This window comes from Methanococcoides burtonii DSM 6242 (assembly GCF_000013725.1).
GTDB classification, from domain to species: Archaea; Halobacteriota; Methanosarcinia; order Methanosarcinales; family Methanosarcinaceae; genus Methanococcoides; species Methanococcoides burtonii.
In genome coordinates this window covers 1,265,241-1,322,911 of the sequence record NC_007955.1, presented here as the reverse complement: position 1 = coordinate 1,322,911, position 57,671 = coordinate 1,265,241, and the positions used below count along the sequence as shown (strand labels likewise).

Here is a 57,671-nt window from a genome sequence, read left to right as displayed (position 1 = left end):
AACTGCACAGACACATGACGACTTCCGCGGAGTTCCCGGTGCATTCGAGAGCTCGATGCGTGGTATCGAGTACCTGAAAGCAGGCGGCCTTGGTTTCCAGATAAATACGACCATAACAAAAAGGAACATCGATGAGATCCCTGCCATTCTTGAAATTGCAACCAATATTGGAGCGGAAGCCCATCATATCTTCCTTCTTGTGCCAACAGGCAGAGGTAAGGAACTCGAGAACGAAGAGATCCCTCCTGCTGAATATGAACGCGTGCTGAACTGGTTCTATGATCAGCAGAAGCACGTCAAGATCCAGTTGAAGGCCACATGCGCTCCTCACTATTTCAGAATAATGCGACAGCGTGCGAAAAGAGAAGGCACTGAGGTCACTGTTAAGACACATGGTTATGAAGCAATGACTCGTGGCTGTCTCGGAGGCATAAGCTTTTGCTTTGTTTCCAGTACAGGGGATGTCCAGCCCTGTGGATATCTTCCAGTTATCGCAGGCAATATAAAGGAAAAGAGCTTCAAGGAGATCTGGGAAGATTCAGTACTTTTCAACGATCTTCGCGATTATGATAAGCTCGGTGGTAAATGCGGAAGATGTAGCTACAAAAATGTATGTGGCGGCTGTCGTGCCCGTGCTTATGCAGCCACTGGTGACTACATGGCGGAAGAGCCATACTGTATATATAATCCCAGATGAACTCTGGTTATGGGAAATATTAATAATCTAATGATAGCATGAACTCTGCCTAGCATCCAGATCGATTGCAAATAAAAATGGTGTTAATTTACATGATACAACTTGATGAGGTCGATAAGTCGATCCTGAACCTGATACAGCTGGATTTTCCTCTTGATCCTCACCCATTTGAGAAATTAAGCCAGCAGCTTGGTATTTCTGAAGAGGACTTGCTGGTACGCATGGAACGACTTAGCAGGAAAGGCGCAATAAGGCGTATAGGTCCGGTCATCAACACGAAAAGGGTTGGTGGCATCAGTACACTTGTTGCAATGGAGGTGCCGGAATCCCGCATCGATGAGGTCGCAGAATTGATCAATAGTCATCAGGAAGTTTCTCACAACTATTTGCGTCAGGCGGATTATAACATCTGGTTCACAGTTTCCGCTGCGAACCGGGAACGTCTGGAGCAGATAATATACGACCTCAAGGATGAGACCGGTTGTCCACTGATCGATCTTCCGACAAAACGCCTCTTTAAGATCGGGGTGAAATTCGATGTCAGATAATAATATTCAAATGGATGAGCTTGATACACGTCTTCTCAAATTGACCCAGGATGGGATCCCGTTTACTCATTCTCCTTTTGCTGATGTGGCAAAGGAACTTGGCATGACCGAAGAGGATGTGGTCGATAGGATCAAGCATCTTCAGGTGAATGGTTTTATTCGAAGGTTCGGTGCATCTATCGGACATCGTGCGATTGGCATAACCGCAAATGCAATGTGCACCTGGAACGTTCCAGATGAGCTTGTCGAAGAGGTAGGTGCGGTCATGGCAGGTTTTTCTGAAGTGACACATTGCTACGAAAGACCTCGATATCCGGATTGGCCTTACAACCTCTTCACAATGGTGCATTCATATACTCGTGAAGATTGTGAGCATGTTGCTAAAGAGATATCCATTGCAACGGGGATCTCTGATTACAATCTTCTGTACAGTGTACGTGAATTTAAAAAGACTGGCGTGAGGCTGTAAATGACAGGGAGGGCCCTTGGTCGGAAATATCTGCCTCTTTTCATTGATATGGAAGGTCGAAAAGTGGTGGTTTTCGGTGGAGGTTCTGTGGGATTTCGAAAAGCCTCCCTCTTTGCAGAATACGCAGAAACTGTTGTAATAAGCATTGATCTATCTCCTGAGCTTGAAGAGCTTGCTTCCTCTTCAAAAGTTGAATTGATAAAATCAGACCTTTCCTCTGTTTCCGATGAATCTATACTTGACCTGATGGAAGATGCTTTTCTTGTAATTCCTGCAACGAACGTTCCTTCATTGAATGACAGGATAAGGGAGCTTGCACAAGGGTGTGGGATCCTTGTAAACCGCATTGATATGGCAGGGGAGGTCGTAATTCCTTCTGTTATACAACGGAATGGACTTTCCATAGGCATATCTACCTTTGGTTCAAGTCCTGCGGTCTCAAAATATACTCGCAGGAAACTGGAAGCTATAATCACTCCTCAATATGGGGAGATGATACGCTTGCAGGATGAGATGCGAACCTTGCTCAAAAGTAAAGTGGACTTGCAGAAAGAGCGTAAAGCCCTTCTCTGGAAGATACTTGAGGACAAGGCTATATGGGATGCCCTGGAAGTTTCGTATGAAAAAGGGTATAATGTAGCATACAATATAGTTCAGGAGCACCTGGACAAGAAAGGTTGATGTTATCATGAAATATTACATTAGGTTTAAGTTCAATGCTCGTATTCATGAGGACATGTTACACTTATCACACGCCGTCCGTGGAGGCTTGGAGTGACAGAAATATCCAGTATGGTAATCACGCACGCAAAGGCTACTGTTGAGGAAATGGAAGACTCCTGGCACGGCGACATCGACCTTGTCCTGAGCCAGCTTTACTCAAATGAGCTTGTTTATGAGTGTGCAGTCCTCAAGACCTGTAATCGTGTAGAGATATATGTGGTATCTTCAAAAGGTAGCAGTGTACTTTTCCACTATGCAAAAGAGATGGGCGTTTCCGCAAAGATCGTGGAGTTCTATGACCATGATGAATCGTTAAGACATCTGCTCAGGCTTGCATGCGGTCTCGAATCGATGATAATCGGGGAAGACCAGATCCTCGGTCAGATCAAGGACTTTTTCCTGATGGCCAAAGGGGCAGGAACTGTTGGTAAAGTGCTTAGTACCGCATTCAGCAAGGCGATCCAGGTGGGCAAGAGGGTCCGTACAGAGACCTTCATCAACAGGGGTGCAGTTTCCATTGCTTCGGCCGCGGTCGATCTTGCAGAGGATATCCTTGACGGTCTGAATGACAAGCACATTCTTGTGATCGGCACCGGTGAAATGGGCACATTGGTCACGAGAGCACTTTCACACCGGGATATGCATGTTATCTATCTTGCAAATCGTACTTACGAGAAGGCAAGGGACCTGGCTGAAGAACTTGGCGGGGAAGCCGTCATGTTCGACCAGCTGGAAAAATATGTCCGTGCTGCCGATGTGGTTATCAGTGCTACTTCTGCTCCTCATTATGTATTGAAAGGTGATCTTGTGGCTAAAGTTATGGAAGGCCGCGAGAACGAACTCCTTCTAATAGATATTGCAAGCCCGAGAGATATCGATCCTGCGGTCGAAGAAATTCCACATGTGATTCTCCGTAATATCGATGGTTTACGTGTTATTAATGAAAAGAACCTTCAGATGAGGATGGTGGAGGCCAAGAAGGCCGAGATCATCATTGATGATGAACTGGATATGGTGAAAGCTCAGTACAAACGTCAAAAGGCTGATGCTATCATATCGAATCTTTATAGCCAATCACATGGCCTCAGGCATAACGAAATGGAGCATGCCATCAATAAACTGAGTGCCTACCATACTATTGGGGAAATTGAACGCAAGGTGCTTGAAGATCTCACGCATGCGATCACTAATAAGATCCTTGCAGAACCCACCAAGAAATTACGCAACGCAGCGGAATATGATGACGATAAGTTCCTTGATTCCGTATCTCGTTTGTTTGATATACGACCGATTAAGAAGAACGATGGAATTACAAAATAAGAGTTGATACTAATGTTCCCACAGGTTAGAATGCGAAGGTTAAGAAGTGGTAAGATACGCGATCTGGTGCGGGAGACCTCACTTGGCGTAGATGACCTGATATATCCGATGTTCGTAGATGAGACCACTGATTCTTCCGTGGATATATCCTCTATGCCCGGAATACAGCGCTTGCCACTGGACAAAGTGGTAGATGATGCAAAGGAAGCAGCGGATCTAGGTATTCCTGCATTGGTACTGTTTGGTATTCCTAAGCACAAAGATGCTGTCGGGACCTGTTCTCATGGCGAGGATGACATCGTACAACAGGCGGTCCGAAGCATCAAGGAAGACCTTGGTAAAGATATGGTGGTCATCACCGATGTCTGTATGTGTGAATATACCGATCACGGTCACTGTGGTATTGTCGATATGGACACTGAGGACGTACTGAATGACCCTACTCTTGATATTCTCGGCAAGATCGCCACAAGTCATGTTGAAGCCGGAGCGGACATAGTTGCACCGTCAGGCATGATGGATGGTATGATAGGTGCTATCCGTAATTCTCTCGATGAAAACCATTTTGAGAACACTCCTATCATGTCCTATGCTGCAAAATACACTTCGGCATTTTACGGTCCATTCAGAGAGGCTGCTGATTCCGGTTTCCAGTTCGGTGACCGTTCAACGTATCAGATGGACCCTGCAAATTCAAATGAGGCTATCCGTGAAGCGGAACTGGATATTCTGGAAGGTGCAGATATAATAATGGTGAAGCCTGCTCTTCCTTATCTTGATATAATCTATCGCATTAAGAATGAGTTCAAGATGCCTACTGCTGCGTACAATGTCAGTGGGGAATATTCCATGCTAAAGGCGGCAGCTGAAAAAGGCTGGCTTGACGAGAAGTTGGTCATGTATGAATCCCTCCTTTCCATCAAGCGTGCAGGTGCTGATATGATACTGACGTATTTCGCAAAAGATCTCGCTCGTATGCTTAAATGAGCTTTGAGGGCAACAACGATATATTTCTAAGAAATACAAAATTTACAATTAAATATCAAATGGTGTTATCATGGTTACTTTAGACAAGTCCAAAGACCTATTCGACAAAGCAAGAAAGATCCTTCCAGGTGGGGTCAGCAGTCCGGTTCGTGCTATCAAACCATATCCGTTCTATACGGAATCTGCAAACGGTTGCCGCATAAAGGATGTTGACGGGAACGAGTACATTGATTATTGTCTGGCATACGGCCCTAATATTCTGGGACATGCAAATCCTGTCATCAAACAGGCCATTATCGACCAGCTTGATAAAGGCTGGCTTTACGGAACACCAACAGGTCTTGAAGTGACCCTTGGTGAAAAGATAGCTTCCCTTTATCCAAGCATTGATATGCTCAGATTTGTTTCCACAGGTACCGAAGCTACAATGAGCGCTCTCAGGGCTGCCCGCGGGTTTACCTGTAAGAACAAGTTCGTTAAGATCGAGGGTGGTTTCCATGGAGCTCATGACGCTGTCCTGGTCAAGGCAGGTTCAGGTGCAACGACACACGGCAAACCGGATTCCCTTGGCATACCGGAAGATTTCACAAAGAACACCCTCCAAGTGGCTTACAATGATATCGAGGCAATGACAGAGGTCATCGAATCGAATCAGGATGATATGGCTGCTGTTATCATGGAGCCTGTTCTGGGTAACATTGGTCCTATACTTCCAGAGGGTGATTATCTCAAGGAAGTGAGGAAGGTAACGGAAGAGAACGATGTTGTTCTTATATTCGATGAGGTCATCACCGGTTTCAGGCTTGCAATGGGCGGAGCACAGGAATATTTCGGTGTTACACCTGATATGACCACTCTTGGAAAGATAGTCGGAGGCGGCTTGCCTATCGGTGTTTTTGGTGGTAAACGTGAGATCCTCGAGATGATCTCTCCTTCAGGTTCAGTTTATCAGGCAGGTACGTTCAGTGGTAGTCCGGCATCCGTTGCAGCAGGTATTGCAGCGGTGGATGTGCTGGAAAAGGAGAAGGTCCATGAGAAGCTCGAAGCTACTGGGAATATGCTTCGTGCCGGTCTTAATGACATAATCGCTGACAAAAGACTTGATTTCCATGTTGGTGGCATTGCATCCATGTTCAAGGTGTTCTTCGGTGACAAACCTCTGAACTATCAGGATGTACTGAAATGCGATAAGGAAGGTTACCTTCAGTTCTTCCACGACATGCTTGACAGCAATGTCTTCCTTCCACCATCCCAGTTCGAGACAAACTTTTTGTCAACTGCACATACAGAAGCTGATCTTGAGACAACACTCGAAGCTTATGCAGTTAACTTGAAGTAAGGAGATGCTTAAGATGATACTCGGAACCCGCGGAAGTGCTCTGGCCATCGCTCAGGCTGACCTTGTTACAAAAATGCTTGAAGAGAAAGGCCATGAACTTACAAGGAATGTTATCAAGACATCCGGCGATGTGTTCACGGACCGGCCGCTCCATGAAGTTGCCGGAGTAGGTGTTTTCGTACGTGAGCTCGATGACAGGATGATCGAAGGAGAAGTGGATATCGCGGTTCACTCCATGAAAGACCTTCCGACCGTAAGACCGCCTGAACTTGCTATTGCTGCGGTGCTTAAACGTGATTCTCCATATGATGTGCTTTTAACAGCAGACGGTTCTACTCTGGATGAACTTCCAGATGGTGCTATCATCGGAACCACATCTATGCGCAGAAGGGCACAACTTCTCAGGTATCGCCCTGATCTCAACGTAGAGGACCTTCGGGGTAACATCAATACACGCATACAGAAGCTTAAAGCAGGTCAGTACGACGGCATCCTGCTCGCTGAAGCAGGACTTCAGCGTATGGGTTGGGATATGGATGTACAACGCCTTCCTGCAGAAGCATTCTGTCCATCTGCGAATCAGGGTACCATTGTGGTTGTCACAAGGGCGGACGATGAAGCGGAGAGGGCATGTTCTGTTCTGAACCATGAACGCTCAAGGATGGAAACAGAAGTGGAACGTCTTCTTATTACGGATGTTGAAGGCGGTTGTATCGTTCCTATTGGTTCCTTTGCACAGATGAACGAGGACGGCGATGAGATCCATGTGCTTGTGGAAGTGCTCGCAGTGGATGGTACACGTGAGATACGCATCGAGGATGATATTCCTGTTAAGAACTATCGCGAACATGCTCTGAGTATCGGCAGGATGCTTGTGGAGATGGGCGGTAAAGAGCTTGTGCAGGAAGCGGTCTGCGAGATGTCCGGCTGCGATGATGAATAATTGATGATGGGAAGTAGAAGCTTATGGTAACTATTACAGGTATAGATTTCAAGAATCCGACCATGCTCGCATCCGGTATAATGGGAACTACCGGTGCATCCCTTCTCCGCATTGCAGAATGTGGTGCAGGCGGGGTTGTGACCAAATCAATTGGACCGGAACCCAAGGCAGGTCATCCGAATCCCAGCATGATAAAACTTGAATGCGGTTTCTTGAATGCTATGGGTCTTCCAAATCCTTCCTATACTGAATTTGATAATGAGATAAAGACAGTTCGATCCGGCACTGATGTGCCGGTGATAGCAAGCATCTTCGGTGGCAATGCCGAGGATTTTGTGAAAGTAGCAGAAGGCCTTGCAGATTCCGAACCGGCTGCTTTCGAGCTTAATGTGAGCTGTCCTCATGCGGAAGGTTATGGTGCCACCATAGGAACCGATACCTGTATGGTGGAATCAATTACAGCCGCTGTTTGTGATGCTGTGGACGTGCCGGTGTGGGTAAAACTTACTCCCAACGTGACCGATATCAAAGCCATAGGGAAAGCAGCACAAAATGGTGGTGCGGATGCGGTGGTGGCTATCAATACTCTTCGTGGTATGGCCATCGATATCAATTCGGGTTATCCTATACTGGGCAACCGCTTTGGAGGGCTTTCCGGCCCGGCTGTAAAACCGGTTGCAATAAAATGTGTCTATGACCTTTATGAAGCCCTCGACATTCCTGTTATAGGAGTTGGCGGTGTTTCCACATGGGAAGATGCAGTGGAAATGATGATGGCAGGAGCAAGTGCAGTTCAAATAGGCTCAGCGGTCCATGAAAGTGTGGATATCTTTTCAGATATTGCATCCGGAATAGAGCTTTTCCTTCAGGACAAAGGATACTCGGATGTCGGGGATATTATTGGTCTTTCTCATGAGGTGATCTAATGAAACCAGTAAACGCAAAGATAGTTGAGATAGTCGAGGAATCCCCTACCATCAGGACGTTCCGTTTCGATATTTCCTTTGATGATGCCCTTCCCGGCCAGTTCGTCATGGTCTGGGTACGTGGTGTGGATGAAGTTCCAATGGGCTCTTCATACCTGAATGGGATCACTGTGCAGAATGTAGGAGATGCTACTTCCAAGCTTTTCGATATGAAGGTGGGCGATTCTGTGGGCCTGCGAGGACCGTTCGGTAAAGGTTTCACTTTGCCCAAAAAAGATGAGCACATACTGATAATCGCAGGCGGTGTTGGAGCTGCCCCTCTGGGACCCCTTGCTGACTATGCAGCAGAATGTGGTGCAAAGGTAACTACTATCCTGGGTTCAAGGGAATGTTACGAACTGGTTTTCGAGGATCGCTTCTCTTCAGCTGGTGAACTTCATATAACCACAGATGACGGTTCTGCCGGGACTTGTGGTTTTGTTACGACAGTACTTGCGGACATGGATGTTTCTGTCTATGACAGGATATGTGTTTGTGGTCCTGAGATAATGATGGCCAATGTAATGAAAGCGTTACAGGAAAAGGATGCACTTGACCGCTCAGAGTTCAGTATGCACAGGTATTTCAAATGTGCTATTGGAGTTTGTGGTGCCTGCTGTATGGACCCCGATGGTCTGAGAGTATGCAAGGATGGTCCGGTACTAAACGGTTCCTTACTTATTGATTCTGAACTGGGCGACCACAAAAGGAATTCCAGCAGTCAGAGAGTACGGGTCTAAAAGACCTCATTCGTTTTTTTTTAGTGAGCTATTACTTTTTTATCAAGATGTTTCATTCTGGAAAGCAATATGTTGAAAATGGACAGCAAATTACCTTCAAATACCATCATGTCGATGTTGAAGTGTTCACTTACGGATGCATAAAGAGATGCAATTTCCAGATCATTTTCAGCCTCGTCCTTTATCGATTCGAACGGCTGCTCCCAATGTTCTGAATTCTTGTAAGCAATAATGTTCTCAAGCATACTCTCATCAAGATACGTGCCTACCCAATTGACCAATTGCTTCCTGTATTCATTTGAGATCCTGCAGTTGTGCAAGTATGTCATTGCATAGGTCTTTGCTTCACTAGAGCTTTCCATACCATCAATTTTTATCATGGTTACCACTACCATTTTTAGCATTTTAAGGTACGATTTGAAATATCTGCAGAGACAATTGTACTATTTAACATTCTTTTGCACAGAATATATATGTTTTTCTTTGGGAAGGAATTTTGGTGGTGGTTGGAGCGTTTCCAAATGATGAACCTTTGGTGAGATTAGTGGTTGCAGTGTTGATTGACTATAATAAAAATTGGGTCACAGAAAATAGATATTTAACTATGAAAGGCTAAGCTTAGAGATGTACAGGTCAAAGTTACAGCAAAATGGTGACACTACCTTAAAGCGTGTTTTTCTCTAACATTAATAGATAAAATCAATATTCGTGATGTGCCACCAAAAATGAAAAATATTTAATAATGATGTAAGAAGTGATGGAGTAACAAAAGCATTCACAGTTTCAGACACAGTTTTGTCACACATTTGTCACACATTTGTTAGAAACGGGGTGTATTTAAGATATATACATGATCTATTGGGGCATAAGAGTAGTAAAACGGCAGAAATATATATTTATACAAGCAATAAAAGTTTTGGTTGTATGCAGAACCCACTGATTTGATCATGAAAATGAAAATAAGTAATAATTATGACTGTTCAAACAAAATGGCATCGACGAACATAAGTTCGAATATCAATGAGTTGTGCAACTGACGATATTGAAACGATTTTACACATAAAAACTATGTTAATCGACATCGCCTATGGAATATGACATAAAAGTGTCTATTAGAAAGTATATCGCCTCTGAATGAGCGTTAATACGATTATCAGGAAAGATTGGTATAATGGCAAAGAATAACAATAAAACTCAAGATGAAACTATTGAAAAGCAATTGTGGAAAGCGGCGGATAAACTCAGAAAAAACATTGATGCTGCTGAGTACAAACATATAGTCTTGGGCTTGATTTTCCTAAAATATATCTCTGATTCCTTTGAGGAATTATATCAAAAACTGCAAAAAGGAGATGGAGATTATACCGGTGCTGATCCTGAAGACAGGGACGAGTACAAAGCTGAAAATGTCTTTTTTGTTCCTGCGATTGCCCGCTGGTCATATCTGCAATCAAAAGCCAAACAGCCAGAAATCGGTAAAGATGTTGATAGGGCTATGGACGCAATAGAAAGAGAGAATCCCTTGCTCAAGGGAGTTTTGCCAAAAGTCTTTGCACGAGGCAATCTCGACCCCACAAGTCTTGGCGGTTTGATCGATCTGGTAAGTAACATTGCTCTTGGTGATGCCAAAGCCAGAAGTGCTGATATTCTCGGTCATGTTTTCGAGTATTTCCTTGGTGAATTTGCTCTGGCAGAAGGCAAAAGGGGAGGACAGTTCTACACACCAAGAAGCGTAGTTGAATTGTTGGTAGAGATGCTGGAACCCTACAATGGCCGGGTCTTTGACCCCTGCTGTGGTTCTGGTGGTATGTTTGTGCAGTCAGAGAAGTTTGTTGCCGACCATCGAGGCAAAGTAAACGACATATCGATTTACGGACAGGAGAGCAACCAGACCACCTGGCGGCTGGCAAAAATGAACCTCGCCATTCGTGGTATTGATAGTTCACAGGTTAAATGGAATAATGAAGGCTCCTTCCTGAACGATAGCCATAAAGATTTGAAAGCGGATTATGTCATAGCCAATCCTCCGTTCAACGACAGCGACTGGAGTGGCGATCTGCTGCGCAAGGATGGCAGGTGGAAATATGGTGTTCCGCCTGCCGGAAACGCCAACTATGCCTGGATTCAGCACTTTCTCTATCATTTAAGTCCAAATGGTCAGGCAGGTTTTGTTCTGGCCAAAGGATCTTTGACCTCTAAATCGTCCGGTGAGGGTGATATCAGAAAAGAACTTGTGGAATCTCGAATGGTGGACTGTATCGTAAACCTTCCGCCAAAACTGTTCCTGAATACTCAGATCCCGGCCAGCCTCTGGTTTCTCAGCAGAAACAAAGCCAATGGCAAATACAGGAACAGAACAGATGAGATTCTGTTCATCGACGCGCGGAACATGGGGCACCTGATAAACCGCCGGACCCGTGAATTCTCGCCGGAAGATATACAAAAGGTTGCAGATACCTACCACAACTGGCGCAACCCAGACGGCAATTATGAAGATGTGAAGGGATTCTGCAATTCCACCTCAATTGAGAGGGTGCATGAACTTGATTATGTGGTGACACCAGGGCGATATGTGGGGTTGCCTGTGGAGGAAGATGATTTCGATTTTAATGAGCGGTTTACCGGGCTGAAAGCGGAGTTTGAGGGGCAGTTGAAAGAGGAAGAACAGCTGAACAGTCAGATTCTGGAGAATTTGTCAAAGATTAAAATGGAGGGGGATAATGAAATTTAACCCGGACAATCCATATAATGAATTACCAGATATATTACCTGATGAGAGGTATTGGCGTCTGTTAAGTATTTATGAGCAGGCCAATAAAGCAAATAGGGCAATGGCGGAATTGAAGGGGAGACTCTCAGCGATCCCGAACCCGGACATATTCATTAATACTTTGAGTTTACAGGAGGCGAAGGACAGTTCATCCATTGAGAATGTTTTCACAACCAATGATAAATTGTTCAAAGCCTTCACCCTCGATTCAACGGCAGATCCACATACAAAAGAGGTGTTGAGATACGGGAAGGCATTGGTAGATGGATTTGGAGTTATAAAATCCGGAAATACGTTTTCAGTTGAACTCATAGAGCTTATTTATAGAAATATAAAGGAGGAAAATGATGGCATTCGTGATTTTCCCGTTTATATCGGAAATGATTATAGAAGAATTTACACGCCTCCATGTTGCAGGGATGTGATTTTAGATAAGTTGAATAATTGGATCTCGGTTGCCAACTCTAAATCCGATGAGATAGACCCGCTTATCAAAATGGCAATCCTGCACTACCAGTTTGAAGTAATCCATCCGTTTAAAGACGGCAACGGGAGAGCGGGCAGGGTAATCAATGTATTGCTACTCTCTGCATACGATCTGCTGGATGATCCTATCCTGTACCTCTCGAAATACATCAATGAAAACAAGAACGATTATTACAGGCTATTAATGGGTGTAACCGAAAACAACAGCTGGGAAGAGTGGATACTCTTTATGCTTAAAGCCATAGAAGAAACTTCAAAATATACCCTTGACAAGGTATTGACCATAATCGAATTGTTCAACGATACGAAAGAGAAGATGCAGGGTGAAGTGCCGGATATTTACAGCTTCGAATTGCTTGAGACCTTGTTCACGCAGGTCTATTGCAAATATGCCTTCCTTGTAGAAAAGGGAATAGCATCGAGAAACACCGCAAGCAAATATCTGAATCGACTGGTAGAAATCGATATACTTGAAAAAGAGAAGGTGGGGAACGAGTTTATCTTCAAAAATAAGGGGCTGTATGACATATTAAAGAAGTGACAAAATGCACAGAGTAAAAGAGAAGATGAGCGTTTATCAGGGAGAATGCACATGCTCTATGCATACATGCAGAGGAGTGCACGAAATGATGGAAATTTTGTGCACATTGGTGTTTAGAATGCACAGGCGTTGTGCAAGTTGAATCGGAAGTGCACAATATATCGGCATATTTGTGCAAACGATCAATAGGCCAAAAGGTGAAGCGGGTATGAGTGGAAGACGAACGAAACCCTGTGTATTCACGGAACAGGGAGTTGCAATGCTGTCAGCTGGTTTTCGAAACGAAACCGCTGTAAAGATGAGCATTCAGATAATCAACGCCTTTGTCGCCATGCGTCGCTTTATCGCCTCAAACGCACAGGTCTTTCAACGGCTTGAGGCTCTTGAAATAGAACAACTGGAAACCGATACAAAGATGGACAAGATATTGAACGCCATAGAGATTAAGCAATTCAGGAACTCCCATGACCGATTTATAATCATTGACAATACCACAGTCTATCATTTCGGTGCTTCCCTGAAGGACCTCGGAAAGAAATGGTTTGCGTTCTCGAAGATGGATATCGGAGCGGTTGAGATGCTTACGAGGCTGGAGGGGATGAAGTGACGAATGATTTAAGAAAACTTGAAGAAGCTGAAACTGGTATGAATCCCTCCTTAATCAAAGATAAGGATTATTCTGTCTGGTTAAATGAGCTGAAGAATAAAGTTAGATTGGTTCAGATAAAAGCGGCAGTTAAAGTTAATTCCGAGTTATTGCAGTTTTATTGGGAGTTGGGGCAGGATATTGTAAATAAACAAAAGAATACTAAATGGGGCGCTGGTTTTCTAAAGCAGCTTAGTATAGATTTATCGTCAGAGTTCCCTGATACGAAAGGATTTTCGTTAAGTAATCTAAAGTATATCAAACAGTGGTATTTGTTTTATTCCCGAGAATTTGAAAAAAGCCAACAGGCTGTTGGCCAAAATTCATCAAAATCTCTTTTGCAGTCAGAAAAGTCATTTGAGCAACAAGCTGTTGCCCAATTAACACAGGTTCCATGGGGGCACAATATTGTCATTATCTCCAAGTGCAAAAACTTGAATGAAGCTTTATTCTATATCCAAAAAACCATTCAAAACAACTGGTCAAGATCTGTTCTGACCCATCATATTGAAAGTAATCTGTTCAAGCGTGAAGGTAAAGCTATAACCAATTTTAAGGCAACATTACCCGAACCTCAGTCAGACTTAGCAATAGAAACCTTGAAAGACCCCTACAATTTTGATTTTCTGACATTAACAGAAAAGCACAATGAAAAAGAGCTGGAAGATGCTCTGATAAACCATGTAACCCATTTTCTATTAGAATTGGGAGCTGGTTTTTCTTACCTGGGAAAACAATACAAGCTCGAAGTTTCCGGGGATGAGTTTTTTATTGATCTGCTGTTTTACCATGTCAAACTGCATTGTTATGTGGTGGTGGAACTAAAGGCGGTCAAATTTAAACCGGAATTTGCCGGTAAACTTAATTTTTATATATCAGCCGTGGATGAAATTTTAAAATCAGAACAGGATGACACTACTATCGGCATTCTCATTTGTAAATCAAAAAATGATACGGTGGTGGAATATTCCCTGAAGGATGTTCATAAACCGATCGGGGTGAGTGAATACATAATCACCAAAAACCTGCCGGATGAGTTCAAATCTTCTCTGCCAAGCATTGAAGAGATTGAGGCGGAATTGAGTGGATTGGAGGAATCGTGACGGGTCAAAAAGGAGTGGTCGCGTTCTCAAAAATGGATATCGGGACGATTGAGATGCTCATAAGGCTGGAGGGGATGTGAGTGACAGGTAAGTGGAAGAAATGTAAATTGGGGGATGTGTTGGTTTTGAATTATGGGAAAAGCTTACCGGAACGAAAAAGAGTTGAAGGTAAAATCCCTGTTTATAGTTCTGCTGGCTTAACAGGTTATCATAATGAAACATTAGTAAATTCTGAAGGATTAATTATTGGGCGAAAGGGAACTGTTGGTAAAATATATTATTCAAAAACCCCTTTTTTTTGCATTGATACCGCTTATTATATTTTACCTGAAGAAACGAAATATTATTTAAATTTTATTTATTATTTATTAAAAACAATTGGGCTTGAAGAACTTAATGAGGATAGTGCAGTTCCTAGATTAAATCGCAATACTGCTTACTCACAGGACATCCTCCTTCCCCCTCTCCCCGAACAGCGCGCTATCGCCTCAGTCCTTTCCAGCCTCGACGACAAGATAGACCTGCTCCACCGTCAGAACAAGACCCTCGAAGCCATGGCAGAAACGCTGTTCAGGCAGTGGTTTGAGGAGGAGGCGGATGAGGGGTGGGAGGAAGGCACACTGGGCGATGTTGCTTCTTTTCATAATGGCAAAAAAAGACCTGATGACATCATCGAAGGAAATATTCCTATTTATGGTGGAAACGGCATTTTAGGATATTCTGACAAATCAAACAATGAAGGTGTTACAGTTATCATTGGAAGAGTCGGGGCGTATTGCGGAAGTTTATACATAGAGCGCAATCCAGTATGGATATCTGATAATGCTTTGGTTGCAAAACCAATCAACAAAGAACATTCAAGCTTTTTGTTCTTCCTGTTGAAAAGCTTGCAACTAAATGAAATCGCAGAAGGATCAAGCCATCCACTGTTAACACAAAATTTACTTAAATCTATACAGATTATCCTACCACCGGAACATCGAATTGAACCGTTTGTTTATCAAGCAGATACCTGGTTTAATAAAATTGATAAGAACAATAAACAAATCCGCACCCTCGAAAAACTGCGGGATACACTGTTGTCTAAATTAATGAGTGGAGAAGCCAGAGTTGAATATGGGGTGGTGGAATGGTGATGGAACATATTTTCAAATTTGTTTTGACATTAAACTCACTATTACTTTCATTGATGGTGTTTCTTGTTAAAGAAGAGATTGTCATAAACTCTTTACATCCTTACATCTCAAACTTGCCAAATATCATCACTTATATTTTATATTTTTTAGTAATTTTAATTTTCACGTGGCTAAGTATGCAGCTTACTAACACGTTAGACACAGACGAGATAGACGAAGGTTCAATATCTGTTATTGAACCTGCCAATGACGCATTTTTACCAAGTTATTTAGGTTATTTTTTTGTTGCGTTAAGCGTACCAAACATTGAGGTGTTTTTTTATGTTTTCACGATAATCTGCGTTTTTATTTTCTATTCTCGAATTTCTTATTTTAATCCGATATTTTTCTTGTTTGGATTCAACTTTTATTACATCGTAAATAATAAGAATATCAAAGTTTTATTAATAACACGAAGGCAACTTAAAGAGCCTAATAATGTGGTATTTAATAATCTAAGACGCATCAATAATTATACATTTATGGATATGGAAAGGCAGGTACCATGAATCATTTACTAGCAAAAACAAAAGATCGGAATGCAGGTTTCTTCAAAGTCATGTCCGATAAAAGAGGTGTATTTGATATGCCTGACTTCTCCGATAGCCAAGCATATTCGCCATCGTATAAGTTGGAAGATGGCGAATGGTATAAATTAGACAAGTTTTTAAGTCGTGGTTATGAGAATATCTTGATAGGAAAAACCTTCAATAGCACAGATTATAATCAAATAACTGAACAACAGTATTCTAAAATCAATTACTTATGTAGTAAACAAGGTGATTTCTATCTTTTTCAGAAGATGTCTCCAACTCGTTTATTAAATAAAAAATGGTTTTACATTTCAGGCGCACCAAAACTTGAAATCGATAAGCCTATTATAATTCTCAATAGTTTTGTTGATGCTGTTTACGACATAAACGGCGACAGTCTTTATTTTAGGAATATTGCCACAGTTAAGTCAATGTTCAAAGGTATTGAGGTGCTCTACCGAGAAGCCACTCAAGCCGAAGTTGATGCTTTTCTGGAGCATGGCTTCATTTCTCTTGAGGAAACATTTACTAGCAACAATGTGAAAACAGCCAATCGAAAACGAATAGCAATGGTAATCGATACAATAAACCAATTCACACAAGATGACAAACAGCAAATTTTTCAATATATACGATCCTATTGCGAAGATGTTCCGGTTGATGGTGACACTTTTTTTGTTAGCACAGAGGACCATCTTAAAAAAATATTGTACGGTATTGAGCAGAGATATTACACAACCCCGCTAGGCAATGAAAAAAGGCTGGCAAACTCTATATTGAAACTACCCAATGACTAATCTATTACCGAAAACCAAATAAAAAAGTTCGCCATCGAACTCCACAAAAATCAGGCTACCAATACATCCACACTTTCCCCATCAAACTATGCGGAGCTAACCGGTCATGAATAACAACCACCTTTCCGAAAACCAATCCGATTTTATTCTCTACACTTCAAATGACGGGAACGTAAAGGTAGAAGTTGTATTGAAGGATGAAAACATCTGGCTGACACAGAAAGCAATCGGTAAGCTGTTTGGAAAGTCAAAAGCGACAATTAGCGAGCATATTAAAAAAATATATGCAGAAGAGGAATTGCAGATGGATTCAACTGTTCGGAATTTCCGAACAGTTCAAGCGGAAGGATCGAGGCAAGTAGAAAGAGATTTAGAATACTACAACCTCGATGCCGTCATTTCAGTTGGCTACCGCGTAAACTCCTATCAGGCAACCCAATTTCGCATCTGGGCAACCAAAATACTGAAAGAATACATCATCAAGGGTTTTGTTTTGGATGATGAGCGACTGAAACAGGGCAATCAGGTTTTTGGCAAAGATTATTTCGAGGAACTGCTTGAGCGGATCAGGGAAATCCGTGCAAGCGAGCGGCGTTTTTACCAGAAGATCACTGACATCTACGCCCTTTCCGCAGATTATGATAAAAACGCACCGGTAACAAAGGAGTTCTTTGCTTCGGTTCAGAACAAACTCCACTGGGCAATCACCGGGAAAACGGCGGCAGAGATTATTTATGATTCCGCAGATGCAACAAAGATCCACATGGGTTTGACAAACTGGAAACAAGCACCTGACGGGAAAATAATGAAATCCGATGTTTCAATTGCTAAGAATTACCTGGGAGAAGCCCATATCAGGGAACTGAACCAGATTATCTCCGCATATCTCGATCTGGCGGAAAACCGGGCACAACGCCATATCCTTATGAAAATGCAGGACTGGAGTAAATTTCTCCATAGCTTTCTGGAATTATCCAGCTACCCGATACTAAATGACAAAGGTAAAGTCAGTGGACTGGAAGCAAAGCTGAAAGCTGAGCAGGAATACGAAGAATATCGTGTAACCCAGGATAAAAATTATATTTCTGATTTTGACAAAGAGGTACGGCGCATTAAGGAGGGTAAACATGACTACAAATAAAAAAATACCCGACAACCAAATTACAGTCTATCAAACATCGGATGGGAAAATCAATATTGAAGTACTCTATGCCGATGAAAACATCTGGCTGCCACAAAAACGAATAGCAGAGCTATTCGGATGCAGCGCGGATAATATCTCTTTGCACCTTAAAAATATCTACAAAGAGAAGGAACTTGATGAATCGGCAACTGCCGAGGATCTCTCGGTAGTTCAAATTGAAGGTGATCGCGAAGTTACACGTACCGTAAAGTGCTATTCGCTTGAAGCCATTATAGCGGTGGGTTATAGGGTTAACTCAGAACGCGGCATACAGTTCAGGCAATGGGCAATTTCAATTCTTCAGCAATATATCCACAAAGGCTTTGCAATAGACAGCGACCGTTTCAAGTATGGTTCCCGTTTCAGCACACGCTATTTTGATGACTTACTCGAAGAAATTCGGGATATCCGTTCCAGTGAGCGGATGTTGTATCAGAAAATTACCGATATTTATGCCACTTCCATTGACTATTCCCCAAAAGCACAGGACACACAAAAATTCTTTGCAGTGGTACAGAACAAACTCCACTTTGCCATTACCGGACAGACCGCCGCGGAAATTATAAACACGCGAGCCAGAAGTGATAAGCAAAATATGGGATTGACATCATGGCGAAAGGGACCTGACGGTAAAATCATGCCAGGTGATGTTGCCATAGCAAAAAACTATCTGGATAAAACAGAACTTGATCATTTGAATCGCATAGTCACCATGTACCTTGATCATGCGGAATTACAGGCGATTCGTAATAAGCCAATGTACATGAAAGACTGGATTGGAAAACTGAATGCCTTCCTGAAGTTCAGTGAATACGAAATACTTACCAATGCCGGGCAGATCAGTCATGAAGTTGCTCTGGCTCTGGTCAGCAAAGAATATGAAGTATTCAAGAAAATTCAGGATAAAAATTATATTTCTGATTTTGACAAAGAGGTACGGCGCATTATGGAGGCTAAGGGTGACTACAAATAAAATGACCGAATCCGCCATTGAGGAATTCGCCATCGAACTCCTCGAACATCAGGGCTACCAGTATATCTATGCCCCGGACATTACCCCGGATAGCGACACTCCGGAACGGGAACGGTTTGAAGATGTACTATTATCAGAGCGCCTGCGAAAATCCATTGGCAGGATCAATCCCACTATTCCGGCAGATGCGCGGGAGGACGCCATCAGGCAGATACAGCGCCTTAATTCGCCTGAACTTATCGCCAACAACGAGGCATTTCACAGGATGCTTACCGAGGGCATAAAGGTAAGTTATCAGAAAGACGGAGCCGACAGGGGCGATCTGGTCTGGCTCGTAGATTTTAACGATCCTGAAAACAACGAATTTCTTGTCACCAATCAATTCACTGTCATTGAAAATAATGTGAACAAACGGCCTGATATCATCCTTTTTGTTAACGGTCTGCCCCTGGTGGTTATCGAGCTGAAAAACCCTGCTGACGAGAACGCAACCGTAAGATCTGCATTCAGACAGTTGCAGACCTACAAACAGGCAATTTCATCTTTGTTTGCCTATAATGGTTTCATGGTCATCTCCGATGGTCTGGAGGCAAAATCAGGTTCTCTTTCCGCTGGTTTCAGCCGTTTTATGGCATGGAAAAGCTCAGACGGCACGGTTGAAGCCTCGCCTTTAATTGGTCAGTTGGAAACACTCATTAACGGGATGCTGAATAAAACAACTCTCTTGGATCTTGTCCGGCATTTCATTGTATTTGAAAAATCGAAAAAGGAAGACAGGACAACCGGCATTATAACTATTCAGACTGTAAAGAAACTCGCTACCTATCATCAGTACTATGCCGTTAACCGGGCGGTAGAATCGACACTCAGGGCATCGGGTTATGCTGCGGCGAAAGACTGGCAAATTTTCGGTCTACATCATGAGAGTCCCGAAAGTTATGGCTTGCCCGGGGTGACAGAACAACCCATTGGAGACAGAAAAGGCGGCGTGGTCTGGCATACACAGGGAAGTGGTAAATCCCTTTCCATGGTTTTCTACACCGGTAAGATCGTCCTGGCAATGGATAACCCCACCGTAGTTGTGATCACTGACAGAAACGACCTGGACGACCAGCTTTTTGATACCTTTGCCGCTTCAAAGCAACTTCTCAGGCAGGAACCTGTGCAGGCAGAAAACAGGGGGCATTTGAAAGAACTGCTAAACGTTGCATCGGGTGGCGTGGTATTTACCACCATCCAGAAATTCCAGCCCGAAGAAGGGAACGTTTACCCGAAACTATCGGACAGGAGAAATATCATTGTGATAGCTGACGAAGCCCACCGGACACAATACGGCTTCAAGGCAAAAACCATTGATATCAAGGATGAACAGGGAAACGTAATCGGTCAAAAGATCGTTTACGGTTTTGCGAAATACACACGCGACGCCCTGCCCAACGCAACTTACCTGGGTTTCACCGGTACGCCAATAGAAAAAACAGACGTGAACACGCCTGCTGTTTTTGGCAATTATGTTGACATTTATGATATATCCCAGGCTGTTGAGGACGGCGCCACGGTAAAAATCTATTACGAAAGCAGGTTGGCAAAAATCATTCTCAGCAAGGAAGGTAAAAAACTGGTCTCAGAACTGGATGAAGAACTGGAAAAAGAAAATCTTGCAGAAACCCAGAAAGCCAAAGCTAAATGGACACAACTGGAAGCCTTGATCGGCAGTGAAGGCCGAATAAGGCAGATCGCACAGGATATTGTAACTCATTTCGAGCAAAGAAAGGAAGTGTTCGAAGGCAAGGGAATGATCGTTGCAATGTCACGAAGGATAGCCGCTGACCTGTACGATGAAATTATCAAGATCAAGCCGCAATGGCACAACGATGACTTTAAAAAAGGCGAAATCAAGATTGTGATGACCTCTGCATCTTCTGACGGGCCCAAAATATCAAAACATCATACGACAAAAGAGCAGAGAAGAGCTTTAGCAGAACGGATGAAAGACCCGGAAGACGAATTGAAACTGGTCATCGTTCGGGACATGTGGCTAACGGGTTTTGATGTTCCATGTCTGCATACGATGTACATTGACAAGCCAATGAAAGGGCATACCCTTATGCAGGCAATTGCGCGGGTGAACAGAGTCTATAAAGACAAACCAGGTAGTCTGGTTGTTGATTATCTGGGAATAGCTTCTGACCTGAAAGAAGCCTTGTCTTTCTATTCTGACAGCGGCGGGAAAGGCGATCCTGCTGTCCTTCAGGAGAGTGCAGTTCAATTGATGCTGGAGAAACTGGAGATCGTATCCCAGATGTTTCATGGATTTTCCTACGAACATTACTTTGCAGCGGATACTTCTACGAAGTTGTCAATAATACTTGCAGCAGAAGAACATATTCTGGGTCTCGAAAACGGTAAAAAAAGGTACATCGATGAAGTAACTGCATTATCAAGAGCATTTTCCATAGCCATTCCACACGAGGAGGCAATGGATGTGAAGGATGAAATCTCGTTTTATCAAGCGATAAAAGCCAGACTTGTTAAATTTGACAGCACTGGAACAGGTAAAACAGACGAGGAGATTGAAACTGCAATCAGACAGGTTATCGATCAGGCCCTTGTTACTGAACAAGTGATAGACGTGTTTGATGCCGCAGGAATTAAAAAACCGGACATTTCCATATTATCAGAAGATTTTCTTTTAGAAGTCCAGAACATGGAACACAAAAATATAGCTCTGGAAGTTCTAAAAAAGTTGCTCAACGATGAAATAAAAGCCCGGGTAAAGAAGAACCTCGTTCAAAGCAAATCATTAATGGAAATGCTGGAAGATTCCATCAAGAAATATCATAACAAAGTTATAACTGCGGCTGAAGTCATTGAAGAATTGATTGAACTCAGTAAAGAGATAAAACGGATGGACAAAGAACCTTTAGAGATGGGTTTGTCTGAATTTGAATATGCGTTTTACACAGCAATCGCAGATAATGACAGTGCAAGAGAATTGATGCAAAAAGAGAAGTTACGGGAACTAGCGGTTGTTTTATTTGATAAAATCAAACAAAACGCGTCTATAGACTGGACGATTAAAGAAAGCGTCAGGGCCAAATTAAAAGTAATTGTAAAACGGACATTAAGACAATATGGCTATCCGCCGGATCTACAAGCACTCGCTACAGAAACAGTGCTTAAGCAGGCGGAATTGATCACCGATGAAATAACAAAGGGTGTTTGATCGATCAAATGACGGGTACTTTAGTAATGAGGAATAATTCTCATGTACCCGCATTGGGATACGCCAATATTCTAACACGGAGTTCGTGATGGCATACTTTGACACCCCCCTTACTCACTCATACCTCAGCACATCCAAAAATTTCATCTGCAAAGCTTCCAATACAGGATACATTCCGCCAACAAGGATTGTGATGATCCCAAGGGATGTCCTCGATGACATAAAAAGGCGGTATATCACAAAAAGGTAGGATACATCCTGTAGTGTGATATACATAGAGATATTATTAGCTATAGGCTACTTTGTTGAAGTGTCTCATCAACAAGCTGATCAATACTATTTGTAAGAATATTCAGAAGACTAACGCTAACCACCATAATCAAAATAATTAGAAATGGGGGAGCATATGCCTCCTCGTTGTCTGAATAAATAGACGGAATGGAATATTAGGTCCTACCCTAATTTATACCGCATAATTAAACAATGAAAAATTGAAATGATTTTTAATGCCTTGAGATTTGAAGTGAGTTTATGTCAATTCTCTCTTCAGTATCTTATGTGCAACATTTAACTGTTTGAACTTTTCAGTATCACCGGTTGGCTTATCTGGATGCAGTTCTTTTGCCATTTCCTTGTATTTCTTATTTATGGCCTCAAAATCGTTCTCATCATGGGCACAGTCGAAAAACTCTCGTGCCTCTTTGCGCTTGTCATGAATGTCTTTATCTTCCTTGAACTCTAAAATAAAATCGGACAATGGTTTTTCCCCGGAAATGACCCTATTTGCTTCGATCTCAATTACCTTGGATAGGATATGAAGGTTTTCTACATATTTATTTTGTAGACCGTGGGTGTAATGCATCCTATGTCCATCCTGGTACCAGGTTGCAGAAGCATGAGTTTTTTTCATTGCTAAACGCTCAAGAGGGACCTCAATGTCATTTTCATTAATTCCGATCCTTCTTAACGCCGTAATAATATTATTCTTGAATTGCATGGCTCTGCGATTGCCGGCGTTCTTAACAATTACTGGATCAATTTCATGTCCTTTTATTTTTATCATTTGATTCACTCATTTTCGTTTTTGAAGACTTCGTTAGTACTATGCACCTTTATATAATTATATGCATTTTCTGGAACAATTTTTTCTCATCCATGTTTTAATTGCAGAAGAACATTGGCATTGCGATCATACTTTAATACGGTAGCAAATGCTTGCTAATTCAGCATTATTTTTACTTAGGATTTTGTGAAAGGTTGCCACCAGAATCACTGCATTATTTAGAAACAAAAATGTTTCATATATTTTAGTTGAAGCTAAAGAAAAAAAGAGACTCTAATTGCCGCTGCCGTGGTCTTTGAGAATGAATAAGCTTATCCTTTAACAATCCAAAGGATACTGCTTAATTTTTAATCTTAAGAGCAAGAGATCACATATTCACAGCCCTTCACCAAAACTTAATCATCGAACAAAAATATCTCTTCTATTTTTGATTCGAACACTTGTGCTATATCATATGCAAGTTTTAATGAAGGATTATATTTTCCCTTTTCCAAAAAGACAATGGTTTCCCTTCTCACCCCTATTTTTTCTGCAAGATCCTTTTGAGTCAGGTCATACTTTGCTCTTAATTCTTTAATTTTAGTTCTCAGTTTACTCACCCGTCTTATTATAGTGCCATTTAAGGATCAGGAATGCGTACAATCCGATAACCTATATCTCCATTTCAGTTAGAAACCAATTTCATCTTTCATTTTCGTATAATACATTTGAAGTGCGATCTTTGATAATAACATGACAGCCAGTAAAATCGCTAATATTTCGAACACATCAAAAAGTGTTGGAAAAAAATGCAATACTACTGTCAATAATCCAATTGAGATTATTGAAATATATAGTGTAATATCCGAAGACATCCCGGAAATTCTCTTGACCATTTCGTCTTTTTTAACTTCATCTTTTAACATTGCTTTTCGTATAATGTAACTTATAGATAATCCAATTACAACACTAGCCATCATATTTCCCCCAATTATATCGCCATAAGAATATAGGGCAATGGCAGCAATTCCAAAAATCATATTCAATATCAAATATATCCTGTTAGATCTTTCCATTATTATTCTCCCCTGTTTAAGTGCCTCTGGGCACATGTTACATATATCTAACATCTAAACTATTTAAAACTTCCGAATTTGTTAGAAATATAACACATGTGCAAATATGTGAATTTTGTCCTCTCGATTATATTTGCATTTTTTGTTGTGTTGTCCTAAAATAAGAAACCCACAAAAGTCGCAGAGTTCATTGACACTGATCATGGGAGTTGAGATCATGGAACGCAGTTGTGCTTGCCAGAAGAGATAAGCGATCTGTATGTTGTAGAAGGCTATGTCTCAGCAGATACAGGCGAATTGCTGGAAATATCAAATTTCAAGGTTTCAGAGAGAAAATATGATTAACAGATATGTGCTACGATAGTATGCCACTAAATCTGTAGTGATCTTACTCCTCCTTATGCTTGCGATCTCAAGCATGAGCCTTGCTTCAACAGCCCTGTCAGACGAAGTTCTGGTAGAATATTTTTACGAGGACGGCTGTTTGAAATGCCAGCAAACATCCCCTGTCATAGATTCCGTTATCGGCAGTTATGACAGTATCAATTACATAAATCACAACATAGCTACCTCCTATAACATCATGAAAGGATATGGGTCTACACTGTTCCTGCTATTGTCATAAACAAGAGTACGGTTATCGCCTATTCCGATTACTATGGGGATGCTGTATTACTAGAAAAATGCTGATAGAAGCTATTGAGAATGCACCGGTAATTTCGGTCAATGGTACTCTCCCCTGAGTTGAAGAATATGGCGAAAACGTCACTCCCTTTGAACTATCTCCTCTAATTGTACTGATCACAGGTCTGCTCACCGGCTTCAATTCCTGCCTTCTCGCAGTGATGACATTTCTGGCTTCGGTCACGATATCCTCCAACGGTGGGAAGAAAGAAATGCTGGTGGTCATCGGTGGCTTCTGCGCCGGTATATTCACCACTGACATGATATTCGGAATAAGTTTCCTGAAAGCTGTCACTATCTTCCCCGGATCAAGGCGATCTATCAAATTATTCATGATGGTATTGATAGGAGTTCCCGGTATCTGGCATATCTATGATCCATATCACCTCAAGCGCCATTCAAGATTGACCTTTAAACACCAGGTTCAATAGTATCTTTTATGGACAACATACACGGGAAGAATGCTCTTGTTCTATCGTTCTTTGCAGACGGCTTATTCTCATTTGTCAAAGCTCCTTGCGTAGGTGCTGTTATCTTTCTATCCTGGATATGTTAATAGCAAGAACCGATCTGCTGGAGGTTGCTGTGTATATCTTCATCTACAATTTTGGAGTTGTGCTTCCGGTGTTAGTGTTGGGTGTATTTCTGGCGTTCGGTTTGAGTCCTGAATCTGCAATGCAATTCCGGAAAAAAGACGTTCTTCGATAAGGTTCGTTACAGGTGTCGTATTGTTATTACTTGCTCTGCTGTTGTATTTCAATATGATTTGAAAAAGCGGTGGAGATGGCTAAATCTGCTTGACATATCATCAACCGTTTGTTTTCTTCTCAACAAGATTATGGCCAAACTCCATAACCTTGACCACTATAAGCCCCAAATTTTATTTATATAATTATGATTTCTAGTGCTGCATGGAGAACTACATGAAAAAAGCAATTTTCAGGGACTTGCTTATCTTTGCACTTGCACTGATAGTAGCAGTACTTTTCTGGGAAAACAACCTTTTACTAACCTTTCTGATATTATCGATATATGGCATACGGGAATATTTCTGGTCTGAGAAAGGGGATAATATCGTTTTTGTATCCGGTGTCATTATTGGATGTAGTGCAGAGTTCATCGGCACTTATCTCGGGGTCTGGACATACGCAGCTCCTTTTTTCTTTAACATACCACTCTGGCTTCCGTTTGCCTGGGGTCTGGTGTCAGTTATTATTATCAGGGTATCCCGTCCATTTGTCGGGGAATGATCTCTGGAGAGCTATTGAACGTTCATGCGAAATATTTATACCTGAATATATCATTGATATCAATAACTAAGATTCTGGGTACGAGTTATATTATACAATAATTGTGGTGGTTGTTGGAATGTCTGATATATGCATAGTTGAAATTGAGCCGCAGGTAGTCATCGGGGTCAGGCGGACCGGGTAGTACGGTTTGCTTCCTATCTTGTTCACTGAAATAAGCCAGTTTGCTGTCAAAAATAATATTGAGATCGCCGGTCCGCCAATTTATGTCACGCATGAGACCAGTAAAGAAGATATCATGAGGGCCAATTCTGAAGGCAATGCAGATTTGGAAGCTGTCATTCCTGTATCTGAAAAGATCGAGGGTGTCGGTGATGTCAAGTGCTACGAACTTCCCGGTGGGAATATGGTGAAGGTGGTTCACAATGGTCCTTATGAAGATACCGGTCCTACTTATCAGGAACTTTTTGCATGGATAGATGTGAATGGTTTAAAAATTACCGGTCTTAAGAGAGAAGCATATCTTAACGATCCTCATGACGTTCCTCCTGAAGATATCCTTACTGAGATATATGTTCCTATCAAGTGATATCTCGATCACTCACTTACATTCTCTCTTTTTCGTTTCCAACAATAACTGATTTAAACCATCATTTACGATGCTACTCCATGAACTGCTCTGGATCATCTGTAAAGATCCCTGAACTTATGATGGGTGTCAAGAATCGTGCATCTCTGGCTGCGTGCAGGGACTATGCAGACGGGGTCTACTTCTCCATCGACAGATTCAGTCTCAGAGCAAGAGCATGTGATATTACACTTGATGGTCTCAACGATTTTGTAGGGGATATCAAAGAGAATGATCTCAATGCTTATCTTGCGCTGAATACGGTGATCTATCCCGATGACCTTGATGATCTTGATGTTGTTATCGATTCAGTCGCATCCTCGGATGTTGATGCTGTCATTGCATGGGATCCGGCAGTAATAACAAAAGCAGTAGATGCCGGACTGAGGGTTCATATATCTACTCAGGCGAATGTATCGAACTGGCAGACAGTAGAATTCTATGGTTCTTTGGGGGCTTCCCGGGTCGTTCTGGCAAGGGAACTCAGTATGGAGAATATAAAGGAGATCCGCTGGAACACTGATGTTGAGCTTGAGGTTTTCATTCATGGTGCCATGTGTCAGGCTATCTCTGGCAGGTGCTACCTTTCCGCTTATATTCTGGGCAAGTCCGGTAATTGTGGTGAGTGTTCCCAACCGTGCCGATGGGGTTGGAAACTTGTTGGTGAGGATGGCAGCGAGGTCGACCTTGAAGGGAAATATCTGTTAAGTGCGAGGGACCTGTGCATGATCGAACACATCCCTGAGCTGATAGATACTGGTGTGAATGCATTCAAGGTCGAAGGCAGGTTGAAGGATGCTAGATACACATCTATTGTATCCCGCTGTTATCGTGAAGCCCTCAATTCCTATTGTGATGGTTCATATACACTTGAAAAAGCGAGGTCATGGAAAGACGAGCTGGCTTCGGTATTTAATCGTGGCTTTTCCACGGGGTTCTACTTCGGGGTACCCGGTCCGGATGGTATTTCCATCGAATCTGATATGAACGTATCAACTACCAAAAGACACGCTGTAGGGGTGGTTACCAATTATTACAGGAAGAGCGGGGCGGCGGAAGTAAAGCTTCTCGAAACGGGTATCGCTGTTGGAGACCACATTATCATCGAAGGCAAAAGTACATACTTTGAACAGGATATCACTGAAATAAGGTCGGATGAAGGTCCTGTCCTATCTGCATCCTCAGGGGATATCGTGGGAATTGCTGTCAAGGATAAGGTGCGTGAAAATGACAGGGTATACAGGTTGGAGATCCCGGACTGAATCCTTTTTTTCAAAACATTTATAATCTTTAATATATTTATACTTATTAATATTTCCATTTGAATTATCGGGGTGTAAAGATATGGATGAATTTATGCAGGTAGCAATAGATGAAGCGAGATCGGGACTTAATAGTGGTGGCATTCCCATTGGTTCGGTTCTTGTAAGGGACGATCTAATTATCGGTAAGGGTCACAATTTACGTGTTCAACAGGATGATCCAATGGCACATGCTGAAATTTCATGTCTCAGGGATGCCGGACGGGTTGGGAGTTATCGTGATTCAATTCTTTATTCCACTTTGATGCCCTGCTATCTTTGTGCCGGTGCTGTGGTACAATTTGGAATAAAAAAAGTAATTGTTGGCGAATCCAGGACCTTCTCAGGAGCAAGGGAATTTATGGAATCCCATGGAGTTGAAGTGGTCGACCTTGACCTTGACGAATGTGTGGCAATGATGGATGATTTTATTAGTAAAGAACCGGAACTCTGGAATGAAGATATTGGTAAATAATCCTAAAATGATCTGCTATGGCGTTCGGTGTAGTATCCTGCTCCGGTATGTCATTTCGTGGATCTGGTTCGCAGGGATCTATCGCAGTGATCATGCTGAAATTTAAAATGGCTGCAAACGAATAAATATCTTGCCTTCTATTTTTTAATGATCACAGTCAATAGCTCCTGATATTTCTATCAGAAAATGTATAGTCGTTGTTTCAACCAATTTTTTAGTAATGTAGGATGAGTATTATATGGCAGCCCCAATTGCAGAAGAACTTGCAAAAAAGCAGCAAGCAATAAGTGTTGCAGAATTCTTTGAGAAGAACCGGCAGATACTTGGTTTTGACTCTGCTCCGCGTAGTCTGATAACTACCGTAAAAGAAGCAGTGGACAATTCCCTTGATGCATGTGAGGAAGCAGAGATCCTTCCTGATATATTGCTTCATATCGAGCGTGTCGGAAAGGATAATGTAAGTGTTATAGTAGAGGACAATGGTCCTGGTATCGTTAAAGAACAAATACCAAAGGTATTTGCCAAGTTGCTCTACGGCTCACGTTTCCATGCACTGAAACAAAGCCGGGGTCAACAGGGTATTGGTATTTCAGCTTCTGTCCTCTATGCACAGTTGACAGCAGGTCATCCAACAAGTGTCATTTCCAAGATCGGTCCAGACTCTCCTGCACATCACTATGAAGTAATGATAAACACCAGTACCAATGACCCTGAGATCCTTCTTGATGAGGTGATCGACTGGGATAGGCCGCATGGTACTCGTGTGGAGCTGGAAATGGAAGCGTCTTATGTAAAGGGACGCAGACAGTCCATCTATGAATATCTGAAGGCAACTGCTATCGTTAATCCTCATGCACGGCTCACTTTGATAGAGCCGGATGGCAATGAGGTCATATTTGACAGGGCTACCGACAAGCTTCCAATACCTGCAAAGGAAATATTGCCGCATCCTCATGGAATTGAGCTTGGTACTCTCATGAAGATGCTGCGTTATACCGATCGCCAGAAATTAGCTCCATTCCTACGCTATTCATTCTCCAAGATAGGTCTGCTTACAGCCGAGGAGATCTGCAAGGCAGCGGGACTTGATACGGAGATGTTGCCTTCGAAGCTTACAAGGGACCAGACGAAAAAATTGCTGGATGCCTTCAAAAAAGTGAAAATAATGGCGCCACCAACGGATTGTCTTTCTCCGATTGGTGAAGAACTCATCTACAAAGGTCTCGAAAAGGAGTTTAATGTAGATTTTATTGCCACAACTACTCGTAGTCCTTCTGTCTTTTCAGGCAATCCTTTCGTTGTGGAGGTTGGTATCGCATACGGTGGTGTTCTTCAGAAAGATGACCGCATTGATATCATGAGATTTGCAAACCGTGTTCCATTGCTGTATCAGCAGGGTGGATGTGCGACAACTCATGCTGTCGAAGGGATCAAGTGGAAACAGTATGGATTGAACCAGCCCGGAGGTGGAATGCCAACAGGTCCGGTAGTTTTGCTTGTGCATGTGGCTTCTACGAACGTACCGTTCACATCAGAATCCAAGGATGCTATTGCTGATATTCCTGAGATCAGGGATGAGGTGGAGCTTGCAATTAAAGAGGTCTCGAGGAAGCTGAACCGTTATCTGAATCGACAGGTCTCACTTAAGAAAAGGCGTGAGAAGGAGATAATCATAACTAAGGTATTGCCTAAGATGGCCCAGAAACTTGCGGATACACTTGAGCGTGATCTCCCGGACATAAATCCGGTAGTCGCAAAGGTAATGGGTAATCTTCTTGTTATGCGTCATGTGGAACATGGGGCTAATGGGGATGCAGCGGTCACAATAAAGGTGAAGAATTTTGGTAGTAAGCTTACGGAGTTCAAACTGCACGATATGCTTCCTTATGAGATAAGTGATGTATCGCCAGAACCAAAAGTGATCTCCATGGGCAGTGATTTTGATTATGTATGGACTATGAAGGTTTCACCTGAAGGCTCTAAAGCGGTAACATATTCGTTGAGTTCCATGAGCGAGGATGAGATAAAGAGGCTACCTCAATTGATCGTCGAAGGGCTGGATGAAGAATTGGTCACAGGTGCGAAAGCTATCAAAGGGTTGATCTGAAATGGTAGATACTATTAATTCCAATTACACAGAGCAGAAAAAACAGAACGACCATCTGGCAAAGAACAGGCTGATGGGACTTGCAGAAGGTCTATATGACCAGTTCATTGATGAGACCGTTCCAAACGTGTCTATTTCCAGTCGTACCAAGAACAATATCGAATATAGTAATGAGAGTGATGTTTGGGTATATGGTGATAAGGAGACCCAAAGGACCGCAAAAACGGTAAAAGGGGCTTTCCAGTTACTTAAGACCGTACATTCCATTGATTTTCTTGTGAAGAACCATCTGGCACAGGACCGTGGTTCGACCTTGAGGGAGTTGTATTATATCTCAGAGAACTGGGATATTGCGAAATTCCGTGAGCAGGCGGAGAGCAATCGTCTCATTGAAGATCTTGAGATCATCACGTCCCTTCAGAGGGAATATTTCCATATGCGTCCTGAAGAAGATGGTGCTACCATGTTCGGTCCGATCAGGATACGTGAGGAGACCAAACGTGGCTCCCGTATCATACACTGTCAGGAAGATATCGGTGAAAGTGGCTATCAGATCCCTTTCAATGTGGAGAACATCGAGTTCCTTGACCACGATGCCAAGTTCATCATTGCCATAGAGACTGGTGGTATGTATGCAAGGCTTATTGAGAACGGCTTTGATGAGAAGTACAATGCTATCCTTGTGCACCTTAAAGGACAGCCTGCAAGGTCAACACGCCGTCTTATCAAGAGGATGAACGAGGAGCTTGGTATCCCTGTCGTTGTCTTCACTGATGGCGATCCCTGGTCCTACAGGATCTTCGCTTCAGTCGCATACGGTGCTATCAAGAGTGCCCACCTTTCGGAGTTCATGGCGACACCGGCTGCAAAGTTCATTGGTGTTCAGCCAACGGATATCGTTGAGTATGAACTTTCAACCGATAAGCTGACCGACAAGGATGTGGATGCGCTTAGAAGTGAGCTTACGGACCCGAGGTTCGCAAACGATTACTGGAAAGAGCAGATAAGCTTACAGCTCAGCATCAAGAAAAAAGCGGAACAACAAGCTTTTGCCGGAAAAGGTCTGGACTTTGTAACTGATACGTACCTGCCGAACAGGTTGAGTGAGATGGATATTATATGATCCATACTCTTTCGTTGTATCGTTAAAAAAATGCTTGTTCTTAGTTGCTTTTGAATTTTGGTCGATTCAAATACAACTAAGAACGTTCCTATTTACTTTAACTAGTCAGGGTTGCTTACAGAATATTTTCTATATTCGCAATGGCTTCTTCAGCTGCTGTTCTTAAGGCGAAATGCTCATTCGGATCCTTGGATATCCGGGAAAGTGCATCGAATGCATCATAATCTCCGATCCTTCCAAGAGCAATTGCAGCTTCTATCCTTAGATTATATGCTTGCGTTTCGTCCAGCATTACCTGAATTAGCGGATCTACTGCCTGTTCATTCCCGGGTTTTGCAAGGGATATGGCTGCAGCTTCCCGGACACTCAGGAATTCGGTTTTGTCCTGCAATAGCCGGATAAACAGATCCGTGGATGAACCATTATCAATGTCCTCAAGGCTCCTGACCATGGTAGTCTTTACATCCTTTTCTTTTTCCACACTGATAGCTTCAACAAGTGGGGGTATTGCCTGCTGGTTCCCAATTGTGCCGAGGGATTGGGCTGCTGTTTTCCTGACGGACCAATATTCATCGTCCAGCATATTGCTAATAGGCAGCACAACTGTTTTGTTATCATATTTTTGAAGAGCATCTACTACAGAGTACCGAACTCTCCAGTTCTCATCTTCCAGTGACAGGATAAGTGCATCCAGTGCACTCTCATCACCCATTTCTCCGAGAGCATTTGCCGCAGCTTCCCGGATATCCGGATTTTCATCTTTAAGGCTCTCTATTAATGGTTTTGTTGCTCTTTCGTCCCCTATCCGCCTTAATGCACGTGTTGTTCTTATCCTGAGAGTTTCGGGTTCATTTTTATCCTCAAGTATTTGGATTAGGGGTAGGACAGCATCCTTATTACCTATTGTTCCTAATGAACTTGCTGCGGCTGCCCTTGCATCTTCATGCTCGTAAGAATCCTCTAGCAGATCGATCAGTGGAACTATTGCTTTTTCACCTCCGATCCCTCTCAGAGCATATGCTGCATTTTTCTGTACAGATTTGTCATTGTCATCCAACAGATCAATTAATTTGTCGATTCCACTACCATCCAGTTTTTCAAGAGCTATGGCGGATTCCTTTACAACGAACTCTTCATCTCTTCTTAATGCAGCAGTAAGAGCGGGTATTGCTTCACTATTGCCCAGTTCCCCAAGGGCGATTGCGGCACTGCTTGGGACCGACCAATCTTCATCTTTTAACATCTGTATCAGGGGCTCCACTGCATCATCATCTCCAATCTGTCCAAGAGCAATTGCAGCATTACTGCGAACTTCCCGAGGTTCACTTGTATTGCTCATGACTTGAATAAGGGAGGGGATGGCATTTTTGTTTCCAATATTCCCAAGACCTCTGGCTGCATGTCTCCTGACATACCGATTTTCGTCCTCAAGAGCAACGATCAGGGCATCCACTGTTCTTTCATCTGCCATCTCAGCGAGAATGAATGCCATATTTATTCGAGTGGTTGCATCCTCGCTGTTCAGTTTCTCAATAAAATATTCAATGTCCTCGTCTGCGATCATGCAAAGTACATACATCAGGTTTGCCCGGAATTCGGGTTTGCCGTTATCCAGGAATGTGTAAATGAGCATTTCTGTTGCAGGGTCACCAAATTGTACAAGGTTTTCTGATACTTCTATTACGAGCGCAGAATTATTCTCTTGCAGGACTGAAATAAGGGGTGATATTGATCCTCCTTTTCCTATCTCTGCAAGAGCATCCGCCGCACTGATGCGAATGCTATTGGATTCATTTTTGTCCATAAGTATTCCTGTCAGAATATCTGTGGAATCCTCATCACCAATCTTTGTCAGGTTCCCGATCGCTTCCTGACGGATAGATTCGTTCTCATTTTTAATATCCTCAAGGGCAAGTTCTTTATCTGGAGTCTTGTCCGTATCAATGCAACCAATAGAAAAACCGGTTACCAATATTATCAGCAGACAAAAGTTTATGATCCTTCTGCAGTTTAATGAATATTTAACTAAAATTCCTGATACTATACTCATAGTGATTCCTCCGCCAGATCATTACTATCTGGAATGATCAATTCTGACGAAATATCTTGCTCGTTCCAGTTTACTTCCACAGTCACAAGGTATGCTTCTCCCGTTTTCCCTTTAACAACACTTTTCAGGGGCATGTATGATTCGTCGGAAACTCCGGTATTCGATAGTTCAATAATTGCTGCAGGCAGATCCCTCCAATCCCTTAATGAAGTTTTCGAATTTCCACCCACATCATACTGATAGTTTTCCGAGGATAGGACTTCTCTGGATTCAAGGTCAGATATTGTGATAGTTGTATCGACATCTTCTGCTCTACCCGGGCCTTCATTTAAAATGTAGCCTTCGATCATATAGATCAGCACATCATCTGATCGCTTTTCCGTGTACTCCAGTTCCAGCGACAATTTAGGTGGTAGAACCCTAATCGATGTCACTTTTTCATCAATGACCTGTTCATTTTGGTAAAGTTTAACTTCCACGTCATAAGTTCCGGTTGCTTCATATCCAATAAGTACCAGTACCCTATTTTCCCCTGGCGACAAAGGTACCTTTCCGGATATGGCGTTATGGTCATATTTATCCTGGTTTTCACCAGATATACCTGAGATCATCATTCTGGAAGTCGATATACTTCTTCCATCATCATCCACAAAAGCATTTTTCACATCGAGGCTGATATCAACCATGTGACTTTCATTGTTCTGAATAACAACCTCTAACTGACCAACTACATCTAAACCCATTGCAGGGGGAGTGTTTAAAGCAGCAATACTAACATCATCATTTTCCCCTTTATGCAGAAATATTCCTGCAAATATCAGTATGAAAATGACCAATGCAATGATTAGAAATTCTTTTCTCATTTCGTTTCACCCCTTATGTCATCAGCAAGTGAGATACAATTTGTAAGTCCATATTTACTTTTCTTGACAATTCCACGCTTTTCAAGATTGATGAGGATCCTTGATACCTTGGCTTTTGAAAAATCAAGGGAATTTACAAGTTCATTTTGAAGGATACGACCGCCTTTATTCAGGATAATTTCAACGGTTTTCCTTTCATCCCCTGTAAGGGCTTTTAATATGATTCCTGAAATGTCCCTTTTCTCTAATCCTTGAGAGTTCTCTAATGGATTGTTCTCTCCGGATTCAGGCTCATGGGGAATGGTTTGAAAGATACCATTATCAAGAAGTATCAAAGCGAGGCAAAATCCACAGAGGAAGGCAGAGGACAGTAGCAGGTATGCTTCATTGATCGTATATTTGTAAGGAATATCTACTATTTTGAAAGCATCGCCTTCGATTTGTATGACAACAGGAGTATTTACCAGAAGTACGTTGATCACAACTATACTTGATATTATGAAGATTCCTATTGTCACGGTTGTTCTGATTTTGGACTTCATCAATTACACCATCTCACTTTCTATAAATTATACTAAGTGTGAAACGAATGATATAATTTGACTTTGACTGGAAGTTGAAACGTCTCATATTTGTAAGACCATTGCTTGTTGATATTGAAAATCAATTTTCGTACAAGAGTTCACTTCATAATAATATTTTAACTTGTTGCCATTTAGTATGGTCTTGATCATCAATAAATTAAAAAATGGGTGAATTAGAAATGCTTTAAACTTACAAAGAACCAAAATAATTAGGGGTATGGGTAAGTTCCCAAATTTACTAATACACTATTTTGACATATTGTTAATGTTGTATGACAACACAGAAAACTGTGGAAAGGAATAATAATATAATACTTGTGCATAGTTTATTGTTTAGGTGGGGATGAAAATTAAATACATCAAAAATCTCAGCAATATAGAAATTAGCAAAATAATACTCGTACTGTTCTTAATTAGCTCAATGTTGCTTGCAGGGGGATGTGTAGATTCAAAAGAACCCGATCGACAGATCGGTGAATTCGGTGAATTGAATTTTATTCTGGTGCCTGAAAAGACACAGGTGCAGGAAGGTGAAACTTTCAACATTCACTTGATGTTAACAAACGTTGGTAACAAAACTATCAATGTGTGGAAGATGGAAGAACAAGTGAGTTATGATATTAATTTCTTATTTCCAAATGGTTCTAATGTGCCATATATATGTGGAGTTAATTCAAGAGTGCGGTTAAATAATGATGTTCTTGTTGAACTCCATCCTGGTCAATCTCTTAATGCTACCTTTAATTCAAAGTGTTGGAATTTGGATAATGGTGAGTATATACTTAGTGCTGTATATCACACTTCAAGGGGTGAATCAATTACAAAACCTTATTGGATTGGCATGGCAGAATCCAATAACTTCACCATAGATGTCGTGAAAGAAAAGGAATTACCCATTGAGGAAACCGAACAGATGGATGGTGCTTTTGTGGGAGAGACCATCATGGTCAGTGCCCTTCTTGAATTCTTAAGCTATGAAGATCTGAGCGATCGGTCTGATGTAATTTTAATAGGTACGGTCAAGGAGATACTTCCAAGTAAATGGAACACTGCTGATGGAACGAGGCCAACTGATGATATCTATGATCTGGGTTGGCATGATGTTCTCTATACTGATGTCATTATCAGTGTGGATGGCTATCTCAAAAATCCATTACCCAAAAAAGAAGTCATAGTTAGAATACAGGGTGGCAGTGACGATTATGTTACCATAGATGTGGAGGATGAATCTTCTTTTTCTCTCGGGGAAAGGGTTTTCCTTTATCTGAATAATGACACATGGACTGATACCAAAGATCTTGGTCCGGAACACTTTGTGGTTACTGGTGCTTCACAGGGCAAATTTACGCTGACAGATGATGGGCGAGTTAGTCAGTTCGATACATCCCTTGCCTTGGACGAACTTCTGGAGACTATCTGATCGATGTAATATTAACTGGATGAAATTCTATGCTTTCATCCACTTATACTTCATTTATATATGCTGATCAGGAAGAGCTAACTTATTCTGTCGGTATTATTACCGCATGAGTTTCCCTTAAAAAAGATGTAACAAAGAATATATCAGAAAAAAGTAGGGGTTTTAGAGTGTCCTGCCTTTCAGGATCTTCTCTATGACAGGCTTGTTCTGAAGGCTGTTTGTCAACCTTGCTTTGTCTATCCACATGTCAGAAGCGGACTGTAATCCTGCTGACTTGTGTGGCATATATTCGATACCATCAAGGGCAGGCATTTCATTGCTTAAGGATGGTGGTGTGTGAATTCCAAAGCTCGTTTCCCCGACAGTGTGGAGCATTTCCCTGGATTTTATGTCAGGGTTTTTTGCTGTTGATTCCTTTTCTTCCATGGGTGTGGATTGGTTTGCTAAGTACTAAAACGTTTCTCAATGGGATGACAAGTTATATGTAATCCATTAAATCTAATACAAACAAAAACCATTATTCTCAAAAGGAGACTAATTTATTGACAACTGTTCTCGGTATAGAAGGCACAGCCTGGAATTTAAGCGCAGCAATTGTTGACGAAGATGATGTTATCGCAGAGGTGACTGAGACATATCGGCCAAAAACCGGAGGTATTCATCCAAGGGAAGCTGCGCAACATCATGCTTTGCATGCATCCGATGTTATTGAAAGATTGCTGAAGGAATATAGGGATAAGGGTCATTCCCCTGAAAATATCGATGCTATTGCGTTTTCGCAGGGCCCGGGTTTGGGGGCATGTCTGAGGACGGTCGCGACATCTGCAAGGGCACTGGCATTGTCGCTGGATATTCCGCTTGTGGGTGTGAACCACTGTATCGGACATGTTGAGATAGGACGCTGGAAAACACCGGCAGTTGATCCTGTGGTGCTGTATGTCAGTGGTGGGAACTCGCAGGTGCTTGCTCACAGGGCTGGAAAGTATAGGATATTCGGGGAAACCCTTGATATCGGCATAGGGAATGCCCTTGATAAATTTGCAAGGGGTGCAGGGCTGACCCATCCCGGTGGTCCCAAGGTGGAAGAGTATGCCAGAAAAGCTACGAATTATGTGAAAATGCCATATGTTGTAAAGGGTATGGATTTCTCATTTTCAGGGCTATCCACGGCTGCCACAGATGCGCTGAAGGACAATTCCCTTGAAGATGTCTGTTATTCTTTCCAGGAGAATGCTTTTGCAATGCTTGTGGAGGTTACGGAGCGTGCACTGGCCCATACAGGTAAGAGCGAAGTGCTTCTTGCAGGAGGGGTGGGTGCGAACATGCGACTTCGTGAAATGCTTGATCTCATGTGTGAGGACAGAGGTGCGAGCTTCTATGTGCCTGAAAGACGTTTCATGGGTGACAATGGTGCCATGATAGCTTATACAGGTCTGTTGATGTTCAATTCAGGGACCACTTTACCGATTGAAAATTCTCATGTGGACCCGAGCTTCAGGCCGGATACTGTCGATGTGACCTGGATAGCTGATGAAAAGGAGGTTCTGTGATGTATCTTCAAAGCGGAGCTGAAGCGGTGGTTTCCCTTAAAGATGGTTATATCATCAAGGACCGTATCCCTAAAAGATACAGGGTTGCGGAACTGGATGAGAGGATACGCAAGGAAAGGACGCGTGCAGAAGCCCGCTTGATGTCCGATGCGAGGCGTTGTGGAGTACCTACTCCGATAATACATGATATTTATGATTTTACCATCGAAATGGAATATATTGATGGCAAGCCTGTAAAATATGTTATTGATGAAACTATCTGTAAACTTATGGGCAAGCTTATCGGAAGGCTTCACAGTGGTGGTATCATCCATGGAGATCTGACAACTTCCAATATGCTTTACAGCGGGGATCGTATCTACCTTATCGATTTCGGGCTTTCATATGTGGATGGTTCGGTCGAATCGAGAGGTGTTGACATCCATGTTCTGTTCCAGACACTTGAGAGCACACATTCGGATCATGAGGAATTGATAAAGGCATTCAGTCGTGGTTACAGGATAACCCTTGATATGGCGGATGAAGTGCTGGATAGAGTTAAAGAGATTGAAAAGAGGGGTCGTTATGCGTGAAATGGTATTTGTGACAGGAAATAAAGGTAAGTTCGGTGAGGCAAAAGAGATCCTTGCAGCCAAGGACATTGAACTTATTCAGAATAAGGATGGCTATCCTGAACTTCAGGAAGACGAACTTGAACCTATAGCTGCATATGGTGCAAAATACTGTGCTGAAAAGTTAAAACATCCTGTGATGGTGGATGACTCGGGTCTTTTCATAAATGCACTGAATGGTTTTCCGGGTCCTTATTCCGCATTCGTGGAAGAGTACCTTGGGAATCAGAAGGTCTTAAAGCTCATGGGGGATGAGTCTGACCGGGCTGCTGTTTTCAAGTCGGTCATAGGCTATTGCGAACCCGGAGGGGAACCTGTGACATTTACTGGTACAGTCGAAGGCGAGATAGCTCATGAGGAGCGTGGAAGTGGTGGATTTGGCTATGATCCTATCTTCGAATATAATGGAAATACATTCGGTGAGCTTGGTGCCGAGGAGAAAAATAAGATGTCTCATCGCAAAAGAGCGCTGGATAAGTTCTTCGACTGGCTTGACTGAACATAAGATCGTTTTATTACTAAATTTAAGGTGGATGATATGAACTTCCTTCAACGCTTCTTAGCTGATACTCGGGGTGTTGACACTATACCGTTGAAGATGGTGTTCTATCTCTCAATTGCAGGAATAATAATCCTGATGACCGCGTTTTCGTGGAACAATATTTCTCCTGTAGTCGATGATGCTCATGTGGACAAACAACTCGAGGATGTTGCACTTGAGATATCATCTATTCAGAATGGATATGTCAGGCACATATCACGTAATTATATTGAAGGTAGTATGGCTGTCTTTGACCTTTCGTTGCCGGAACATGTGAAATACATATCATTTGGTGTAGATCCTGATCCAGACACGAATGGTGATCTGACCGATACAGCATGGTCTGTGGAAAATAACACGATCATTTGTAGTTATTCCGAAGGATTCAAATCACGTGTTCTTATTGATGGTGAGCTGATAGAGTTCAGGAAAGGAATGTCCAATGTTGGGGATGATTGGATCGTTGATGATAATAGTTCTGCTTTAGGATATGACAAAGGCGTAGTGCTCGAAGGGCCGATCTCAGGAGAATTCGTATTTGAACTTGTGTTCGTAGAAGGTGAGGGCAAATATACCCTCAGCCATTTTTAAAAATCGTTTTACTCGATAAAGCGCACAGAGTTCTCAAGCACTTTCTTTGCCTGTGAATCAGTTAGTCCTGCACCCATGGCGATCTTGAGTGCAGTCTCCTTTGTGATGAGATTTTCCGGACTGTGAGTGTCTGTATTGACCACCATGGTCGCACCAACTTCTGTTCCGAGCCTTGCAACGTGTCCGTTAGTTCTGTTGTGACCGCTCCTTGCGGTTATCTCGAGGCAGGTCCCATTGTCGGCAGCCATCTGTGCTTCTTCTTCGGTTATGAAACCGGGGTGTGCAAGAATATCAACATCCTCACAGGCAATTGCTGCAGCGTTCGTACCAGGTGCAACAGGTTCCACCGGGCTTTCTCCGTGAACGACAATTATCTCTGCTCCAAGCTCCCTTGCCATCTTTGCAAAAGATGCTATCTTTTCAGGGTGTACGTGTGTTATCTCAACTCCGGGGATTATTCTGATGTCCATGACCTCTTCCATGTATTTTGCTTTCTTGATGCATGGGAGTATGTGTTCCACGTTGGTAAAATCCGCATGGTCTGTAATCCCGATCCCTCTGTATCCAAAAGTAACAGCTCTTCGTACAAGTTCACTTGGAATAAGTTCCCCGTCACTGAAAATAGTGTGTGTGTGTAGGTCGATCATGTACTCACCTATAATTTTTATTGTATGAATTATGAATTATGAATTAATTTTTGTTTTTAATGTCCTGTTCATATTAATCGTTTGTGTACGAACAGTATTCTTATCAATGTTTATATAAGGTTTGCTGACAAAACTTAAATTGTTAATTATCAGAAAATTATCTATATTTCTATATTCTCCGGATTGACCAGAAGTTTTTGGGAAGGCTGAACAAATTGACAAGAATTCGAAGATTGGTTCTGGATGTATTAAAACCCCATCATCCATCTACTATCGAACTGGCTGGAAAGTTGAGTGGTGTTGATGGTGTTATGGGTGTGAATATCGGTCTGTATGAGGTTGACCAGAGGACAGAGAACATCAAGATCACCATTGAAGGTGATAATATTGAATATGATGTGGTAAAACAGGAGCTCGAAAAGCTTGGAGCGGTCATTCACAGCATAGATGAGGTTGCTGCTGGCTCGCTCCTTGTGGAAGAAGTGGAAACCCTTCAGGATCGCTGAAGGATATCCCTTTATTCTTCATTTTTTTCATTTAATTCTTCATCATAACGTCCAATGACGATTGCAAAAGCAAATTCTGGTTTAACGTCTACTATCTTTATACGGACGTTCTCTCCTTTTTTAACTTCGTCCTGCATAAATACGACAAAGTCTTCAACAAAGGCTATACCGTTCCCTTTAGCTCCTATCTTTTTGATAGTGACATCGAACTTATCATCGATCTTTAAGGGTGCTGTTAGCAATTTCTTCCCGATGACATAGATCTCTGCACTCTCTGGTCTTGAGGCTTTTGGCGAGAATGCACGAGTGTACGTGAAACTTTCGCGAACTTTGTCCATGTATTCTTTGAACATATCACCTTGAAATACTTTCACAATAAAATGTCCCTTTGGTTTAAGGATCTTCTTTGCACATTCAAGGGCAGATGTGGTAAGGTCGATGGAACGTGCATGGTCAAGGCTCCAGTTACCTGAAAGGTTTGGTGCAGCATCACATATAACTACATCAGCGCCTCCTTCACCTACCAGTTCTATTATCTTTTTGATCGTTTCATCAGATGTGATATCCCCTTTGATGGTCTCCACACCTTCGATCTCTTTTATGCGGCGAAGGTCAACTCCTACTATCTTTCCGCCGGATATCTTCTTGGCGACTTCCAACCATCCTCCCGGGGCGGCACCCAGGTCCACGATAGTATCGTCTTCTTTGATCACTTCATGTTTTTCATTGATCTGGAAAAGCTTGTAGGCTGCCCTTGAGCGGTAGCCTTCATCCTTTGCTCTCCAATAATAAGTATCTCTTCTATCCCTTGCCATGTCTATCTGACCTTTCATCGCATGCAAACATCAAATATCTTGTGCTTTACCAAGGGAATCAATCTGTTTACTAAGAGCTAATATGTCGTTCTCCATATCTGCAATACCGCCTTCGAGCCATGAATCATAATCGTAGTAAACATTCAGAAGCTCGCTGTATTGACGTTCAAGTGTCGGAATGTCCAGAATACCTTCCACATTTTTCGAATATTTGTCTATATTGTACCTGAGTTCAGTGAGTCTTGTCTTTAGTCTTTCGGAATATATCTGCTTGAGCTTTTCCGAATCGACTTCACGTCTGTCCAGCTTTAATATATCTATTACTTCGCTGAGTTCGAATGGATACTCAGGAAATGCATTTGGTCCAAGGATATAGAATTCCATACACTCTTCACATGTCTCACATTCTACACTTAGCTCTTCTGAAGAAATGGTCTCAAGAAGATTCTCGGAAACAGCTTTTTCACACATTTTTTCAATTTCTTCGTTTAAAGGCTCATCTTCATCCCTTTCATAAGCAAGCTCTTTTACAATGCTGATCACTTCTTCATGAGTTGCTGCACCAAGGGCATCTACTATCCCTTCGAGTTCTTCCGGCTCTATCATGTGAACATCTCTCATAATCTATAACGACGGCAACTAAAAATACTTCTCAGAATATTGTCAGTATCATGTTTTTCTATCCTTGCGTCAATATTCCTTACCATCAACGGTATCTCTAGATTCATCTCATCTACTATATGTTCAGCAAGGACAATATCGCCGCAAAGGAACATCATGTCGATTTCCGCTATCGAGTTTGAAAGCAGATCTTTTAGTGCACTTCTGACTTTATCTGCGTGGTGTGAAATATCTTCATCCCGAAGTCTCTCAAAACGTCTTTGGCTAAATCCGCCCTTTGTGTGTTTTGCCTTGACGCTGCTTCTGATGACCATATCTTCGTCAAAGATGTTCTTATCTGATGATATTCCTATAAGTGATTCTCCTGCATGTGTCGCAAGTACACAGACGGTCATTTCCCGGGCTAACAGCTTTGTAAGTGGTTCTACATTGAACGATCCTGCGATCTCCAATGAACTTTTGGTTATGGGGATGGGTGGTACTATTACCTCGCAGACCAGTTTCATATTATCGTAGAATAACACATATCCAGTATTGGTATTTATCTTTTTGAGCAACTGCAATGTATCCTGGTCGAGATGGTTTGCAAGTTTTGTCTGTATCTCGTTGGTCTGCATCTGCTTATGTGTAATGTATGCAGTGATGAATGAATCGTTGCCGGAATTTATGGATGCTAATCTTTCGATGTAAGGTTCAAAAATTGTTGGTGATATCTCTTCAATAAGGGTAAATGAGTTCTCATTCGTTCCTTTGTTCTTTAGCTCTTCAAGTTGGTATGAAAGCGTTTCTACACGGACAGTAGCCTCATTCAGTTTCTGTTCAGCTTCCTGTTTTGCAGCAATGGCCTTTTTAGTGTTATTTTCGTTCTTTTCAAGTCGCGTTTTGTCTATCTCCATCTCAAGTAGATGTGACTGCAGCTTCTCTATCTCATTTTCTAACTTTTCTTTTCCTGAATAACGGTTGAATATCGAGTTCAGGTTCTCTACCACTTTTTTCTTATTGTCCATTTGACTCAAGTTAAGTTCTCCATAAATAAAAAATCTGTCATATATTCTTTAAACATTCAGTAAGGTACTTATTATTAGAATACAAACTCCATCTGATGAATACTTCACACCATCCTACCATGTGGATAAAGGGGCAGAAAAGTGCCTCTCTTTCCGGAAAGACGATAGTTCTTGCAGTAACAGGCAGTATAGGTGCAGTACGGGTCATAGAACTTGCACGTGAACTGATCCGTAATGGTGCAGATGTATATGGCGTGATGAGCGAGGCTGCACAGCATATAATCCATAAGGATGCACTTCATTATGCAACAGGGCATGAAGTGATCACTGACCTTGCCGGTGAGGTCGAACATGTGAAGTTCTGTGGTGCTGAAGGTTGTGCCGATCTTCTACTGATAGCACCGGCAACTGCTAACACTATTGGTAAGATGGCAGTTGGGGTTGATGACACTCCTGTAACTACTTTTGCGACTACCGCCATAGGTTCCGGCATTCCGGTAATAATTGTACCTGCTATGCATAATTCCATGTATGAACATCCGGCAGTGATGGAAAACATCGATAAGCTAAAGGGCTGGGATATTTCATTTGTTGGCCCTCATCTTAGTGAGGGTATTGCGAAGATCGCATCGAACGAGCAGATAGTACTTGCTGTGGAGCGTGTTCTTGGGAGTAGTGTCCTTTTTGGTAAAAAAGTGCTTATTACAAGTGGGGCGACCGCAGAATCCATTGACCCTATAAGAATAATCACCAATCGTTCTTCAGGCACTACTGGCAGGGAGATAGCACTGGAATTTTATCGGAGGGGCGCAGATGTTACTGTGGTCCACAAGGGGAAGCTCGATCTCGATGGTATCAGGGAGATACTTGTGGAAAGTGCCGGTCAGATGGTGGATGCCACATTAAAGGAACTCGAACACGATTATGACATGCTTATAAGTGCGGCAGCAATTTCTGATTATACCATTGATGCCATGGACGATAAGATCAAGTCCGGCGGCGACATCTCATTGAAGTTCAGAAGTACCCGCAAACTGATACGTGAGGTGCGTGATGCTTATCCTTACATCTCTTTAATAGGTTTCAAGGCAGAGGCATACATTTCTGAAGATGAGCTTATTGCCCGGGCAAAAGATTCGATGAAGGATGCGGATCTGGATATGGTCGTGGCCAATGAGGTAGGTACCAGCGGTATGGGTACAATTGATAACGATGTCTACATAATACCAGCTGAGAATGGTGAGATAACTCATGTCAGTGGGAACAAAAGGCTGATCGCTGAAGCATTGGCGGATAACATAGAAGATATGTTGACTAAAAGGGAATTAAATGTCAACTAAGGGTCATGTAGGCAGGGCTTTTGCTCCGGGACACATTACCGGTTTTTTTGAGATCCACGATGACCCTCTGCCTCAAAAGCGAGGTTCTACCGGCTGCGGTCTTGTTCTTGATGGGGGTATTGAGACCACCGTTTCTGAAAGTATGGGTAGGACGGAGATCATCCTTGATGGTATCCCTGTGTTAGCAGAGACCACAAGGGCTGTTGTAGATAAATTAGTTGATTTCCCGGTCAGGGTAAGTTGCACTTCCTCTATTCCGATAGGCTGTGGTTTTGGTGCTTCAGCAGCTGGTGCACTGAGCGTGGCATATGCATTGAACGAAGCCTTCTCTCTGGATCTTACTTCCAATCAGTTGTTAGAGACCGCTCATATTGCAGAGGTCACGAATGGAAGTGGGATGGGTGATGTTGAAGGTCAGTCACAGGGTGGGATACCCATCCGTCTGTCTGCAGGCTGCCCTCCGTATGGTAAGCTTGACAGGGTCCCATCTCCTCCTTTCGAGATCTTCTGTGTTGTGTTGGGTGAACTCTCCACCGGTTCTATTCTTGAGGACAGTGCTATTATGCGTGAGATAAATTCTGCTGGCAGGGAAGCTTTGCATTCATTGCTTTCAAGGCCTACGCTGGAGAATTTCATGCAACTTTCTAAACAGTTCACATTAAGATGTGGGCTTGCAAGTGAGCATCTGTTGGATGCTATCGAATCTGTGAATGCTATTGGTGGTATGTCTTCTCAGGCAATGCTGGGTGACACAATTTTTGCGATTTCAGGAGCGGCTTCTAAAATGGATATTATGTTATCCCTTAAGGAGTTCGGTGATGTCCTTACCTACAATGTTGGCTCTTGCAATCTCCTTCCTTTGGATGTTTGATCTCAGGGTATTTTGTTCGCAACATTGAAGAATACCTAACAACTATATATATATTCGAATTCAGTTTTATTTTATAAAAAAGGAGCAAAGATTATGGTAATGGAAGATGATTGGGATCCTAAAGGCCCAAAACGTACTAAAGACCCACAGATGCCGGAGATTAATATCCCTCCAATGGTGGCAAACATCCTTCGTGGTGGTGCAATAGTTCTTGTGATATTGCTGATCTTTTCGGCAGTGTTCGGATCTATATTCGTTTCAGTTGGTGCAGGACAGGTCGGAGTGAAGTTCAGTCAGTTCGGTGGTGTAATGGATGATGAACTTGGCGAAGGTTTGCATATTGTACCTCCCTGGATAAGCGTTACAAAGTATTCTGTCAGGAGCGAGATGTATACAATGAGTGGCAGAGCTGCAGAAGGTGAAGTTGTCGGAGATGACCAGATAAACGCATTGACCAATGAGGGCTTGACGCTAGGGCTTGATATCTCTGTCAGGTACAGGCTTGTTGCAGATGATGCAAGCGTTGTTCATTCAAAACTGGGTACTTCTTATGCACAGAAGATCATCAGACCTACTATCAAATCAGTTATAAGGGAAGTTGTTTCCGGTCAAACTGCCATGGCTATATATGGTGAGCAAAGGGACCTTGTGGCTACTGAAATGCAGTTGGAGATGGAAAAGGCTCTTGTTGGCGATGGTATAATAGTTGAAGAGGTTCTGCTCAGGAATGTCCAGCTTCCAACAAAGATCGCTGATGCTATTGAATCCAAGCTTCAGGCGGATCAGGATGCTCAGAGGATGATCTTCGTGAAACAGAAAGAGCAGCTCGAAGCTGAAAGAAGGATCATCGAAGCTAATGGTATTGCAAATGCTACGATCGTTGAGGCAACAGGTGAGGCAGAGGCTTTGCGTCTGGTCAATCAAGAACTTTCAAAGAACCCGAAACTTATCAACTACAAGTACATCCAGATGCTTGAGAGTCAGGAAGTGCAGACTTTGATAGTGCCTTCGGATCAGGGAATTATCCTTGATGCTACCGCGTAAGATATGTGGTAAATATGAGTGATATTCCTAAAGATCACCCTCGCTACGCTTCCCTTATGACAAGGGAGCGGATCGTCGAGGGTGTGGATATTGGAATTACCAGTCAGCAGGGACTGGTTGCACAGGGCAGAGGGGAGTGTTTCGATTACCTTGTTGGTGAGAGGACCACTACCTCTGCTTTTTTTGCAGAAAAAGTGGCGGTATGTATGCTGCTGCTTGCTGAATATCCTATTCTTTCTGTTAATGGAAATGCTGCGGCCCTTGTGCCGGAGTCCCTTGTGGAACTTTCTGAAATGGTCGGTGCTCCGCTTGAAGTGAATCTGTTCCACCGCAGTGATGAACGTGTAGCTCGTATCATTTCTCATCTTAAGCAAAAGGGTGCTTCTGAGGTGCTTGGTGGAAAGGGGGATGCAAGGCTTTCTCTGGATCATGGCAGAGCGATCGTGGACTCGGATGGTATTTACAAAGCTGATGTCGTTCTTGTTCCTCTTGAGGACGGTGATAGGTGTCAGAAGCTTGTTGATATGGGCAAGACCGTTATTGCCATAGATCTGAACCCGATGTCACGTACGTCCCGAACTGCAAGTGTAACAATTGTTGATAATGTTGTCAGAGCTCTTGGAAATATGGTTGGGCTTGCAACTGAACTAAAAGAGCTTACTCCTTTTGAAATTAAAAATATTATAAAAGAATATGACAATGAAAGGACATTGTCAGAAGCTGTTCGTGAGATCCGCGATGGGCTTGATACTATTATTATGGATAGTGAGGTTAGGCATGACCCTTATTGAAAAGACACGTCAATTCGTTGCAGATGTGCTTGCTGATGAGCCGAGCTCTCACGAGATGTCTCATATCGAACGCGTTGAGTCCACTTGTATGCTCATACAGGCTGAAGAAGGTGGTGACCTTCAGGTTATACGTCTTGCAGCTTTGCTTCATGATGTGGGTGTGGTGAAAGAGCATCGTGAAGGTGGCGATCATGCTGTGCATAGTGCTGAGATAGCGCATGACCTTCTCATGAAGGAAGGCCTTGATCCTTCTGTTGTTGATCATGTTGTTTCATGTATTTGCACGCACAGGTTCAGTCGCGGGAATATGGCAGGATCGCTGGAGGGGCAGATATTGCAGGATGCTGATCGTATCGATGCTCTTGGAGCTATCGGGATATTCAGAGCGGTAATGTCGATGGGCGCTCTGCGTAGTTTGAAACATTCCAGTGGGATCGAGAAAAGTTCATCACGGAATGCTTATGCGACAGATCCTCTGGATGGGTTTGCTGAATATATGCAAATGAAACCTTTTAAGATAATGAATGGCTTAAATACTATGGCTGCAAAGAGGATTGCAGAGGGCCGGATTAAGGTGATGCATCAATATGTTGATGCACTTAGGTCCGAAACATCGTACAAATAATAGGTATAGTGATCATATGGCTGATATCATAATTAAGAACGGTTATGTCCTGACAATGGACCCTGAGGTTGATGATATTCCAAATGGTGTCGTGGTTATAGAGGGTGGAAAGATCGTTGAAGTCGCAGAAACTACGTCTGCAACGGCGAATACTGTTATCGATGCACAAGGTGGCGTTGTTATGCCGGGTTTTGTGAATACACATACTCATGCAGGCATGACGCTTTTCAGAGGTTATGCAGATGATCTCCCGCTTGCGCAATGGCTCCAAGAACACATTTGGCCTGCTGAGGCAGAACTTACTGCTTCTGATGTACTTGCCGGTACCCGTCTTGCATGTCTGGAAATGATAAAGAGTGGAACTATTGCTTTTGCTGATATGTATTTCTTTATGGAAGAGGTCGGTAAGGCCGTGGAAGAATGTGGCCTGCGGGCAGCTCTTTCCTACGGTATGATCGAGCTTTGGGATGATGAGAAGGGAACAAACGAACTTAAAAAGGGAAGGGAATTTGTAAAAGAGTGGAATGGTAAAGCAGAGGGTAGAATATCTGTTATGTATGGGCCTCATGCGCCGAATACCTGTTCAAAAGAATTCCTTTCAAAAGTAAAAGAGCAGGCAATTGCGGATAATGTAAAGATCCATATTCATGTGCTTGAGACAGAAGCTGAACTGAATCAGATGAAAGAGCAGTATGGTATGTGCTCTGTGAATATGCTGGATACTATTGATTTCTTTGGTCCGGGTGTCCTCGCAGCACATTGTATCTGGCTTTCAGATGGGGATATGGATATTCTGGCTGATAATAATGTCAATATCGCCCATAATCCGGTGAGTAATATGAAGCTGGCATCTGGTGTTGCACCGGTTATGAAGTTGCTTGATAAAGGGGCGAATGTCTGTCTTGGTACTGATGGTTGTGCTTCAAATAATAATCTTGATATGTTCGATGAGATGAAGACTGCTGCATTGTTGCAGAAGGTGGATACCATGGACCCTACTGCACTTCCTGCAAAGCAGGTGCTTGAGATGGCTACTGTCAATGGTGCAAAAGCACTTGATATCAATAGTGGGGTGTTAAGGAAAGATTATAATGCTGATGTCATTATTATTGATATGAATAAAGCACACCTTTCTCCTTTGTTCGATGTGCCTTCTCAATTGGTATATTCAGCAACTGGAAATGACGTGAGGACCACTATTGTAAATGGTGTTGTACTTATGGATGAGCGTAAAGTGCTCTGCATGAATGAGCAACAGGTCATCAATGATGCAAAACAGGCGGCTTCTGATCTGGTTTCAAGGGTAGATGCCAAGAATTGATGTGTTTCCGCCTTATGCAATATTTAAATTTATACTGGAGATCTAAAGATGAGTGATAAAGATTTGATAGAATCCGGTGACATGAAGATCGGGTGGGTGCGCAGTCACATGCCTGTTCTTTCTATCATTCGGGAGAATTTCGAACGTGAACAGCCTTTGAAAGGGCATAAGATCGCAATGGCTTTGCATGTCGAAGCAAAGACAGCTGCTCTTGTTGAGGCACTTGCCATAGGTGGTGCTGAAGTGACTATCACAGGTTGTAATCCGTTGAGCACACAGGATGATGTTTCAGCAGCTCTCAATACGCGTGATAATATCAACTGCTATGCAAAGTATGATTGCTGCAGTGATGAATATTATGAGGCAATCGATAAAGTGCTTGATATGAAGCCTGATATCACCATTGATGATGGTGCAGACCTTATCTTCAAACTCCATACTGAGCGCACAGATCTGCTCTCTGATATTTTTGGTGGTTGTGAGGAAACAACTACTGGTATTCACAGGCTTAAGGCAATGGAAAAGGATGGGGCATTGAAGATGCCTGTTGTTGCAGTAAACGATGCAATGACTAAATTCCTTTTCGATAATAGGTATGGTACAGGTCAGTCATCATGGGATGGTATTATGAGGACCACCAATCTTCTGGTTGCTGGAAAGACCGTTGTTATAGGTGGATATGGTTGGTGTGGTAAGGGTGTTTCCCTGCGTGCTTCAGGACTTGGTGCGGATGTCATTGTGACAGAGATCGACCCTATACGTGCACTCGAGGCTCGTATGGATGGTCACCGTGTTATGTCTATGGCCGAGGCTGCAAAGTATGGTGATATATTCGTCACAACTACGGGTAATGTCGATATCCTTTCAAAGAAGCATTTTGAGGTAATGAAAGATGGTGCAATTCTTGCAAATTCAGGTCACTTCAATGTGGAGATCAATCTTGAAGAGCTGACTGCCATGGCCAGTTCTGTAAGGACGGTCAGGAAAAATATCAAGGAGTACAATGTTGCGGGTAAGAGGATTAATGTTCTTGCAGATGGTAGACTTGTTAATCTTGCAGCAGGCGATGGTCATCCTGCAGAGGTCATGGATATGAGCTTTGCAAATCAGGCACTATGTGTCAAATATATTGCTGAGACCAAACTTGAGAATGGTGTACATCCTGTTCCGCATGATCTTGATATGTATGTTGCTGAATTGAAATTAAAATCAATGGGCATTGAAATTGATAAACTTGAACCTCATCAGACCGAATATATGGAAGGATGGGATTGCGGGACATAATGTCCTGCAATTTTTTTGATTTAGTCGTTTTTTTAGCTGATATTTATTTGCGTTTGATATTCAAGTAATTAGCAGGTGATTCTTGATGTCAATGTTTATATGGGTGGATGCATATAATGGAATTCCTTAAGATGCAACATTTGACTGTCTTTGTGAATATTAGTGCAACTTTTTCTGTAAGTTGTTATTCAGGCTGAATATTTTTTGCAAAGATAAGTTTGGCATGTTATCTGTCTGATAACTGCGCTTGATCATAATAAAGGCTGCATTCTCAATTCCTCCTGCTACAAAAGACCCAACTTCGTAAAAAGTAAAAATAATCGCATATATATTTATTGGCTATTCCATACATCTTTCATCTTTATTTCAGGATATATTTTGTATGTTTATATGTGGTAGGTTCACTCCAAAATTATGTGCAATGCACAATGGGTATCTTTATATATTAGTATTCCTTTGTTACCTCGCTGTATGAGGTGGCATTCATGGTGCTAGTGCAGTGATCGCCGTGGGCTTGTAGCTTAGTCAGGCAGAGCGTCTGGCTTTTAACCAGACGGTCTAGGGTTCAAATCCCTACAAGCCCGCCAGCAATCTGGAAATATATTGCTTGCATATTTTTTAGGAGGAGTAAATTTGAGTAAGTTCAGCCTGCTTGACCACGAATTAATCCCCCATCATGAAATTATGGATGAGGATGATCTGAAAACTGTTCTAACACATTATAATGTTGAAAGGGAGCAGTTACCGAAGTTGAAAGTAACAGATCCTATCGCACTGGAAATTGGTGCGGAGCCTGGTGATGTTGTGAAGGTTATTCGCAAAAGCCAGACAGCAGGTGAAGCACTTTATTACAGATATGTTATAGGGTGAAACGAGGTTTTTATATTTGAAAGATCTTGTTTATTCTTTATTCACTTATTTTAGTTGCTTTTTAATGCATTGTTTCGAGAGTGCATTCGACCGAGTTGATACTGTGGCCTGCAATATGGTCGCAGTGACCAATAATTCCAATCATTTTTCTATTCTAAAATCCAATTAATTAAAAGAGGGTGCTATCATCGCGTTAGACACGAGCGTATTATCAGAAGCCTATTTCACAAAGGACAAGATTGTGCAGCATCACATCGACTCTTATAACAAGTTTGTCAAACATGGTCTTCAGAAGATCATTAATGAACAAGGTATAATCGAGACCGATCTCGAGGATATCTATGTCAAACTTGGTAAGATAAGGGTGGAACATCCAGTAGTAAAAGAAGCCGATGGTGCAATTGAGAAATTGTATCCAAACGAGGCAAGGTTGCGTAACCTTTCTTATTCGGCTCCTCTTTTCCTGGAAATGTCTGTTGTACAGAATGGTGAGGAAGGAGAGCCAAAGGAAGCAAAGGTCGGCCAGCTTCCTGTTATGATCAAATCAGATATCTGTAACCTTGTTGGTATTAGTGATGCTGAAATGGTCCAGCATGGTGAGGACCCACTTGATCCTGGGGGATATTTCATTGTCAATGGTACAGAACGTGTCGTGATGACACTTGAGGACCTCGCTCCTAACAAGATCCTTACTGAGCTTGGTGAGCGTTATGGGGACTCTATTGAAGTTTCAAAGGTATTCTCTCAGAGGAGAGGTTACAGGGCACTGGTAGTTGTAGAAAGAGGCAGGAAATCCCTTTTGGAGATTTCATTCCCATCGATCTCCGGACGTATCAATTTCATTACATTGATGCGAGCTCTGGGGGTTGAGACTGATGAAGATGTCGCAAAGATCGTTTCAACTGACCCTGAGATTATGAAATTCATGTTCGAGAACCTTGAAGAGGCAGAGGTCTTCACAATAGAAGATGCTATTGAGAAGATCGGTGGTCGCGTGGCTTCCGGCCAGGCAAGGGAATACCAGATGAAGCGTGCGAACTATGTTATCGACCGTTATCTTCTTCCGCATCTTGGCAACGATCCTGCTGACAGGATACCAAAAGCACATTTCCTTGGTAGAATGGCAGAATCATGCTTCGAGCTTGCTCTTAAAAGGCGCTCTGATGATGACAAGGATCACTACTCTAACAAGAGGCTTAAGCTAACAGGTGACCTTATGGAGGATCTTTTCCGGGTAGCTTTCAACCGTCTTGCACGTGATGTGAAGTACCAGCTTGAAAGGGCTAACATGAGGAACAGGGAACTGAATGTCGCGACACTTGTGCGTGCGGATGTTCTTACCGACCGTCTTCAGCACCCTCTTGCCACTGGTAACTGGGTTGGCGGAAGAAGTGGTGTATCACAGTTGCTTGACCGCACAGATTACATTTCAACTCTTTCTCACTTAAGGCGTGTCATTTCTCCACTTTCAAGGGCGCAACCTCACTTTGAGGCCCGTGATCTTCACCCAACCCAGTGGGGACGTCTTTGTCCTTCAGAGACTCCGGAAGGTCCGAATTGTGGTCTTGTGAAGAACTTTGCTCAGATGGTCGAACTTTCGACTGGTCTGGAGGATAAAGATGTTGTTAAAAATGTCCTCTATGGGCTTGGTGTAGCCCATGTGGAGCTCTACGTTCCAGAAATTATATTGGAACTGGCTGCTGATGTGGATTATGAGGAAGATCTGGAACTGGCACCTCATACGGATACCGATGAACCTGCTGAGAAGGTCGAGGTTAAAGCAGAGCCTGGACCTAACGATGTTGACTATCATGAATTCATGGATGAAAATGCCGATCCCGTGGGCGGCGATGAGACGGAGGCACAATAATGGTTGAAGCAAAAGTCTTCCTCGATGGGGAACTTATCGGAACTCACAATGATCCGGTAGAGCTTGTCGAGAGTATTAGGGGGCAGCGCCGTAGTGGCATGTTGCCTCACCAGTTGAATGTAACGCTTTATGAGGATATTCATGAAGTGATCCTCAGTTCTGATATAGGTCGTGCAAGAAGGCCTGCAATAGTTGTTGAAAATGGTGTCCCGTCGATCACGGCAGAGTATGTCGAGAAAGTCCGGGATGGTGAGATCTCGTTCCGCGATCTTCTGGACATGGGATATGTTGAATATCTGGATGCTGAGGAGGAAGAGAATGCATTCATTGGTCTTTATGAAGAAGACCTTACTCCTAACCACACTCATCTAGAGATCGATCCTTCCTTGATGCTTGGTATCTGTACCGGTATGGTTCCATATCCTGAGCACAATGCTTCTCCGAGGAACACGATGGGTGCAGCTATGATCAAGCAGTGTATAGGAGTTTCTTCATCCAACCTGAAACTTAGGCCTGATACACGTGCGCATGTGCTTCACTATCCGCAGAAGGCAATGACACGCACTCAGACCTGTGATGCTATCCATTTCGATGAGCGTCCTGCTGGGCAGAACTTCGTTGTCGCTGTCATGTCCTACGAAGGGCATAACATTGAGGATGCACTGGTTTTCAATAAAGGTTCCATTCAGAGAGGACTTGGAAGAAGCCACTTCCTGAGGACCTTCGAAGGTGAAGAACGCCGTTATCCTGGTGGACAGGAAGACAAGTTCGAGATCCCTGATTCTGAGTTCAGAGGTGCCCGTAGTGCAGATGCATATGCAAACCTCGACATTGACGGTCTTGTAAATCCTGAGACTGTTGTAGGTCCAAATGATGTGCTTATTGGTAAGACAAGTCCTCCAAGGTTCCTTGAAGAACAGTCTGACTTTGGTATAACCATTGAACAGCGCAGAGAAAGTGCAATTACGATGCGCTCGAACGAGAAAGGTATTGTTGATACTGTTATTCTTACTGAATCTATCAATGGTACAAGGCTCGCAAAGGTGAAAATCAGGGATGAAAGGATCCCTGAGATCGGTGACAAGTTCGCATCAAGACACGGTCAGAAGGGTGTTATCGGATTGATAGTTCCGTATCATGATATGCCATTTACGGAACTGGGTATGGTTCCTGATCTTGTTATTAATCCTCATGCTATCCCTTCACGTATGACCGTTGCTCACGTTCTGGAAATGATCGGTGGGAAACTCGGTTCTCTTGAAGGTCAGCGTAAGTGGGGCACTGCATTCTCCGGTGATATGGAGGATGGTATTCGCGATGGGCTTAAGAATCGTGGTTTCTCACATACAGGGAAAGAGGTGTTCTGTGATGGTGTTACTGGTAAGAAGATCCAGGCGGATGTTTTTGTTGGTGTTATCCTTTACCAGAAACTCCACCACATGGTCGCATCAAAGATCCATGCAAGGTCCAGAGGCCCTGTGCAGGTATTGACCCGTCAGCCAACCGAGGGTCGTGCTCGCGAAGGTGGTCTTAGGTTTGGTGAGATGGAAAGGGATGTACTGATCGGGCACGGTGCTGCGATGACCTTGAAGGAAAGGCTTCTCGATGAGTCTGACAAGGTCGTAGAACTTGTATGCGCTCAATGTGGTATGGTGGCAACTTTTGACAGGACTCGTAATATCAGATACTGTTCGAACTGTGGTGCTGAAACGGATATTCACCCGGTGGAAATGAGTTATGCTTTCAAGTTGCTTCTTGATGAGATCAAATCCCTTGGGGTTGCTCCAAGACTTAGACTTGATGATGCGGTGTGATAATAATGCAGATGGATAATATGGTACCCTCAATACCAAAGAGGATCGGTGCGATCAAATTCGGTTTGATCTCTCCGCGAGAAGTACGTAAAATGAGTGTTACATCGATCATAACTGCGGATACCTATGATGATGACGGTTATCCGATAGACATGGGTCTTATGGACCTTCGTCTTGGTGTGATCGACCCTGGACTTAAATGTAAATCATGTGGAAGCCGTGCTGGAGAATGCCCTGGTCATTTCGGGCATATCGAACTTGTAGCACCTGTTATTCACGTTGGTTTCAATAAGATCCTTCGTAAGATCTTACGTTCGGTCTGTTGTAAATGCAGTTCCCTTCTACTCGAAGAAAGTAAAAAGAGGGACTTCCTTGAACAGCTGGCCAAGCAAAAGGATATGGGCCACCTTCCTGATGATGTTATTAATAATGTCTTCAAGGAAGCAAGGAAGTCAAAGACATGCCCTTATTGTAATGAGGAGCAGCTCGATATAAAGTTCGAGAAGCCAAGTGAGTACATTGAGAATGGTCATAAGCTGACCCCTACCGAGATACGGGACAGGTTTGAGAACATCTCTGATGATGATATCCGTGTAATGGGGATGAACCCTGATACTGCTCGTCCTGAATGGATGATCCTTACAGTTCTTCCGGTACCTCCGGTCACTGTGAGGCCATCCATCACGCTTGAATCCGGTCAGCGCAGTGAGGATGATCTGACCCACAAGCTCGTGGACATCATTCGTATAAACCAGCGTTTCCAGGAGAATAGGGATGCTGGTGCTCCTCAGCTTATTATTGAGGATCTTTGGGAGCTCTTACAATATCACCTTACAACCTATTTCGATAATGAGGTTTCAGGTGTACCTCCTGCAAGGCACAGGTCAGGAAGGCCACTGAAAACATTGACCCAGCGTCTTAAGGGTAAGGAAGGACGTTTCAGAGGAAGTCTGTCGGGTAAGCGTGTGAACTTCTCTGCACGTACTGTGGTATCTCCTGATCCCAACCTTAGTATTAATGAAGTTGGTGTTCCCCTTTCTATTGCACAACATATGACAATTCCTGTAAGGGTCATTTCAAAGAACATTGATCTTATGCGGGAATATGTTCGCCGTGGACGTGAAGTTCATCCGGGTGCGAATTATGTTATCCGTGATGATGAACGTCGTATCAAGGTCACAGAGCTCAACAAAGAAGAACTTCTTGAGAAGCTCGAGCCTGGGTGGAGCATTGAAAGGCAGATGCAGGATGGAGATATTGTACTGTTCAATAGGCAGCCTTCACTGCACAAGATGAGTATCATGGCACATCGCGTAAAGGTACTTCCTAATAAGACCTTCAAGCTCAATCCGGCTGTATGTCCGCCATACAATGCTGATTTTGATGGTGATGAGATGAACATGCACGTTCTTCAGACCGAAGAGTCACGTGCAGAGGCAAGTATCCTTATGCAGGTTCAGGAAAATATCCTTTCCCCGCGTTTCGGTGGTCCTATCATCGGTGGTATCCACGATCACATTTCCGGTCTGTTCCTTTTGACAAGGAATGAAAAGTTCATCAGTAAGAACGATGCACTGGAGCTTCTCCGTAAGTCTGAATTGCGTGTGCTTCCAGAGCCTGCTGGTCATCTTGAAGATGGTGAGCCTTATTGGAACGGAAAGCAGATCTTCAGTCAGATCCTTCCTAAGGGACTTTATGTCGAGTTCCCTGCGCAGGTATGTTTCAAGTGTGATACCTGTAAGAAAGGGGACTGTGAGTACGATGCTTATGTTGTCATCGAAGATGGTGAACTTATCAAAGGTACTATCGATGAGCAGGCAATCGGTGCGTTCAAAGGACGTGTTCTTGATAAGGTCGTTAAAGAATTCGGTACCACCGCAGGTGCAAAGTTCGTAGATGATTTCACAAGGCTTGCTATCAGGGGTGTTATGCACACAGGACTGAGCTTTGGTATCAGTGATGAGGATATTCCGTTAGAAGCCAAGGAAGGCATTGCTATAAGGCTACAGGATGCTGAAAAAGAGGTGGCTGAACTTGTTCAGGCGTATGAGAACAAGGAGCTTGAAGCTTTGCCGGGCAGGACCCTTGATGAGACCATTGAAATGAGGATCATGCAGACTCTGGGTAAAGCCAGGGATGATACTGGAGGAATGGCTGATAAGAGTCTTGGTCTTGAGAACTCTGC

Annotated in this window: 57 protein-coding genes and 1 tRNA gene (2 of these 58 cut by a window edge); 45 read left to right on the top strand and 13 right to left on the bottom strand. The window is 42.8% G+C overall.

Annotated elements, in window-relative coordinates:
• The 10 genes from ahbD to MBUR_RS06290 form a co-directional block, all read left to right on the top strand.
• Nucleotides 1–697 carry the 3' portion of a heme b synthase gene (ahbD, locus tag MBUR_RS06335; RefSeq protein WP_011499301.1) on the top strand. It extends 344 nt beyond the left edge of the window, so only the last 697 of its 1,041 coding nucleotides appear in the window; the start codon falls outside the window, past its left edge; its stop codon occupies nucleotides 695–697.
• A 92-nt stretch (nucleotides 698–789) separates the two neighbouring features.
• Entirely contained in the window at nucleotides 790–1,245 is a 456-nt protein-coding gene (gene ahbA, locus MBUR_RS06330) for a siroheme decarboxylase subunit alpha (RefSeq protein WP_011499300.1), read from the top strand.
• On the top strand, nucleotides 1,235–1,714 hold the full coding sequence (gene ahbB / locus MBUR_RS06325; protein WP_011499299.1) for a siroheme decarboxylase subunit beta: 480 nt from the start codon (nucleotides 1,235–1,237) through the stop codon (nucleotides 1,712–1,714). The genes ahbA and ahbB overlap by 11 nt, the downstream gene beginning before the upstream one ends.
• A complete protein-coding gene (locus tag MBUR_RS06320) occupies nucleotides 1,715–2,395 on the top strand; it encodes a precorrin-2 dehydrogenase/sirohydrochlorin ferrochelatase family protein (protein WP_011499298.1) in 681 nt (226 codons plus the stop codon). It abuts the gene before it with no gap.
• Between the two features lie 93 nt (nucleotides 2,396–2,488).
• Nucleotides 2,489–3,757: a glutamyl-tRNA reductase gene (hemA, locus tag MBUR_RS06315; RefSeq protein WP_011499297.1), complete on the top strand. Its 1,269-nt coding sequence runs from the start codon at nucleotides 2,489–2,491 to the stop codon at nucleotides 3,755–3,757.
• Nucleotides 3,758–3,769: 12 nt separating this feature from the next.
• The gene (gene hemB / locus MBUR_RS06310; protein WP_048063283.1) at nucleotides 3,770–4,744 is read left to right on the top strand and encodes a porphobilinogen synthase; all 975 of its coding nucleotides are present in this window, start codon (nucleotides 3,770–3,772) and stop codon (nucleotides 4,742–4,744) included.
• Nucleotides 4,745–4,814: 70 nt separating this feature from the next.
• Complete coding sequence (gene hemL / locus MBUR_RS06305; RefSeq protein WP_011499295.1) at nucleotides 4,815–6,083, top strand: glutamate-1-semialdehyde 2,1-aminomutase; 1,269 nt, start codon at nucleotides 4,815–4,817, stop codon at nucleotides 6,081–6,083.
• A gap of 13 nt (nucleotides 6,084–6,096) precedes the next feature.
• Nucleotides 6,097–7,026 carry a hydroxymethylbilane synthase gene (gene hemC, locus MBUR_RS06300; RefSeq protein WP_011499294.1) on the top strand — a complete coding sequence of 310 codons (930 nt, stop codon included), beginning with the start codon at nucleotides 6,097–6,099 and terminating at the stop codon, nucleotides 7,024–7,026.
• Between the two features lie 23 nt (nucleotides 7,027–7,049).
• Complete coding sequence (locus tag MBUR_RS06295) at nucleotides 7,050–7,952, top strand: dihydroorotate dehydrogenase (protein WP_011499293.1); 903 nt, start codon at nucleotides 7,050–7,052, stop codon at nucleotides 7,950–7,952.
• Entirely contained in the window at nucleotides 7,952–8,731 is a 780-nt protein-coding gene (locus tag MBUR_RS06290; protein ID WP_011499292.1) for a dihydroorotate dehydrogenase electron transfer subunit, read from the top strand. Before MBUR_RS06295 ends, MBUR_RS06290 begins: the two co-directional genes overlap by 1 nt.
• A gap of 20 nt (nucleotides 8,732–8,751) precedes the next feature.
• On the opposite strand, the gene MBUR_RS06285 is transcribed toward MBUR_RS06290, so the two are convergent.
• On the bottom strand, nucleotides 8,752–9,111 hold the full coding sequence (locus MBUR_RS06285) for a hypothetical protein (RefSeq protein ID WP_048063282.1): 360 nt from the start codon (nucleotides 9,109–9,111) through the stop codon (nucleotides 8,752–8,754).
• A gap of 791 nt (nucleotides 9,112–9,902) precedes the next feature.
• Here MBUR_RS06285 and MBUR_RS06280 point away from each other — a divergent pair.
• From MBUR_RS06280 to MBUR_RS06235, 9 genes are all read left to right on the top strand, one after another.
• Entirely contained in the window at nucleotides 9,903–11,462 is a 1,560-nt protein-coding gene (locus MBUR_RS06280) for a type I restriction-modification system subunit M (RefSeq protein ID WP_011499290.1), read from the top strand.
• On the top strand, nucleotides 11,452–12,528 hold the full coding sequence (locus tag MBUR_RS06275; RefSeq protein ID WP_011499289.1) for a Fic family protein: 1,077 nt from the start codon (nucleotides 11,452–11,454) through the stop codon (nucleotides 12,526–12,528). The genes MBUR_RS06280 and MBUR_RS06275 overlap by 11 nt, the downstream gene beginning before the upstream one ends.
• A 208-nt stretch (nucleotides 12,529–12,736) precedes the next feature.
• Nucleotides 12,737–13,135: a hypothetical protein gene (locus tag MBUR_RS06270; protein ID WP_011499288.1), complete on the top strand. Its 399-nt coding sequence runs from the start codon at nucleotides 12,737–12,739 to the stop codon at nucleotides 13,133–13,135.
• Entirely contained in the window at nucleotides 13,132–14,277 is a 1,146-nt protein-coding gene (locus MBUR_RS06265; RefSeq protein WP_011499287.1) for a PDDEXK nuclease domain-containing protein, read from the top strand. The genes MBUR_RS06270 and MBUR_RS06265 overlap by 4 nt, the downstream gene beginning before the upstream one ends.
• 80 nt (nucleotides 14,278–14,357) lie before the next feature.
• Nucleotides 14,358–15,413, top strand: a complete 1,056-nt coding sequence (locus MBUR_RS06260) for a restriction endonuclease subunit S (RefSeq protein ID WP_011499286.1) — start codon at nucleotides 14,358–14,360, stop codon at nucleotides 15,411–15,413.
• Between the two features lie 544 nt (nucleotides 15,414–15,957).
• Nucleotides 15,958–16,782, top strand: coding sequence for a hypothetical protein (locus MBUR_RS06250; protein WP_011499284.1), 825 nt, complete (start codon nucleotides 15,958–15,960; stop codon nucleotides 16,780–16,782).
• 106 nt (nucleotides 16,783–16,888) lie between these two features.
• Nucleotides 16,889–17,923 (top strand): virulence RhuM family protein, encoded by a 1,035-nt coding sequence (locus MBUR_RS06245; RefSeq protein ID WP_011499283.1) that lies wholly within the window; start codon nucleotides 16,889–16,891, stop codon nucleotides 17,921–17,923.
• A complete protein-coding gene (locus MBUR_RS06240; RefSeq protein ID WP_011499282.1) occupies nucleotides 17,910–18,938 on the top strand; it encodes a virulence RhuM family protein in 1,029 nt (342 codons plus the stop codon). The genes MBUR_RS06245 and MBUR_RS06240 overlap by 14 nt, the downstream gene beginning before the upstream one ends.
• Nucleotides 18,925–22,164: a type I restriction endonuclease subunit R gene (locus MBUR_RS06235; RefSeq protein WP_157196661.1), complete on the top strand. Its 3,240-nt coding sequence runs from the start codon at nucleotides 18,925–18,927 to the stop codon at nucleotides 22,162–22,164. Before MBUR_RS06240 ends, MBUR_RS06235 begins: the two co-directional genes overlap by 14 nt.
• Before the next feature lie 529 nt (nucleotides 22,165–22,693).
• Here MBUR_RS06235 and MBUR_RS06230 read toward each other — a convergent pair.
• From MBUR_RS06230 to MBUR_RS06220, 3 genes are all read right to left on the bottom strand, one after another.
• Nucleotides 22,694–23,227, bottom strand: coding sequence for a J domain-containing protein (locus MBUR_RS06230; RefSeq protein ID WP_011499280.1), 534 nt, complete (start codon nucleotides 23,225–23,227; stop codon nucleotides 22,694–22,696).
• A gap of 395 nt (nucleotides 23,228–23,622) precedes the next feature.
• Nucleotides 23,623–23,817, bottom strand: a complete 195-nt coding sequence (locus tag MBUR_RS06225) for a helix-turn-helix transcriptional regulator (RefSeq protein ID WP_048063565.1) — start codon at nucleotides 23,815–23,817, stop codon at nucleotides 23,623–23,625.
• Between the two features lie 78 nt (nucleotides 23,818–23,895).
• Entirely contained in the window at nucleotides 23,896–24,318 is a 423-nt protein-coding gene (locus MBUR_RS06220; protein ID WP_198003709.1) for a DUF2178 domain-containing protein, read from the bottom strand.
• Between the two features lie 364 nt (nucleotides 24,319–24,682).
• Here MBUR_RS06220 and MBUR_RS06215 point away from each other — a divergent pair, with 364 nt between their 5' ends.
• Nucleotides 24,683–24,907 (top strand): hypothetical protein, encoded by a 225-nt coding sequence (locus MBUR_RS06215; RefSeq protein WP_048063280.1) that lies wholly within the window; start codon nucleotides 24,683–24,685, stop codon nucleotides 24,905–24,907.
• A gap of 12 nt (nucleotides 24,908–24,919) precedes the next feature.
• Here the strand turns inward: MBUR_RS06215 and MBUR_RS14385 are convergent, their stop codons facing one another.
• Nucleotides 24,920–25,300 (bottom strand): hypothetical protein, encoded by a 381-nt coding sequence (locus tag MBUR_RS14385; RefSeq protein ID WP_232221873.1) that lies wholly within the window; start codon nucleotides 25,298–25,300, stop codon nucleotides 24,920–24,922.
• A gap of 215 nt (nucleotides 25,301–25,515) precedes the next feature.
• Between MBUR_RS14385 and MBUR_RS14380 the strand changes: the two genes are divergently transcribed.
• The 7 genes from MBUR_RS14380 to MBUR_RS06180 all read left to right on the top strand — a co-directional run bounded on the left by MBUR_RS14380 (nucleotide 25,516) and on the right by MBUR_RS06180 (nucleotide 31,850).
• On the top strand, nucleotides 25,516–25,674 hold the full coding sequence (locus tag MBUR_RS14380; protein ID WP_232221872.1) for a hypothetical protein: 159 nt from the start codon (nucleotides 25,516–25,518) through the stop codon (nucleotides 25,672–25,674).
• 215 nt (nucleotides 25,675–25,889) lie between these two features.
• A complete protein-coding gene (locus MBUR_RS06205) occupies nucleotides 25,890–26,216 on the top strand; it encodes a hypothetical protein (protein WP_048063279.1) in 327 nt (108 codons plus the stop codon).
• 190 nt (nucleotides 26,217–26,406) lie between these two features.
• Nucleotides 26,407–26,805: a GyrI-like domain-containing protein gene (locus MBUR_RS06200; protein WP_011499275.1), complete on the top strand. Its 399-nt coding sequence runs from the start codon at nucleotides 26,407–26,409 to the stop codon at nucleotides 26,803–26,805.
• An 80-nt stretch (nucleotides 26,806–26,885) separates the two neighbouring features.
• Nucleotides 26,886–28,106: a peptidase U32 family protein gene (locus MBUR_RS06195; protein WP_011499274.1), complete on the top strand. Its 1,221-nt coding sequence runs from the start codon at nucleotides 26,886–26,888 to the stop codon at nucleotides 28,104–28,106.
• An 82-nt stretch (nucleotides 28,107–28,188) separates the two neighbouring features.
• On the top strand, nucleotides 28,189–28,620 hold the full coding sequence (locus MBUR_RS06190) for a nucleoside deaminase (RefSeq protein ID WP_011499273.1): 432 nt from the start codon (nucleotides 28,189–28,191) through the stop codon (nucleotides 28,618–28,620).
• A gap of 238 nt (nucleotides 28,621–28,858) precedes the next feature.
• On the top strand, nucleotides 28,859–30,727 hold the full coding sequence (locus tag MBUR_RS06185; RefSeq protein ID WP_011499272.1) for a DNA topoisomerase VI subunit B: 1,869 nt from the start codon (nucleotides 28,859–28,861) through the stop codon (nucleotides 30,725–30,727).
• A gap of 1 nt (nucleotide 30,728) precedes the next feature.
• Complete coding sequence (locus MBUR_RS06180; RefSeq protein WP_011499271.1) at nucleotides 30,729–31,850, top strand: DNA topoisomerase IV subunit A; 1,122 nt, start codon at nucleotides 30,729–30,731, stop codon at nucleotides 31,848–31,850.
• 115 nt (nucleotides 31,851–31,965) lie between these two features.
• On the opposite strand, the gene MBUR_RS06175 is transcribed toward MBUR_RS06180, so the two are convergent.
• The 3 genes from MBUR_RS06175 to MBUR_RS06165 are packed head-to-tail and all read right to left on the bottom strand — an operon-like array spanning nucleotide 31,966 to nucleotide 35,305.
• Nucleotides 31,966–33,900, bottom strand: coding sequence for a HEAT repeat domain-containing protein (locus MBUR_RS06175; protein ID WP_011499270.1), 1,935 nt, complete (start codon nucleotides 33,898–33,900; stop codon nucleotides 31,966–31,968).
• Nucleotides 33,897–34,763, bottom strand: coding sequence for a hypothetical protein (locus MBUR_RS06170; protein ID WP_011499269.1), 867 nt, complete (start codon nucleotides 34,761–34,763; stop codon nucleotides 33,897–33,899). Before MBUR_RS06170 ends, MBUR_RS06175 begins: the two co-directional genes overlap by 4 nt.
• On the bottom strand, nucleotides 34,760–35,305 hold the full coding sequence (locus tag MBUR_RS06165) for a helix-turn-helix transcriptional regulator (protein WP_011499268.1): 546 nt from the start codon (nucleotides 35,303–35,305) through the stop codon (nucleotides 34,760–34,762). The genes MBUR_RS06170 and MBUR_RS06165 overlap by 4 nt, the downstream gene beginning before the upstream one ends.
• 385 nt (nucleotides 35,306–35,690) lie before the next feature.
• On the opposite strand from MBUR_RS06165, the gene MBUR_RS14375 reads away from it, so the two are divergent.
• On the top strand, nucleotides 35,691–36,767 hold the full coding sequence (locus MBUR_RS14375; protein WP_011499267.1) for a hypothetical protein: 1,077 nt from the start codon (nucleotides 35,691–35,693) through the stop codon (nucleotides 36,765–36,767).
• 162 nt (nucleotides 36,768–36,929) lie between these two features.
• Here the strand turns inward: MBUR_RS14375 and MBUR_RS06155 are convergent, their stop codons facing one another.
• Nucleotides 36,930–37,193, bottom strand: a complete 264-nt coding sequence (locus MBUR_RS06155) for a hypothetical protein (protein WP_011499266.1) — start codon at nucleotides 37,191–37,193, stop codon at nucleotides 36,930–36,932.
• Between the two features lie 116 nt (nucleotides 37,194–37,309).
• Here MBUR_RS06155 and MBUR_RS06150 point away from each other — a divergent pair, with 116 nt between their 5' ends.
• From MBUR_RS06150 to MBUR_RS06135, 4 genes are read left to right on the top strand one after another with little or no spacing between them, the layout of a single operon-like run.
• Nucleotides 37,310–38,317, top strand: a complete 1,008-nt coding sequence (locus tag MBUR_RS06150; RefSeq protein WP_011499265.1) for a bifunctional N(6)-L-threonylcarbamoyladenine synthase/serine/threonine protein kinase — start codon at nucleotides 37,310–37,312, stop codon at nucleotides 38,315–38,317.
• A complete protein-coding gene (locus MBUR_RS06145) occupies nucleotides 38,317–38,889 on the top strand; it encodes a Kae1-associated kinase Bud32 (RefSeq protein WP_011499264.1) in 573 nt (190 codons plus the stop codon). Before MBUR_RS06150 ends, MBUR_RS06145 begins: the two co-directional genes overlap by 1 nt.
• Nucleotides 38,882–39,427 carry an XTP/dITP diphosphatase gene (locus tag MBUR_RS06140; RefSeq protein WP_011499263.1) on the top strand — a complete coding sequence of 182 codons (546 nt, stop codon included), beginning with the start codon at nucleotides 38,882–38,884 and terminating at the stop codon, nucleotides 39,425–39,427. Before MBUR_RS06145 ends, MBUR_RS06140 begins: the two co-directional genes overlap by 8 nt.
• Nucleotides 39,428–39,466: 39 nt before the next feature.
• Entirely contained in the window at nucleotides 39,467–40,060 is a 594-nt protein-coding gene (locus tag MBUR_RS06135; protein WP_011499262.1) for a hypothetical protein, read from the top strand.
• Nucleotides 40,061–40,068: 8 nt separating this feature from the next.
• Here the strand turns inward: MBUR_RS06135 and MBUR_RS06130 are convergent, their stop codons facing one another.
• Nucleotides 40,069–40,707, bottom strand: a complete 639-nt coding sequence (locus tag MBUR_RS06130) for a histidinol phosphate phosphatase domain-containing protein (protein ID WP_011499261.1) — start codon at nucleotides 40,705–40,707, stop codon at nucleotides 40,069–40,071.
• Nucleotides 40,708–40,940: 233 nt separating this feature from the next.
• On the opposite strand from MBUR_RS06130, the gene MBUR_RS06125 reads away from it, so the two are divergent.
• Nucleotides 40,941–41,213 (top strand): DUF211 domain-containing protein, encoded by a 273-nt coding sequence (locus MBUR_RS06125; protein WP_232222103.1) that lies wholly within the window; start codon nucleotides 40,941–40,943, stop codon nucleotides 41,211–41,213.
• Nucleotides 41,214–41,224: 11 nt separating this feature from the next.
• On the opposite strand, the gene MBUR_RS06120 is transcribed toward MBUR_RS06125, so the two are convergent.
• The 3 genes from MBUR_RS06120 to MBUR_RS06110 are packed head-to-tail and all read right to left on the bottom strand — an operon-like array spanning nucleotide 41,225 to nucleotide 43,656.
• The gene (locus MBUR_RS06120; protein ID WP_011499259.1) at nucleotides 41,225–42,028 is read right to left on the bottom strand and encodes a 23S rRNA (uridine(2552)-2'-O)-methyltransferase; all 804 of its coding nucleotides are present in this window, start codon (nucleotides 42,026–42,028) and stop codon (nucleotides 41,225–41,227) included.
• A 30-nt stretch (nucleotides 42,029–42,058) separates the two neighbouring features.
• Entirely contained in the window at nucleotides 42,059–42,649 is a 591-nt protein-coding gene (locus MBUR_RS06115; protein ID WP_011499258.1) for a DUF7109 family protein, read from the bottom strand.
• The gene (locus MBUR_RS06110; RefSeq protein ID WP_048063278.1) at nucleotides 42,646–43,656 is read right to left on the bottom strand and encodes a Vms1/Ankzf1 family peptidyl-tRNA hydrolase; all 1,011 of its coding nucleotides are present in this window, start codon (nucleotides 43,654–43,656) and stop codon (nucleotides 42,646–42,648) included. Before MBUR_RS06110 ends, MBUR_RS06115 begins: the two co-directional genes overlap by 4 nt.
• A gap of 95 nt (nucleotides 43,657–43,751) precedes the next feature.
• Between MBUR_RS06110 and coaBC the strand changes: the two genes are divergently transcribed.
• From coaBC to MBUR_RS06050, 12 genes are all read left to right on the top strand, one after another.
• Entirely contained in the window at nucleotides 43,752–44,996 is a 1,245-nt protein-coding gene (coaBC, locus tag MBUR_RS06105; RefSeq protein WP_011499256.1) for a bifunctional phosphopantothenoylcysteine decarboxylase/phosphopantothenate--cysteine ligase CoaBC, read from the top strand.
• Nucleotides 44,986–45,867, top strand: a complete 882-nt coding sequence (locus MBUR_RS06100; RefSeq protein ID WP_011499255.1) for a pantoate kinase — start codon at nucleotides 44,986–44,988, stop codon at nucleotides 45,865–45,867. The genes coaBC and MBUR_RS06100 overlap by 11 nt, the downstream gene beginning before the upstream one ends.
• A 93-nt stretch (nucleotides 45,868–45,960) precedes the next feature.
• Complete coding sequence (locus MBUR_RS06095) at nucleotides 45,961–46,911, top strand: prohibitin family protein (protein WP_011499254.1); 951 nt, start codon at nucleotides 45,961–45,963, stop codon at nucleotides 46,909–46,911.
• 14 nt (nucleotides 46,912–46,925) lie between these two features.
• Nucleotides 46,926–47,702: a 4-phosphopantoate--beta-alanine ligase gene (locus MBUR_RS06090; RefSeq protein WP_011499253.1), complete on the top strand. Its 777-nt coding sequence runs from the start codon at nucleotides 46,926–46,928 to the stop codon at nucleotides 47,700–47,702.
• Nucleotides 47,689–48,327 (top strand): HD domain-containing protein, encoded by a 639-nt coding sequence (locus MBUR_RS06085; RefSeq protein WP_011499252.1) that lies wholly within the window; start codon nucleotides 47,689–47,691, stop codon nucleotides 48,325–48,327. The genes MBUR_RS06090 and MBUR_RS06085 overlap by 14 nt, the downstream gene beginning before the upstream one ends.
• Before the next feature lie 16 nt (nucleotides 48,328–48,343).
• Nucleotides 48,344–49,648, top strand: coding sequence for an amidohydrolase family protein (locus MBUR_RS06080; protein ID WP_011499251.1), 1,305 nt, complete (start codon nucleotides 48,344–48,346; stop codon nucleotides 49,646–49,648).
• A 48-nt stretch (nucleotides 49,649–49,696) separates the two neighbouring features.
• On the top strand, nucleotides 49,697–50,932 hold the full coding sequence (locus MBUR_RS06075; RefSeq protein ID WP_011499250.1) for an adenosylhomocysteinase: 1,236 nt from the start codon (nucleotides 49,697–49,699) through the stop codon (nucleotides 50,930–50,932).
• Nucleotides 50,933–51,442: 510 nt separating this feature from the next.
• Nucleotides 51,443–51,519, top strand: a tRNA-Lys gene (locus MBUR_RS06070).
• A 46-nt stretch (nucleotides 51,520–51,565) separates the two neighbouring features.
• A complete protein-coding gene (locus tag MBUR_RS06065) occupies nucleotides 51,566–51,802 on the top strand; it encodes a DNA-directed RNA polymerase subunit H (protein ID WP_011499249.1) in 237 nt (78 codons plus the stop codon).
• Nucleotides 51,803–52,043: 241 nt separating this feature from the next.
• Nucleotides 52,044–53,672: a DNA-directed RNA polymerase subunit B'' gene (locus MBUR_RS06060; protein ID WP_011499248.1), complete on the top strand. Its 1,629-nt coding sequence runs from the start codon at nucleotides 52,044–52,046 to the stop codon at nucleotides 53,670–53,672.
• Nucleotides 53,672–55,486, top strand: a complete 1,815-nt coding sequence (gene rpoB / locus MBUR_RS06055; RefSeq protein WP_011499247.1) for a DNA-directed RNA polymerase subunit B — start codon at nucleotides 53,672–53,674, stop codon at nucleotides 55,484–55,486. Before MBUR_RS06060 ends, rpoB begins: the two co-directional genes overlap by 1 nt.
• An 11-nt stretch (nucleotides 55,487–55,497) precedes the next feature.
• A protein-coding gene (locus MBUR_RS06050; protein WP_048063563.1) for a DNA-directed RNA polymerase subunit A' crosses the window boundary here: on the top strand, nucleotides 55,498–57,671 show its 5' portion. 472 nt of this gene lie beyond the right edge of the window; 2,174 of the gene's 2,646 nt are visible here — the first part of the coding sequence; its start codon is at nucleotides 55,498–55,500; the stop codon falls past the right edge of the window.

Bases quoted from the DNA above. Each gene is read 5' to 3' on its own strand.
- ahbA (WP_011499300.1), top strand. From the start codon at position 790: ATGATACAACTTGATGAGGTCGATAAGTCGATCCTGAACCTGATACAG.
- ahbB (WP_011499299.1), top strand. From the start codon at position 1,235: ATGTCAGATAATAATATTCAAATGGATGAGCTTGATACACGTCTTCTC.
- MBUR_RS06320 (WP_011499298.1), top strand. From the start codon at position 1,715: ATGACAGGGAGGGCCCTTGGTCGGAAATATCTGCCTCTTTTCATTGAT.
- hemB (WP_048063283.1), top strand. From the start codon at position 3,770: ATGTTCCCACAGGTTAGAATGCGAAGGTTAAGAAGTGGTAAGATACGC.
- hemL (WP_011499295.1), top strand. From the start codon at position 4,815: ATGGTTACTTTAGACAAGTCCAAAGACCTATTCGACAAAGCAAGAAAG.
- hemC (WP_011499294.1), top strand. From the start codon at position 6,097: ATGATACTCGGAACCCGCGGAAGTGCTCTGGCCATCGCTCAGGCTGAC.
- MBUR_RS06295 (WP_011499293.1), top strand. From the start codon at position 7,050: ATGGTAACTATTACAGGTATAGATTTCAAGAATCCGACCATGCTCGCA.
- MBUR_RS06290 (WP_011499292.1), top strand. From the start codon at position 7,952: ATGAAACCAGTAAACGCAAAGATAGTTGAGATAGTCGAGGAATCCCCT.
- MBUR_RS06285 (WP_048063282.1), bottom strand. From the start codon at position 9,111: ATGATAAAAATTGATGGTATGGAAAGCTCTAGTGAAGCAAAGACCTAT.
- MBUR_RS06280 (WP_011499290.1), top strand. From the start codon at position 9,903: ATGGCAAAGAATAACAATAAAACTCAAGATGAAACTATTGAAAAGCAA.
- MBUR_RS06275 (WP_011499289.1), top strand. From the start codon at position 11,452: ATGAAATTTAACCCGGACAATCCATATAATGAATTACCAGATATATTA.
- MBUR_RS06270 (WP_011499288.1), top strand. From the start codon at position 12,737: ATGAGTGGAAGACGAACGAAACCCTGTGTATTCACGGAACAGGGAGTT.
- MBUR_RS06250 (WP_011499284.1), top strand. From the start codon at position 15,958: ATGAATCATTTACTAGCAAAAACAAAAGATCGGAATGCAGGTTTCTTC.
- MBUR_RS06245 (WP_011499283.1), top strand. From the start codon at position 16,889: ATGAATAACAACCACCTTTCCGAAAACCAATCCGATTTTATTCTCTAC.
- MBUR_RS06240 (WP_011499282.1), top strand. From the start codon at position 17,910: ATGACTACAAATAAAAAAATACCCGACAACCAAATTACAGTCTATCAA.
- MBUR_RS06230 (WP_011499280.1), bottom strand. From the start codon at position 23,227: ATGATAAAAATAAAAGGACATGAAATTGATCCAGTAATTGTTAAGAAC.
- MBUR_RS06220 (WP_198003709.1), bottom strand. From the start codon at position 24,318: ATGTGCCCAGAGGCACTTAAACAGGGGAGAATAATAATGGAAAGATCT.
- MBUR_RS06215 (WP_048063280.1), top strand. From the start codon at position 24,683: ATGCTTGCGATCTCAAGCATGAGCCTTGCTTCAACAGCCCTGTCAGAC.
- MBUR_RS14385 (WP_232221873.1), bottom strand. From the start codon at position 25,300: ATGAATAATTTGATAGATCGCCTTGATCCGGGGAAGATAGTGACAGCT.
- MBUR_RS14380 (WP_232221872.1), top strand. From the start codon at position 25,516: ATGTTAATAGCAAGAACCGATCTGCTGGAGGTTGCTGTGTATATCTTC.
- MBUR_RS06205 (WP_048063279.1), top strand. From the start codon at position 25,890: ATGAAAAAAGCAATTTTCAGGGACTTGCTTATCTTTGCACTTGCACTG.
- MBUR_RS06195 (WP_011499274.1), top strand. From the start codon at position 26,886: ATGAACTGCTCTGGATCATCTGTAAAGATCCCTGAACTTATGATGGGT.
- MBUR_RS06190 (WP_011499273.1), top strand. From the start codon at position 28,189: ATGGATGAATTTATGCAGGTAGCAATAGATGAAGCGAGATCGGGACTT.
- MBUR_RS06185 (WP_011499272.1), top strand. From the start codon at position 28,859: ATGGCAGCCCCAATTGCAGAAGAACTTGCAAAAAAGCAGCAAGCAATA.
- MBUR_RS06180 (WP_011499271.1), top strand. From the start codon at position 30,729: ATGGTAGATACTATTAATTCCAATTACACAGAGCAGAAAAAACAGAAC.
- MBUR_RS06175 (WP_011499270.1), bottom strand. From the start codon at position 33,900: ATGAGTATAGTATCAGGAATTTTAGTTAAATATTCATTAAACTGCAGA.
- MBUR_RS06170 (WP_011499269.1), bottom strand. From the start codon at position 34,763: ATGAGAAAAGAATTTCTAATCATTGCATTGGTCATTTTCATACTGATA.
- MBUR_RS06165 (WP_011499268.1), bottom strand. From the start codon at position 35,305: ATGAAGTCCAAAATCAGAACAACCGTGACAATAGGAATCTTCATAATA.
- MBUR_RS14375 (WP_011499267.1), top strand. From the start codon at position 35,691: ATGAAAATTAAATACATCAAAAATCTCAGCAATATAGAAATTAGCAAA.
- MBUR_RS06155 (WP_011499266.1), bottom strand. From the start codon at position 37,193: ATGGAAGAAAAGGAATCAACAGCAAAAAACCCTGACATAAAATCCAGG.
- MBUR_RS06145 (WP_011499264.1), top strand. From the start codon at position 38,317: ATGTATCTTCAAAGCGGAGCTGAAGCGGTGGTTTCCCTTAAAGATGGT.
- MBUR_RS06140 (WP_011499263.1), top strand. From the start codon at position 38,882: ATGCGTGAAATGGTATTTGTGACAGGAAATAAAGGTAAGTTCGGTGAG.
- MBUR_RS06135 (WP_011499262.1), top strand. From the start codon at position 39,467: ATGAACTTCCTTCAACGCTTCTTAGCTGATACTCGGGGTGTTGACACT.
- MBUR_RS06130 (WP_011499261.1), bottom strand. From the start codon at position 40,707: ATGATCGACCTACACACACACACTATTTTCAGTGACGGGGAACTTATT.
- MBUR_RS06120 (WP_011499259.1), bottom strand. From the start codon at position 42,028: ATGGCAAGGGATAGAAGAGATACTTATTATTGGAGAGCAAAGGATGAA.
- MBUR_RS06115 (WP_011499258.1), bottom strand. From the start codon at position 42,649: ATGAGAGATGTTCACATGATAGAGCCGGAAGAACTCGAAGGGATAGTA.
- MBUR_RS06110 (WP_048063278.1), bottom strand. From the start codon at position 43,656: ATGGACAATAAGAAAAAAGTGGTAGAGAACCTGAACTCGATATTCAAC.
- coaBC (WP_011499256.1), top strand. From the start codon at position 43,752: ATGAATACTTCACACCATCCTACCATGTGGATAAAGGGGCAGAAAAGT.
- MBUR_RS06100 (WP_011499255.1), top strand. From the start codon at position 44,986: ATGTCAACTAAGGGTCATGTAGGCAGGGCTTTTGCTCCGGGACACATT.
- MBUR_RS06095 (WP_011499254.1), top strand. From the start codon at position 45,961: ATGGTAATGGAAGATGATTGGGATCCTAAAGGCCCAAAACGTACTAAA.
- MBUR_RS06090 (WP_011499253.1), top strand. From the start codon at position 46,926: ATGAGTGATATTCCTAAAGATCACCCTCGCTACGCTTCCCTTATGACA.
- MBUR_RS06085 (WP_011499252.1), top strand. From the start codon at position 47,689: ATGACCCTTATTGAAAAGACACGTCAATTCGTTGCAGATGTGCTTGCT.
- MBUR_RS06080 (WP_011499251.1), top strand. From the start codon at position 48,344: ATGGCTGATATCATAATTAAGAACGGTTATGTCCTGACAATGGACCCT.
- MBUR_RS06075 (WP_011499250.1), top strand. From the start codon at position 49,697: ATGAGTGATAAAGATTTGATAGAATCCGGTGACATGAAGATCGGGTGG.
- rpoB (WP_011499247.1), top strand. From the start codon at position 53,672: ATGGTTGAAGCAAAAGTCTTCCTCGATGGGGAACTTATCGGAACTCAC.